We start from the raw sequence: 57671 nt of genomic DNA, 5'->3' as shown, positions 1-57671 counted from the left end.
GCGCCTCCTGCTCGACCCCGACTCCCCCGTCGTGGAATGGACCCAGGATGAGCGCAGGAAGGGCCAGGCCTGGGGCATGAAGACCATCGAGACCTTCCACACCCACGGCACACCCGTCGTGCGGCAGCCAGCCCTCGGGCACACGCACTAGCAGGCCATTACCGCTGAGACGGCCGCCGGCCTTCCCATGTCAGGCCGGCGGCCGGTGCACACCCAAAGCACCCACGCAATCGGCGGCCGATGCCGCTGATGCGCTGACACTTCTGCGGACACCGAAGTCCGCTATGGAATACGGCCCGCCGCCGCAGCAACGAGGCTCGGCGGCCCTACCGACTGGAGGCATGCCAAATGCGCCCCTCACCACGGCCCACTCAAACCGGAACCGCAATCAGCAGCCCATCAATCTCCCAGGCCGTCATCGCCGCCTCGGCAGGCAATGTAGTGGAGTTCTACGACAACATCGCCTTCGGCCTGCTCGCAGCGACGATCGGCAAGGCCTTCTTCCCGGCGGCGGACCCAACGGCCTCGCTGCTGGGCGCCTTCTCGGCCTTCGCGATCACCTTCCTCGCTCGTCCCTTCGGCGGCCTGCTCTTCGGTTCGCTCGGCGACCGGCTCGGCCGCCAGCGCACGCTGGTCCTGGTCATCATGCTGATGACCGGAGCCACCGTCGCCATCGGCCTTCTGCCGCCCTTCAGCGCGATCGGCGTGGCCGCGCCCATCCTCTTGGTCATCCTCCGGATCCTCCAAGGCCTGTCCTTCGGCGGCGAGCTCGGCGGCGTCCTCGCATTCATCGTCGAGCACGCCCGCGAACGCAGGAGCGGCGGAATGGTGGGCCTCGTCATGGCAGCCGCGTTCGTCGGCAACCTCCTCGCGCTCGGCATCATCACCGTCCTCTCGGCCGTCCTCAGCCCGGCCGACATGAGCTCCTGGGGATGGCGCGTTCCATTCCTGCTGGCCGCCCCCTTGGGACTCATCGGCCTCTACATCCGTCGCCGCCTCGAGGAGACCCCGGCCTTCCGCGCCATCCTGGAGGCCGGCGAGGTCGACCAGGCACCCGTGCGAACCGTCCTGCGGGGCCACGCACGGAGCCTGCTCAAGTGCGCCGGTCTCGCGCTCATCGCACTGCTCCCCGTCTACCTGATGGAGACCTACAACACCAACTACCTCCTGGTGACCGTGCACGTGCCCCAATCGGAGGCACTGCTGGCCACCCTGGTCGCCTCCCTGATCGCGATGGCCTTCACCGTCCTCTCGGGCCGGCTCAGCGACCGCTTCGGCCGGCGACCCGTCCTCATCGCAGCCATCGTCGCGGCCTTGGTGCTCGCCCTTCCGGCCTACCTCGTCATGATGCAGGGAACCGCTCTGGCAGCGATCGCCGGCCAGAGCCTGATGGGCGTCATCCGCGGAGCAGCGACCGGCGTCACTGCCGTGGCCATGATCGAGCTCTTCCCCACGCGCCTGCGCTACTCCGGCTTCGCACTCGCCTACGGCATCACCGCCGCCATCTTCGGCGGCACAGCCCCGATCGTCGCGACCTACCTCGTCGACGTCACGAAGAGCCCCACAGCCCCGGCCTTCTACCTGATGGCCGTCGCCCTCGTCGCACTCGCTACAGCGTTCACTGTCCGCGAGACCGCCAGCCCGAGGACCCGGCCCGCTCCCCACACTCGGTCCCTCCAAGAGTGATCCCTCTCCTCAGGACCGGCGGATTCAAGCGCCGACCACACCCCCGATTGCGATGAGCTGGGCATGTGTGGATTGGCCGCTCTTTCGCGACGCGGCGCCACGGCGTGGCGTCGCCTTGGGGCGCCGTCCCGATTAGTCCGTGAGTGCTCGTGACCTTCTGTAGAAGGTGGCCCGGGACATTCCCAGGTCGCGGGCGACCTGCGCGGCGGGCTCGCCTCCTTCGACCAGGCGGGCGGCGCTCCGGATCTGGCTGTCGCTGATCCGGCGGGGTCGCCCGCCGAGGTCCTTTCCGGCTGCTCGGCGTTTGCTGATGGAATCGGTGACTCGTTCGCGTTTGATCTCGTATTCCATCTGGGCGAGGGCGGCCATGACCGTGAAGAGCATCGACCCCATGGGTGTGGCGGTGTCGACGTCCCCGCCGCCGAGGTTCAGGACCCGCAGGCCCGCGCCTCGGGCGCGGAGCTCGTCGGCGAAGGCGAGCATGTTCTGGGTGGACCTTCCCAGTCTGTCCAGCGTCGTGATGACCAGGGTGTCGCCCTCGATGAGCGCATCGAGCGCCCGGTCGAACTGGGGGCGTGAAGCCCGGGCCCCGGACACGCCGTGGTCGATGTAGAGGTCATCGCGCCGGACGCCGGCAGCCAACAGATCCGCCCGCTGCCGGTCGGTGGACTGCTGCCGGGTCGACACGCGCGCATAGCCGATCAGTTTCCCCATGCCTGCTCCGATGTGTCTCGCAACCAACGATGGATACGCCGATTCAATCACAAGGTTGTGAGACATGGTTGCGAGAATCGCTGTCCCGGACGGGCCCTTGCGATTGCGCGGAAATTCGAGTGCATCAGGCGCAGCCGTCGTCGTTAGCGCACGGCCAACGAGACGTCTCATATCCCGAGGGTTGCAAGACGCTCATCGGCTCTATACAGCCATATCCGTCCGATTCCTCCAGTTGCTACAGGTGACCCGGGGACGGCTGGGGTCGGGCTCCGCTGGGTGCCCCCGGGCCGTTTGCACGAACACTCGACAAACGCTTGGGCGGGCACAATATTCCGCGGCGGACTAGGCGATACGCACAGCGCCGACACGGTTTCGTTTCGTGCGCCGAACGCGGCTGCCGAAGGGGCGGCCGGGCGCCTGTGCGCTCCGGCCGCCCCCTATCGTGGGCAGCCACCTCCCGGTGGCCTCAGGGCGTTCCGGGCCTCAGTGGAAGACGACCCCTCCGTTGACGTCGAGGGAGGCGCCGGTGATATAGGAGGCGGCCGGGGACGACAGGAAGTAGATGGCCTCGGCGATATCCTCCGGCTCACCTGCTTTGCCCAGCGGGATCTTGGCCCACTCGCTGGCCTTGATGTCCTCGTAGGAGACGCCCCGCTCTTCGGCCTCGGACCTAAGCGCCTCCTGATGCATGCGGGTGTTGATGTTGCCGGGGCAGATCGTATTGACACGGACCGTGGGCGCCAGCTCCGCGGCCACAGCCTGGACGAAGACGATCAGGCCGGCCTTCGCCGCGCAATAGGCAGCGAAGTAGGCATGGCCTGACCGACCCCACCAGGAAGAGACGGCCGTAATGCTGCCCCCGCCGTCCCTGGCCAGCAGCGGTGAGAGCGCGTGGGTCATCTCGTAGGGCCCTGTGAGGTTGACTCCGAGAACCCGGTCCCATTCGGCTCGCCCCAGCTGGGCGATCGGTGCGGCGGTCTGAACGACTCCCGCGACGAGGGCGACGGAGTCGAGCCGCCCGAAGTCGTCCTCCACGGAGCGGGCGAGTTGGCGCACCTTCTCGGTGTCTGTGATGTCCGTGGCGTACCCGCGGAGGTCGACGTCCGGGAACTCACCCTTCAACTGCTTGGCGACGCCTTCTACGCGCGCGTCTGCATCGACCAGGGCGACAGAGGCTCCGCCTGCGGCCAATCGGCGGACAACCGCCTGGCCGATTCCGCCGGCCGCCCCCGTGACGAGGGCCACGTGGCCAGCATGAAGTTGATTCTGGTTCAAATTCGTTCCTTACGCTGCTGGAGGGAGGTGCGCTAGACGCGGACCAAGAGCTTCTGGGCCGTTCCTTCGGGATCTAGGAGTCGTTCGAATCCGCCCTCGACGATGTTGTCCACGTCGATGACCTCGGTGAGGACCTTCTCTACTGGATACTTGCCCGAGGCGACCAGCGCCGTGATTCGGGGCCAGTCGTAGACGGGATAGCACCACGTCCCGATGAGGCTCAGGTCAAGGTTCGACAGGTGCATGGGATCGATGGTTGCGGGCTTGACGTGGAGACCGACCTGGGTCACGGTCCCATGCGCGCGCACGCCCTCGAGGGCGGCGGTGAGGCCGGACTGGCTGCCGGAGCACTCGGCGGCCACATCGACGCCGATGCCTGACGTCAGGTCGTGGATATACTCCCGGACGTTGACCTCAGTGGGGTCGATGACTGTGGCGATGCCGAAGGCCTCAGCCAGCCTCCGGCGGTGGGGGTTTGGTTCGGAGATGATGACGTGGCTGGCTCCGGCGGCATTGGCGTAGAGGGCCGCAAGGGCTCCGATGGGACCTGCGCCGGTGATGAGGACAGTGTCGCCGGGGACCATCCCGGTCCGGTCGATGCCGTAGGCCGCTACGGCGCCAGGCTCGATGAGCGCTCCCTGCTCGTCCGTGACGGAGTCAGGAAGCTGCCAGACCTGGTAGTCCTCGACGACCACCTGCTCGCTGATCCCGCCCCCGTCCCAGCTCAGCCCGGTACAGGCCATCACGGTGCACAGGTGGTTCAGGCCGCGGAGGCAGAAGTAGCACTTCCCGCAGCTGACGAGGGGCATGACCGAGACCCGGTCCCCCGGGGCGACGCGGGTGACGTCCCGGCCCGTCTCGAGCACTTCAGCGGAGAACTCGTGCCCGAGCACTTGGGGCGCCGCGGCGCCGGTGAGCGGGTGCGGACTGGTGGGGATGACGATCGGGCCGAACGCGTACTCATGGAGGTCGGTGCCGCAGATGCCGCACATCTTCGGGCGGAGGCGGACCTGGCTGGGCCCAATCTGGGAGGGTTCGGGGATCTCCCCGACGCGGATGTCGTGGCGGTCGTGGAACACAGCTGCGCGCATGGTGTTTCTCCTTACTTGACGAGGGCCATTTTCCTGCGGTCGATCGTGACCGCCACAGCGATGATGACGACGAGGCCTTGGATGACGTTCTGCAGGAACGGGTTCACGGCGGCGATGACCATGCCGTTGCCGAGGATGGCGATGATCAGCACGCCTGTGATCGTCCGTATCGGGCCGCCCAGGCCTCCGGAGAGGGGGGTGCCGCCCATGACGACGGCGGCGATGGCGGGTAGGAGGAAGGCAGCGCCCATGTCTGGGCTTGCGCTGTTGGCTCTGGTGAGCTGGAGCAGGCCGGCGAATCCAGCGAGGAGGCCCGCGACCATGAATGCGTAGACCTTGTACCGGGCCACGGGGACGCCGGAGAGCCGCGCCGTCTTCTCGTTGCCGCCGAGGGCGTAGAGGTATCGTCCCAGCCGCGTGTAGCGGGCGACCACAACGGTGATGATCAGGACGAGGATCGCCCAGAGCGCGACGATCGGGAAGTCGCCGAGAGAGCCGGTGAAGATCCGCCCGACACCGCCGCCGATCAACCCAATGGGGCGTCCGCCGGCCATGTAGTGGGCGATGCCTGCGAAGGCATAGAGCGTTCCTAGGGTGACGAGGAATGATGGGAGGCGTCCATAGGCGACCAGTGCGCCATTGAAGAGGCCGCACAGCAGCCCGATCACAGGAAGCAGCAGCAGGACGCTGGTGTCTCCTGTGCTGCGGGCAAGAAGGGCACCGGTGAAGCCGGTGAGGGTGACGATCGAGCCGATGGAGAGATCGATGCTGCCCATGAGCACGATCAGCGTCGATGCCAGGGCGAGGACCAGGAGCACCGAGCTCTGGCGCAGGATGTTCAGGCCATTCTCAAGTTGGAGGAAGCGGGGGTCGGCGAGTGAGAACGCGATGACCAACGCGATCAGCGCGCCGATCGGCGCAATCGTGGACCAGTGGCGGCGGGCGAAGGCGAGCGACTTGTTCTCTCGCGGTTCGGCCGTTGCCGGCGGCGTCGACTCTTTCAGTGCCATTGTCTTTCTCCCTGTCAGACCATCGTGGCGACGAGGTCAGTCTCTTTGGGTTTGTCCGTGACCGGGGCATCCACCCGGTAGGTGATGGCTCCGTCCTTCATCACGACGATCTTGTTGGACAGTCCGATGACCTCGAGGAGGTCATCACTGATCAGGAGGATCGCTACTCCCGCATCGGCGAGGTCACGGATTACGTCGTAGATGCCTTCCTTGGCCCCGGCGTCGACACCGCGGGTTGGATTGTCGAGGATAAGGAGGTCCACGCCGCGGACAAGCCATCGGGCAAGGACGACCTTCTGCTGGTTGCCGCCGCTGAGGCTCTCTATGGAGGCATGGGGCGAGGGCGCCTTGATGCCGAGCTCGGAGATGTAGCGCTCCGCTTCCCGCGCCTCGCGTCGGAGGTGGAGCCAGGGTGACTTCTGGGAGACGATCCGCGCGAACGAGATGTTCTGGGCGACCGAGAAGGTGTCCAGCAGCCCGTCCTCCTTCCGCTCGGATGGCACGTAGCCGACTCTGGCCTTGGCCATGGACTCGGCGGTCCAGCGGCTCAGGAGCCGTCCCCGGTATTCCAGGCTTCCCCCATCGGGTTGCTTGTCGCCGAACACGGCCTGCCCGAGCTCGGTCTTCCCCGACCCGAGGACACCGGCCATCCCCACGATCTCGCCACGCTGGACGACCAGATCGACGTCTCGGAAGGCCGGGCGATGGCTGAACCCCTCGAGCCGGAGGACGACTTCGGACGCGGGAATCCGTTGCCGATCCTCCCGGTAGAACTCCTTGTCGCGTTCGCGGCCGACCATGAGGAAGTGCAGCTTGTCCTCGGTCAGATCTCGCGAGCCCGCCTCGGCGACAACTTGGCCGTCTTTGAAGACGACGATTCGGTCGCTCCACTCGAGGAGCTCGCTGAGCCGATGGGAGACGAAGATGATCGCACAGTGGTCCTTCAGCCTCAGGAGCAGGTCCCGCAGGAACTCGATCTCGTCTGCAGCGAGGGCCGCGGTGGGCTCGTCGAGGAGGATGACCGGCTCGGTCTGGCCCAGCAGGTCGGCGAGGGCGAAGGCCTTGAGCACCTCGAGGACCTGGCGCACCGCGAAGGGATAGTCCTGGACCTTCCGCTCCGGGTCGATCCAGCCGTGATCGAACCGCCGCAGCAGCTCCTTGGCCCTGCGGATCCCCTCCCGCCTGTTGATCAGCCCGACGTTGATGAACTTCTTCTCGTGCGAAAGGAAGAGGTTCTCCCACACGGTCATGTTCTGGACGAGCGCGAGCTCTTGGAAGATCCGGAAGACGCCGCTGCGGGTTGCCTGGTTGTAGTTACTGAAGGATATTTCCTGTCCTTTGAGCAGAACGCTCCCCGAGGTCTGCTTGTCAGTTCCGCTAATGATGTTCAGGAGCGTGGACTTGCCCGCCCCGTTCTCGCCAATCAGGCCCAGGATCTCGCCCTTGTGCACATGAAGGCTCACCCCGTTGAGCGCGTGGACGGCACCGTAGACGCGAGTGACGTCTCGCACTTCCAAGAGCGGTCCGGTTTGAGGTGCCGCAGGAGTGGCAGAGCCGGATTCCAGGATTGTGCTCATCGTCCTCACACCGCCATGATTCCGCCGTCGATGTTCACTGCCGCGCCGGTGAGGTAGGCGACGTCGGGCCGGAGGAGGAAGAGCACGAGCTCAGCAATCTCCTCCGTGGACGCGTAGCGGCCCAATGGCGTCCCGGCTTCGAAGCGGCTCCGTTCGAAGCTCGGGTCGTCCGGGTTGACCAGGGTCTCGGATCTGGCCATGAGCGGGGTGTCCACGGGGCCCGGGCAGATACAGTTGACCTTGATCCCGTCCTTGGCGACCTCGCTGGCGGCGGCGCGGGTGAGGCCGAGCACGGCGTGCTTGGTGGTGACGTAGTCGGAGCGGTCGGGGGCGGCTTTGAGGCTCAGGATCGATCCGGTGTTCACAACCGACCCGCCCCCGGCCTCGATCATGAGGGGCAGCACGTGCTTCAGCCCCCAGAACACCCCGTGCAGGTTCACGCCTACCGTGCGGTTCCACTCCTCCTCGGTGGTGTCGATGATCGAGCGGTGGACACCCTCGACCCCGGCGTTGTTGAAGAACAGGGTGGGCAGGCCGTGGCTGGAGGCAGCGCCCGCAGCGTAGTCCCGTACGTCGCTGCTCTCGGATACGTCTGCTTGGAAGGGCAGCACGATCCCAGTCGAAAGGGCTGCCGTATCCTTGGCGGCCGCCTCGTCTATGTCGACCGCGAGGACCTTGGCCCCTTGCTCGGCGAGGGCGAGGGCGACTGCTCGCCCGATGCCGCTGCCGGCGCCGGTGACAATCGCCGAGCGGCCCTCGAAATCCGGATTGTGGATCGCGTTCATCAGATGATGTCCTGTCCGCCGCTCTTGCACTTGCTCCGCACGTCCTTCCATGGGTCGGACTTGAATGCGGACTTGTAGGTGGACGCCGTCTTCTCGAGTTCGCCCGAGGCCTTGGCCGCCGCGTATTCGGCTGGGATCCTGTATCCGGAGGGCTTGGGCAGCTTCTCCCAGTACTTCTCGATGTCGATGGGGGCCATGAGGTTCTGCGGGTCCCAATCCTGGGGGTGCAGGGCCCTTGACATCTTCTCGTAGTTGAAGGGCAGAGGCTTGTCCGAGTACATCAGCTTCTGGTACGCGTCGGCGGCGTCGGCGGTGTCGACGATGAAGCCTCCGAAGTACATCATCCTTTCCGCCGGCGACAGCTTGACGCCCGCGAGGGCGTCGAAGACCCGCACGGTAGAGAAGGCGCCGATGAAGGCGCCGTGATGGGCCCAGGTAGCCAGTGCGGAGCCGCGCTTGATCGCGTCGAGGAACTCCCCGATGGCGTCGATTCCGACGATCTTGACGTCCTTCATGCCGCGCGACTCCACTGCGTTGACCGCGGCAATGGCCGAGTCGTCGTTCTGGCACATGATGCCCTTGACGTCGGGGTTGGCGGTCAGGAGGCTCTCGATCACAGGCTGCGTTCCGCCGCGGCTGAACCCGCCGGGCTGACGGGCGACCATCTGGATGTTCGGGTATTCCTTCAGCGCCAGGTCCACTCCGGCAGTGCGATTGTCGGAGGCGGTGTTGCCCTGGATGCCCTCGATGTGGATGAACTTCCCCGATCCGCCCATCTCCTTGAAGAGGACCTTGGCGATCTCGCGGGCGCCGGCGACGTCGTTGCCGGCCTGGTACGAGTAGTAGTACTGGCCGATGTCGAAGGGGGTGCTCCAGGCCGCGTTCGACCAGTTGCTGGACACGTAGATGCCGGACCGCTGGGCGATCCCTATGATCTCGGGAGAGGCGGCAGCGGTGTTGGGGAGGGTGCTGATGCCCTGGATGCTCTTGGTCTTGGCTGCCTCGAAGATCGACTTCAGGGTGTCGACATTGGAATTGTCCACCTGCTGGTCCCTGGACATGAGGAACGTCGCCGCGGCGGCGGCCGATCCCTTGGCCCACCCCTGGAAGTAGTCGTTGTCGAGGGTGTAGAAGCTGTCGATCATGCTGAACTTCTTGTTGCGGGGGTCGTTCGGATCCGTGACTGTCGGAGTCGGGGCCGCGGATCCGCCACCCTGGGCCGTATTGCATGCGCTGAGCAGAGAGGCAGTGGAGGCCAAGAGGCCGAACCCGACTGCGCCGCGCAGGACTTGGCGGCGGGATGCTGCGAGGTTGCCGAGCGAAGACATGATACTCCTCGTTGAGTAGGGCTGGCGTGTTCTACGCCACACTCGTTTGTACATTGATACTGAACGAGGGTGATGAACGTTGTCAAGCGGAAATGATCCTTTGAGCTAGAATCGCTGATCGAGCAGGCATGCAGGGAGAATCCACTCCTGTCTGCTGCTCCCCCACTTGTCCAGTTTTACTGATCAAGCCGCAGCTGCGGCAGGAGGTAAGGGAACTGTGTACGACTTCGGTGTCGTGGGCGGGGGCATAGTGGGCCTTGCCACTGCCATGACGCTCCTCAAGGACTACCCGGGCGCATCCCTGCTGTTGATCGAGAAGGAAGATCGGCCTGCTGCCCACCAGACCGGCCACAACAGCGGAGTCATCCACTCGGGAATCTACTATGAGCCGGGCAGCATGAAGGCGAGGTTCAGCAAGGCCGGCGAGGCCATGACGAAGGCCTTCTGCCGGGAGCACGGCCTGGACTTCGACGAGTGTGGGAAGCTGATCGTGGCAGCGGATCGGGGAGAGCTGGGCCGGATGTCTGCCCTTGAGGAGCGAGCCGCCGTCCATGGCATCCAGGTCGAGCGGCTCGGTCCGTCCGGGCTTGAGAGCATTGAGCCCCGCGTCCGCGGCGCGGGCGCACTCTTCGTGCCGAGCACCGCCATCGTCGACTACGGGCAGGTCAGCCGCCGAATGGCGGAGATCGTCCTCGAGTTGGGCGGAGTGATCCGTCTGGGGGAAGAGGTAAGGGGAATCAGAGAGTCTGCATCCTCAGTCGCCATCGAGACAGCCCGTGGATCACACACCGTCAGCCAACTGGTCGTTGCCGCAGGCCTTCAGTCCGACCGTGTCGCCCGACTGGCGGGGTTGAGGCCGGCCGCTCGGATCGTGCCCTTCCGGGGCGAGTACTACAGGCTTTCGGAGCGGCTCGGAAGGCACGTCAGGCACCTCGTCTACCCAGTGCCGGACCCGTCACTGCCGTTCCTCGGGGTGCACCTCTCTCCAACGGTTCACGGCACCATCACCGTAGGACCGAATGCCGTTCTAGGCCTGTCCCGCGAGGGCTACCCCAAGCTCTCCTTCTCGGGTCGCGATGTGCTGGACTATCTGCGCTTCCGCGGCTTCTGGCGGATGGCGGGCAAGAACCTCCGCGTGGGGGTTGCGGAGATGAGAAACTCCGTCTTCCGCCGTGGCTATCTCGAGGAATGCCGACGCTACTCCCCCTCTCTGGGCTTCGAGGACCTGGAACCCTATCCAGCAGGAATTCGAGCGCAGGCCGTGGCTCCTGACGGCACCCTCGTGCACGACTTCGTCCTCCTGGAGACGGAGCGCATGCTCCACGTCGTCAACGCACCCTCCCCTGCTGCGACCGCAGCTCTCCCCATAGCAGCCGAGCTCGCCGGAAGGCTCCGCCGGAGCCGATCGCGAGGAGTGTGGTGACATAGCCGGACGTGGACGGGGCTTCAGCCGTGTCCACGTCCCTGGCCATTGCCGTGAGCGGTGCCTGTCTCCGAGAAGAAAGCAGGCGGCAGATCCGAACTGTTGCGGCCGGCGATGAACCAGATGCCCCTCGCCGGAACCTCGCCACTATTGAAGTACATGTGGGGGCGGGTGCTGTCGAAGTTGAAGGAGTCGCCGGCATGGACTTCGAAGATGTCGAAGCCCACCTGCAGGGTCAGCGTGCCCTCGAGGAGATAGGCGTACTCATGCCCGTTGTGCCGCATCAGCCTGCCGTCGATCGAACTGGAGGCGCCAGCCTGGTACGTGACCAGGAGTATTTCAGGGTCGCCCCCAGTGCTGCTGCCCGAGAGGCGCTCCCAGCGCACACCGTTGTCCATGTCCAAAGTGGGGTTCTGGTCACCGCGCTGCAGGATCGAACCATGTGCCGACGCATCAACCGGTGTCGAGCCGCGGACCAAGGACTCAGCGGCGGCACCGGCGCTCCGGGGGCCGCCGTCCACTGCGACTCCGCCGACCCCGAGCATGCTGTCCAGCGACATCCCCAGCGCACTCACCAGCGCATAGAGCGTCGCAACGGATGGCTGGACCTTGCCGTTCTCCACCTGGGACAGCAGGCTCGCTGAGACTCCCAGCTCCGAAGCGAGCTGCCGCAGGCTCTGCCCGCGCGCGGTCCGCGCCGCGCGGATCTTGGGCCCGATGTCCTCAGGCATCACGCCCGCCTCCCCGCTGGCCTTGTGCAGCACGTCATGCTCCCTGCCCTCGATCCGCCTAATGCGTCGTCGTTGAACATCACTAAACAGTTTAGCCTCCTGGACCGCCATGGCGCCCTCCATCGGCAATCCGTGTCATTCGCAGCAGCCGTAGTGGCCCCCATGGATCCTTATGGGGGGGCAAACCGGTCTCTTGTGCGACTCCTCGAGCCTCCCCCAAGCCCCACTTGACATGAGCTGAATCACAATGTTCACTGTTGCCAATCTAGTGTACAGCCGAACTGAACGCTTTGAACCTCAACGATGAGCTGAAGGAGTCCTGATGGGCGAACGGATAAGCGGTCGGGTCGCGGTCGTCACCGGCGGTGCGAGCGGCATAGGACTGGGCATAGCGCAGGTGCTTGCCGCCGAGGGAGGGCGCGTCGTGATCGCGGATCTCAACCTCGAGGCAGCCCGCGAGGCGGCCGACAAGATCAGCGCCGGCGGCGGAACGGCGATTGCCGTCAGAGCCGACGTCGTTCAGCGATCAGACGTCCGAGGCGTCGTGGAGAAGGCGGTCGATGCCTTTGGCGGCATCGATGTCTGGTTCAACAACGCCGGCTACAACAAGCCCCTGCACCTCCTGGACGTCACGGAGGAGAACTGGCGCTCGATCATGGACGTGAACGGGCTCGGGACCCTCATTGGAACCCAGGAGGCCGCGCTGCAGTTCATCGCACAAGGCCGCGGCGGCAAGATCATCAACACAGCCTCCATGGCAGGACGGCAGGGCTACCCCAGCTTCGCCCCATACTGTGCCTCCAAGGCGGCAGTGATCTCCCTCACCCAGGCGACGGCCAGAGGGCTGGCCGAGCACGACATCACCTGCAACGCCTTCGCACCCGGCGTGGTGGACACCCCGCTGTGGAAGAAGCTGGACCGGGACCTGATGGACATCGGCGATTCGAAAGAACCGGGAGAGGCCATGAGCTCGTTCGCGGAAGGGATACTCCGCGGCCGCCCCGCCACGGCCTCCGACATCGCGGGCACCGCCCTGTTCCTCGCCTCCCCCGACTCCGACTACATGACAGGACAGGTCGTCATGATTGACGGCGGCATGGTCCTCGTCTAGCAAGCCCGCGCCCCCCGATGCCGTCGGGACCGATCTCAGCTCGAGCAATAGCAAGAACCACTTGGAGGACTACATGCCCGGCATTCTCGATAGCACCGCCACACGCGGCACCATGGCAGTCGACTGGGAGCAGAGGCTGGACTTCGACCGGCTCCGCTCCGAGCGGCTCGCCCGGCTCAAGGCCGAACTCGAGCGCTCGGACGTCGGCGCCCTGCTGGCGTTCGACTTCGCCAACATCCGCTACATGACCGCCACCCACATCGGCACCTGGGCCATCGACAAGATGATCCGGTTCAGCCTGCTGACCAGGAACAGCGACCCGATCTCCTGGGACTTCGGGTCCGCCGCGAAGCACCACAAGCTCTTCAACCCCTGGCTGGACCAGACCACGGCGGAGGCCGACGCCGATCCCCACGCGCCCCATCACGGAGCGACGCGGCCCCGGACGGAGTCCGGGGCCAGGGCGGGCATCTCCCTGCTGCGCGGAGCCTTCAGCCCCGACGCCGAAATGGCCGAGAAGGTCGCGGCCAAGATCAAGCGCGAGCTGGAGAAGTTCGGACTCCTGAATGAGCCCCTCGGCGTCGACGTCATCGAACTGCCGATCCTCTTCGCACTCCAGAAGGCGGGCATCACCGTCGTCGATGGCCAGCAGATCTTCCTCGAGGCCCGGCGGATCAAGACCAGCGACGAGATCACCCTGCTCACCCAGGCGGCATCCATGGTCGATGCAGCCTACGAGGACCTTTACGCCTTCCTGCGCCCTGGCGTGCGGGAGAACGAGTGTGTCGGCCTGGTGTCGAAGACGCTCTACGACCTCGGCTCCGAATACGTGGAGGGCGTCAATGCGATCTCGGGGGAACGATGCTCCCCCCACCCGCACGTATTCTCTGACCGCCTGATCCGCCCCGGGGACCCGGCGTTCTTCGACATCCTCCACAGCTTCAACGGCTACCGGACCTGCTACTATCGCACCTTCGCCGTCGGTTCCGCCAGCATTGCCCAGCGCGACGCCTACAAGCGCGCCCGCGAGTACATGGACCGGGCCATCGCTCTCGTGCGTCCCGGGGCCACGACGGCGGACATCGTCAGCGTCTGGCCCAAGGCGCAGGAGTTCGGCTTCCCGGACGAAGAGGCCGCCTTCGCCCTGCAGTACGGACACGGCGTCGGCCTCTCCATCTGGGAGAAGCCGATCTTCTCGCGGCTCGTGTCCCTGGACCACCCCGAGATCCTTGAGGAGGGCATGGTCTTCGCGCTGGAGACCTACTGGCCCTCGGCCGATGGAATCGGCGCGGCCCGCATCGAGGAGGAAGTCGTCGTGACGGCCAACGGCTGCGAGGTCATCACAAAGTTCCCGGCTGAGGACCTCATCGTCGCAGGCAAGCGGTACTTCACGGTCAACGGACCCCTGAGCACCCTCCGCGACTCCCAGTCCCACCTCAACACCCCGGAGGGGAGCGGCATCACGGTGCCCTGATCCCTGGGCAGCTGACCTGCTCGAGAGGGCAGCAGTGGCGGGGCGATGGACCCCCGCCACTGCTGTCTCGCCCGCCCGGGAGCGCCCAGGCCGGACCAGGCAGCGGGAACCTCCTCGTCGTCCAGGCGCAGCAGCGTCACGGTTTCCACAGCTTCACGGGCGCATTGGACTCATAGGCCTTGCCCAGGGGAAACGACACGAGCTCGAACTGCATGCCCCAGGGCGACAGGAAGTACACCCAGCGCTGACCTTCGCTGGCCCCGGAGCTGCGCGTCGGCTCGCCGAGCACCTGAACCCCTCGAGCCTTCAGGTACGCGATCGCCTCATCGATGTCCTCGACGTAGAAGGCGATGTGATGGCCGCCGACATCTGTGTTCTTCGGCTGCTCGCGCCGCTGATCCGGCGATTCGTAGTTGAACACCTCGAAATTGGCGCCGTTGAAGCATCGGTAGAAGCGGATCTCCCGCATCACGGCACCGGGGTGGACGTTGAGCCGATGGCTCATCAGCTCCGGGTTCCGTGGGTAGGGACCCAGCGAGTAGACGTGATCACACCCGATGACGTCAACCAGGAATTCGTGTGCCTCCTGGATGTCCGGGACGGTGAAGCCTATGTGGTCGGTTCCGGTGATTCCCGGCAGGCCGCGCCGCGGCGCCGGGGTGTTCGACTCGTGCAACTGGAGTCTCCCTTCTGTCGTGCGTCAGTGGTCGAAGATTTCTGGATGGTCCTCCAGGGCGATGCGCGTCTTGCGGATGTGCATCCCCAGCAGTTCCTCGGCCGACCTCGAGTCCCTCCTGCGGATGGCAGCGACCAGAAGGCGATGTTCGAGGTGGGTCTCCTGCAGGCCGTCGGTGCCGGTCAGCTGAACGTACGCCCGCCTGTAATGCTGCGTCGTGTTCCACTGTCGCTCTACCATCTCAAGCAGCCGGCCCATGCCTGCGTCCTGGACGCTGAGCAGGTGGAACTGCCGGTCTAGGTCCATGAACTCTTCCGCCGAGGCAGAGCCCTCGATCCGACGCGCCAGCTCCTCGAGTCGCTCGATCGTCTCCCCGCTCATGTGCTTCACGGACAACCCAAGCGCGAGCGGCTCGAGCCGCTCGCGGATCAGGTATGTCTCCTGGCACTCGCCGAGGTCCATGGAGCTCACCCACGCGCCGGTCGCAGCGACGAGCGTGACTAGGCCTTGGGACTCCACGATGCGCAGAGCCTCGCGGATCGGCAGCCGGCTGACACCGAACTCCTCGGCGATCTGCTCCTGGCGGATGCGCGTGCCGGGCGGCAGCGCGCCGGAGAGGATGCGCGCCCTCAGCTCGTCGGCGATCTGCTGGCTCACCGCCCCTGACTTCTTCAGCATCAGAGCTTCCCTTCATACGAATTCCCTAACATTGGATCCAATATCGCCGAAATTCTCCGCATAAGATCCCTTGGGTGCTTGTATTGGATCCAATCTATCACTATTGTGGGATGAGACACATCTCTCTCCCTTCGCGATCCTTCTGGAGCAACGATGCCCACTACTTCTCCCCTGTCTCTTTCCGCGGACTGCACCGAGCTGCAGACGACGCGTGACGACTGGGACGCAGCGGATCCAGCCCTGCTGGAGACCATGCTCGTCCAGATGCAGACGGTCAGGACCTTCGAGGAAGCGGTCCTCCAGCTTGCGGGCGAGGGGCTCGTCCACGGCCCTGCTCACTCCAGCATCGGCCAAGAGGGCGCCGCCGTCGGCTCTGTGCTCGCCCTGGCCGCGGCTGACGGAGTCAACGGCACCCACCGCGGCCACCACCAGTTCCTCGCCAAGGGCCTCTCGTACCTCCGGCCCGAGGGCCTGACCCTCGCCGACGGCATCAAGGATGACCGTCTGATCGAATTCCTCCGGTGCACGATGTCCGAGATCCTGGGTCTGAAGGCTGGCTTCAGCGGGGGCCGCGGCGGATCGATGCACCTCCAGTGGATGGAGGCCGGCGCTTTGGGCACCAACGCCATCGTCGGCGGCGGTGTTCCCCTGGCCGCCGGGAATGCCTGGGCCCAGCGCCGGGACGCCCAGAACGCGGAGGAGGATGGCGACGCATCGGGCATTGGAGTGACCGTCACATACTTCGGCGACGGGGCCTCCAACATCGGATCGACGCTCGAGACCTTCAATCTCGCTGCGGCCTGGCGCCTGCCGCTGTGCTTCTTCATCGAGAACAACCTTTACGCGGTGTCCACCCACGTTGCAGAGGTCACCGGCGATCCACGACTCGCCGCCCGAGGCCCTGGCTTCGGCATCACCTCCTGGCGGGTCGACGGAATGGATCCACTGGCGGTGTATCTGGCACAGCGGGCCGCCGTCGGACATATGCGTGCCGGCCGCGGCGCCACCCTCATCGAAGCCGAGACCTACCGCTACTTCCACCAGAACGGACCCTTCCCGGGAAGCGCCTTCGGCTACCGGAGCAAGGAGGAGGAGAAGCAGTGGCGCGACCGGGATCCCTTGCGCAGGGTCGCCGATGAGATGACCCGCCGCGGACTCGTCTCGAAGGAGCAGCTGGAAGACCTGCAGTCCAGCATCGCCGAGCTGGTCGCCGGTGTCGTGGAGGCCTTGACCGAGAAGGACCCCGACAGCAGCAAGGGCGCCCGCCGTATCCGCCCGGCCCTGTGGCCGGACCCGGCCACCGTCGACGATGGCATCAGAGCCGAGCTGGTCGTCGGGGGCCAGGTCCTGTCCGACGACTATGAGCGAGCCGCCAGGCCGCGGCGTTTCGTCGACGCCATCGCCGACGTGCTGGGCCGCCGCATGGACCTCGACCAGGGCGTCGTCATCCTCGGCGAGGACGTGCACCGGCTCAAGGGCGGCACCAACGGGGCCACCCGGGGCCTGAAGGACGCCCATCCCGACCGGGTGCTCGGCACTCCCATCAGCGAGAACGCCTTTGCCGGCCTGGCCGGGGGGCTCTCGATGACTGGCCGGTACAAACCCGTCGTCGAATTCATGTACTCGGACTTCGTATGGGTCGCCGCCGACCAGATCTTCAATCAGATCGGCAAAGCCAGGCACATGTTCGGCGGCCAGTCCGGGATGCCCGTCGTCCTGCGCTCGAAGGTCGCCATGGGCGCCGGATACGGCTCCCAGCACTCGATGGACCCCGCAGGAATCTTCGCCACCAACCCCGGCTGGCGAATCGTTGCTCCCTCCACTCCGGGCGACTACATCGGACTGATGAACACCGCTCTCGACCTGCAGGACCCCGTCCTCGTGCTTGAGCATGTGGATCTGTATGGCACGCAGGGGCCCATTCCAGAGGGCGATCTCGACTACCGTCTGCCTGTCGGCCGGGCAGCCGTCCGACGCGCGGGCAAGGGCGCCACGGTCCTGACCTACCTGAACATGGTCGGCCTCTGTCTGCAAGCCGCGGAGCAGCGTTCCCAGCTGGATGCCGAAGTCATCGACCTGCGTTGGCTGGACAAGGCCTCGCTGGACTGGGAGGCGATCGGGGCATCGATCAAGAAGACGAACAATGTGCTGATCGTGGAGCAGGGTGCGTCAGGAACTTCGTACGGCGGATGGCTCGCCGACGAGATCCAGCGGCGCTTCTTCGACTACCTCGACCAGCCGATCCAACGGGTCATGGGCAGGGAGGCTGCGCCCAGCATCTCCAAGGTTCTGGAAGCCGCCGCGAATGCCGACCTGGACGACGTCCTGACCGGCTTCGACGAGCTCGCCCGCAACCTCGGCCTCTCCTGACCCTCGCGACCGAAAGACCACAGAACCATGGCAACCATTATCACCATGCCGGCCGTCGTGGCCGACGCAACAGAAGCAGCACTGCAGGACTGGCTGGTCGCCGTCGGAGACACGATCGCTGTCGGCCAGCCGATTGCCGAGATCGAGACCGAGAAGGCCACGGTCGAGCTGGAAGCAGAGGCCACAGGTACGGTCGGACGCCTCCTCATCGACCCCGGCACCTCGGTGGAAGTCGGCGAACCCATCGCCGTGCTCGTCCAAGCAGGCGAGGACGAGGCCACCATCGACAGGGAGATCGCCGCCGCCGGACACGCCGTCCTCACCGCCGCCGGACAGCCGGTACCGCACGACACGGAAGCGCCCGCCCCTGACCATGTCCCCGCCGAAGCTCCCAACGTGGAGGTCGCCGAACCCCAGGTCGCCGGCAGAGTGTTCAGCTCTCCTCTTGCCCGGAAGCTGGCCAAGGACATGGGAGTCACGATCGCCGACCTGACAGGGTCGGGACCAGACGGCCGAATCCTCCGTCGGGACGTCGAGACGGCAGCTCAGAGGATCGCCGCCCAGCCCGCCGCACCTCAGGAACCCGTCGCGGCCAAGGAATCCGAAGAGCCCCGGGCCGCGACTGAAGGCTACGAAGACAAGCCGCTGTCCGGCATGCGCCGCGCCATCGCCCGGCGACTGACCGAATCGAAGACCAAAGTTCCGCACTTCTACGCATCGGCAGACGTCACAATGGACGCACTGCTGGACCTGCGGACCCAGGTCAATGCGAGCCTGGCGGCGGCGGGACAGAAAGCCACCGTCAACGACCTCATCCTCAAGGCCCTCGCCGGAGCCCTCGTCGACGTGCCCGCAGCGAACGTCGCCTGGCAGGGCGACCGCATCCGTTACTTCCGGAGCGTGGACATCTCGGTGGCCATCGCCACCGACGACGGCCTCCTCACCCCCGTGGTGCGCAATCTGGAGAACATGTCCATCGGCTCCGTCTGCCGCGCGACCTCCGACTACAAACAGCGCGCCGACGCAGGCAAGATCAGGCAGCAGGAGCTGGAGGGGGGATCTTTCAGCCTGACCAATCTGGGCATGTACGGCACGCGGGAGTTCTCGGCCATCCTCAATCCGCCGCAGGCAGGGATCTTGGCTGTCGGCGCGGCCGAACCACGCCCCGTTGTCACGAACGGCGAATTGACGATCGCGACCGTCATGACCTGCACCCTGTCGGCCGACCACAGGGCAATCGACGGAGCCGTGGCCGCCCAACTCCTGGCTGCCTTCAAGCGCCGTATCGAGAACCCGATGAGCATCCTGCTCTGACCCGCCCCCGACACCCTGTTTGGATAGGAGAACCTCAGTCATGGCAGAGACCGCAGAGCATGCAGGCCTTCGCAAATCGGCTCTCGTCGTCGGAGCAAGCGGCATTGCCGGTTCCGCGATCGTCGAGAGGATAACCAAACAGGACGGCTGGGACATCGCCGGTCTGTCACGAACACCGACGGCCCACGGGAACAGCCGCCATATCCGCGCCGATCTCTCTTCCCCCGACAGCCTTACCCAGGCGCTGGCGGACGAGAGACCGACGCACGTCTTCTTCACCGCGTGGTCCCGCCAGGCAACGGAAAAAGAAAACATCGCGGTCAATGCCGGGATGCTCCGCAACGTCCTCGCTGCGCTCGCCCACGCACCTGTCGAGCACGTGGCCCTGATGACGGGGCTGAAGCACTATATCGGCCCCTTCGAGGCCTATGGCCTCGGCCAGATGCCCGACACGCCATTCGTGGAAGATGAGCCCCGGCTTCCCGTGGACAACTTCTACTACGCGCAGGAGGACGAGCTGGTGGCCGCTGCCGAACGGCAGGGATTCCGGTGGTCGGTGCACCGTGCCCACACCGTAGTGGGCCACGCCGTCGGGAACGCCATGAACATGGGCCTCACCCTCGCCGCGCAGGCGACCATCTGTCGGAAGCTCGGACGCCCCTTCGTCTTCCCCGGCTCAGAGACCCAATGGAATGGCCTGACGGACATGACCGACGGAAGCCTGCTGGCCGAACACATGATCTGGGCCGCAACCACTCCTGCGGCCGCGAACGAGGCCTACAACATCGTCAACGGCGATGTCTTCCGTTGGCGAAGGATGTGGCCGAAGCTCGCATCCTATTTCCGCGTGGAACCCGAGGGCTTCAACGGCGACCCACGGCCCTTGGTGGAGCAGATGCGCGGCGCGGACAAGATCTGGGCAACGATCGCGGACGAGCACAGCCTCCAAGAACGGGACCTCCGGCGGGTGGCCTCATGGTGGCACACCGACGCCGACCTCGGACGCAACTTCGAGGCACTTGCCGACATGAGCAAGAGCCGCCTCGCCGGATTCACCGGCTACCGGCGCACCGAGGACTCCTTCCTGGGGCTCTTCGACCGTTACCGCTCAGATGGGGTCATACCTTGACTCGAACAAGGGGGGACAGGACCTCCACTGCACCTGAGACGCCAGCCGAGGATTGGAGATCTCTCAGCGCTGGCAACCGCGTCACAGTCACTGAGCCACGCAAAACCCTATACACAGCCACTGTCGACACGAAGACTACTGATTCGACAGTCCTCTGGGTCGTCGCCGACAGCGGTCCCCGCCGAGCCTTCGACCATCGAGATGGAGTAAGAATTGAGTCAGCTTCGGGCGGCTGATCCAAATGACGGGGAAGTCCACCCAAGCGCCGCTATCGCCAGGCAGAAACTAGAGTACTCAGGCTAGTCCAAGCCATCGGGCCGGGATCTCCGGCCAGCTGGTCGGGCAGGGGTGTTCGTAGGCGGGGAGCTTGGCTTACTCGGAGGCGTCCCACTCCGGACGGGGCACCGCGCCGGTAGGGCCACGACGCGCACGGGCTCGTACGCGGACCCGCGGGAAGGCTGGGATCCGCTGCGGGCCCTGGGTCACTCGGGCTCCACTTTTCCGGCAGCGGTGCCCTGCTCGAGGGCGGCGGTGATGGCCGCCGGTGAGGGCAGGGATGCCTTCTCCTCGGCGGGGAGGGTGTCGTAGGTGTAGGCGGCGACGGCGACCGGGGTCGCTGAGGCGTCGAGCGCGTACCGGACGGTCTGGTCGTTCTTGGACCCGCAGACCAGGATCCCCACGGTCGGGGCATGGTGGCCCAGGCGGAGCATGCCGTCGACCGCGGCGACGTAGAAGTTCAGCTGCCCGAGGTGCTCGGGCCGGAAGCGTTTGGACTTCAACTCGACCACAACGTAGCGGCTGGAAGGTATGTGGAAGATTATCTGGAGCCTTCGCTGGGATGACAGTGATGTAATTCACGCACGGTGTGGCACCCCGAAAACTGCGTCGTTGGCGATCATCCTGATCGTGTCAACGACGAGAAGGCGGGATGGCTGGATTCATGCGCGTGCAGGCGATGGCGTTGCCGAACACAGATGAGCGTTCATACACGGTTGTGGACGCGGGAATGAGGCCGGTCAAGCCTGTCGAGGCTTTTCTCGCCCACCTCCAGCGGACGAGCTACTCTCCCAACACGGTCAAGGGCTACGCGCACGACCTCAAAGACCTCTTCTGGTGGCTGGATGAGACCGAGAAGGATTGGCGCGCCCTGGGCTTGCAGGACATCGGCGAGTGGGTTGGTTGGTTGAGGACGCCGGTTAAATACCGGGGCAAGGGTGTCGCGGTGCTGCCGAGGGCGGCCCCCTCGCTTCGGGAGCGATCGCTGGAGCGCAAGCTCGCGGCGGTGTCGGCCTTCTATGACTTCCAGCGGCGTCACGATGCGCTGGTGGATCTGCAGATGTCCCGCTGGGTGGCAGGTGCGGGACGGGGACGGTTCAAGCCGTTCCTGGACCACGCGATGAGCGGAGCGGTCCGGCGTGAGATCCGGCTCCGAGGCGTCACTCGGCCCGCTCCCAAAGTGATCGCGCGCGAGGACATCGCGCGCGTCCTGGCAGCGTGCGGCCGGCATCGGGACCGGTTGCTGATTGGCACGCTGTTCGAGACCGGGATGAGGGTCGGCGAGGTGCTCGGCCTTCGCCACAGCGATCTGAGCATCTCGCGGCAGGAAGTCGACATTGTTCCCCGCGAGAACAGCAATGGCGCGCGGGTCAAAGGGCAGAAGGCGCGCAGCGTTCCGGTCAACGCCCAGCTGTTCACCCTCTACGCCGATTACATCGACGAGGAGTGCGGCTCCGTCGACTCGGACTACGTGTTCGTGAATCTCTGGGGCGGCCGCCGCGGGCATCCGGTGACGTATTCCGGGGTGCGCGATCTCGTGCTCCGCCTCAGGGTGCTGACAGGCCTCGAAAACTTCACCCCCCACCAGCTGCGGCACACCTATGCCACCGAGCTGATCCGGCGCGGCACCGACTGGGCGGTCGTCCAGCGGCTGATGGGACACGCAAGTATCCAGACGACCCTTGGCATATACGGCCACTTGACCGCGGCCGATGCGCGAGCGGCATTGACGGATGCTGGCTGGTTCGAATCAGCTTGGCCGGGAACACCGACGGGCGAGGAAGGACTGTGATGGCCTCCCCTCTTCTGGCACCGGCCGACTCCGCCCTGGGGATACTGACCGCGGCTGTCCGGCCCGAGTTCAGGAAGGACATCCTGGTCGCTTTGGCCGCGCACCCCATGTTCTCGTACGGCATTTGCAAGGTGGCATCCTGCGACAACGAGGCCTTCACGCGGAAGGACCTCTGCAACGCGCACTCGCAGAGGTGGAAACATGCAAGGGCCCGAGGCGCGGATTGGGACGTCTGGCTGTCAACGGTTACCCCGATCCACACATATTCCGGCTGCACCGTCAGTGGGTGCCTCTTCGCCCGCAAGAGCCACGGCCTGTGCAGCCGCCACGCGCGACTCTGGAGGCTGTACGGCTCCGCTGAGGATCCCGCGCAGTGGGCCAGCCGGGCGTCCCCGCTCGCTGAGATCGGGCCCCAGCTCGAATGCCAGTTCCCCGACTGCGGGCTGTGGAGGGATGGCAAGCAGGTCTTCTGTGGGAACCACTTCGCCCAGTGGAAGAGAATCGGTGTGCACAATCCGGGCATGACCTTGGAGGATTTCGTCGTGAAGATCTACGAGGCTGGCGTCCCGGCACTCGATCTCAGGGGCCTCCCGGACCAGCTCGCGTTGGAGATCCAGTACGCCTTCCAATGCTGGGCGGACCACGGGCGGCGCCGCGCCAATGTGTACATGTGGAATCGCGCGATGCGCTTGCTGCGCTCCACGGGGGCGCAGAGCTTCCTCGACCACACCCCTGAGGAGTGGAAGAGGCTGATCAATCCCGGGCCGGGGGGCCGCCCCTCGGTATCCTTCCTCGCTTGGGGCTATGAGCAGGTGGACACTCTCCTGAACGGGGCCGGGTGGCGGACCGAGTACGAACGCGATTCGTGGAGACTCGCCCGCCTCGGCCATCCGGAATACCCGAGGCGGAAACTGGACTTCGTCCCTTTCCGCATCCCTTGGCTGCGGGATCTCGTCAAGCGCTGGACCCGCCACAGGCTCAGCAGGGGCTTCGTCGTGAACACCGTGACGCTCGACCTCGGCTCCCTCACGGACTTCGGCCAATACCTCCAGGCGGGCGACGCCATTCCGCACTCAGCTGAGGAGCTCTCGAGGTCCCTGATCGAAGGGTGGGCAGCGGATCTCGGCATGCGTGTTCAGAGGGCAGAGTCGAGGGGCGAAGCACCTGTGTGCGGTGAGGGCATTCCTGCGCGACGTGCATCAGTACGAGTGGGCGCCGGGGCTGCCCGCTTCGAGCACGATCTATCCCCAGGACATACCGCGGCTGACGGAGCGGCTGCCCGCACGGGCGGTCAGCGAGTTCGTCATGTCCCAGATCGAGGACGAGGCCAACGTCGCGAAGATGGCCAATCCCGACTACCGTCTCGTTCTCGAGCTGATGATCCGGTGCGGGCTGCGGATCTCAGACGCGATCGGTCTGCAGCTGGACTGCCTCGTTGTCGATGGCGACGGCAACCCATATCTGGCCTACTACAACCACAAGATGAAGCGCGATGCCTACGCCCCGGTGGACGAGGGAACCGCCCAGCGCATCAAGGCGCAACAGCTTCGAGTCCGGAATCGCTACGAGGCGGGCTCGGCTGCCGTACTATTCCCCGCATACAAGTCAAACCCTGACGGCACCAAGGCACTCCAACCCGAGGGGTTCCGCAACCACTTCAAGAGGTGGCTCGCGGCCATAGCCGTATCTGATGAGCTGGGACGGCCGGTCAAAATCACGCCCCACCAGTTCCGGCACACGTTCGGCACGCGACTTATAAATAGGGATGTGCCGCAGCACATCGTGCAGCAGCTTCTGGATCACACCTCCGCCGAGATGACCAACCACTACGCCCGGCTGCATGACAAGACCGTCCGCGCCAGCTGGGAGAGGGCGCGGAAGATCAACGCTCGCGGAGAAGAGGTCACCCTTTCGGAGGACCATCCTCTGGCGGACGCACAGTGGTCGCGAGCTGGGTTGGACAGGGCGAAGCAGACCCTCCCGAACGGCTTCTGCGGAATGCCCGTCCAGAGCGCCTGTGAGCACGCCAACCCCTGCCTAACCTGCCCGTTGTTCATCACCACTCCCGAGTTCCTCCCCCAGCACGAGGCCCAACTGCGGACGACGCTGGAGCTCATCGACGTCTCAAAGTCCAAGGGCCACAGTCGCATCGTTGAGAAGAACGAAGAGATCCTAGAGAACCTCACCCGCATCATCGGGGCATGCCGAGGCTGCTCGCCCAACGAAGTTGTCGTGGGCGGCCGGGCCGAAATGACGGGAGCCAGCGAGGCCAATCGTGCGAGCTGACAACAGCCGCCATCTGGCCAAGGCCGCCGCCGAGCGCAAGGCCGCCTCCCGAGAACGCGTCGTCGCCGTCCTGAGAGACCTCCACGCAAGTGGGGAAACCGCGAACGTCACCGAGGTGGCTCGCAGGGCAGGTGTTTCCCGCGCCTACATCTACGCCCAGGCGGACGTCATCGCAGCGCTCCGAGAACTGAACGACGCGAATGGCGGCCGAAAGCCTGGGATCCCCACAAACCAGCGAACGACCCCCGCCTCCCTGCTGGCGAAGGTCGAAAACCTCTTAGCCCGTAACAAGCAGTTGCGCGAGGAAAACCAGGCACTGCGCAAACAACTCGAAATCGCCTACGGCGAGCTCCGCTTGGCTGGTGGGGCCCCGCGAAATCGAACAACAGGATGAAACGGGTGGCCCCGACGGACTGATGGACCGTCTCGAAGACCATTTTGCGAACCGGGAACCTTTTCGGGTCCTGCGGACACTACGAGGCATGAGGCTGATGGGGGAACCCGACGAAGATCTGTGGCGCAAGTGCATCGCCGGCGACGCCGAGGCCTTCGGGGTACTTTTCGACCGACACGCCAACGCAGTCTTCCGGTATTGCCTTTCCCGCTGTGGGTCCTGGCACGACGCGGAAGAGCTCGTCTCGGTCACGTTCTTGGAGGCGTGGCGACAACGGAACAGGCTCAGGCCGGAGAGAGACACGGTTCTGCCGTGGCTTCTCGGGGTCGCCACGAACGCGAACCGCAACCGTGCCAGGGCTTCCCGCAGGCATGCCGATTTCCTTGCAAGGTTGCCGTACTCGGACCCGCGCCACGGCGAACTTGAGGCCGACCACGCCGAGGCCGTCGCGTCGAGGCTCGACGCTGAACGCGTGGTGCGAGAGCTGCTTGATACCGCCGCGGGGCTGAACGACGGGGAACGGGACGTCGTGATTCTGTGCCTGATGAGCGGATTTACCCAGGAAGAGGCTGCCAAGGCCCTCGGCGTGCGGCCCGGCACGGTCAAGTCCCGGCTGCACCGGGCACGGGCCAAGCTGGCCAGACTGAACGGAGCCGAGCACGTCGACCAAATCGACGCCAAGATCGTTGAAGCGAGGATGTCATGAACCTGTCGGAAGTGACCTATCCGAAGGACACGAAGGACCGCGTCCGGAACTTGCTCATCCAGGAAGCGCGCCGCAAACCCAAGCCCGTCCGCAGGTGGCCTGCTTTCCCGGCGGTCATCGCCGTCGCTGGCACAGCGCTGGTCGGCACCACCGCGGCCGGCATCTACACGGCACTCGCACCGGTGAACGACAAGCGGGACATCCGCTGCTACTTCCACGCCGATCTCACCACTAGGCCCCCCGGGTCGACCATGCCGCCGTACATCACAGCTGGCATCTTCGACACGGGGTTCGACGCGCAGAAGGGACCGAACCCGGACGACAGGAACGCGGGTATGAGGCAAGTCAGCGACCCCGTGAACCTCTGCAGCCGTGTCTGGAGTCAGGGGCTAATGAACCCCGCCGGGTTCACCGACGACCTCATCCCCACGGGCTTCGTGTCCCCCGTACCCGGGAGCGTCGTCCCCGGCCATAACTACAAGGACCAGAACGGGCACCCGCTCGCGTCGGACCCAGACCTGTTGGGCCGCTTCGGTCACTACATCCCGCATCTGGCCGAATGCGTCGTTGACAACACCGTCGCCGTCATCCCGGGAGAACCGGAGATCTGCGCCCGGCTCGGAATGCCCGCCCTCGAGAAATAGCCCAAACTCTTTGCCTGCTCGACCGCCGGAGTCGGTCCGACGGGCACATGAGAGCACAGGGTTCTCCGCGTCGTGCGCCTATTCCGGCCACTCCGGCGGGCGCCATCCAGACAGATACTTCTCTGCAAGGCCGACAAGCTCCGTTTCGGCGTCGGTCTGGCGGAGCAAAGCGACGCTTTCCCTAAGTTGGTCCTCCCCGATTACTTTCACGAGCGCATCCCATGCAAGTTCCGGCTCGATGTCCACATGCCGCGAACCCATTGCCTGCGTTCGACGGTAGGACTTAGCTGAAGCCAGAAGATCCCGTACGAACTCTGGATTGCCTGAGACGTTGACGGGACTGGCTTCTCCGTCCCTGGACGTGGCAAAAAGATACACGCGAAGCAGGTCCCATTCTTGGCCGGAGTCAGTGGGCAGGACTGATCGGGCTTCATCGACAAGTTGGCCCTCCAGCTCCGCCGCGACGGGCTCACTGATGAGCCGCGATCCGCTGCCTTCGATGTGGCCGATTGAGCGGATGAGGAGAAACCGAGACGAATAGCTGTGCACATTGGCGAGAATTCGGCGCACGATAGTCTCGCGTTCGCTCTCGTCCTCAATGGGCCGCAGCATTCTCACCACGACCCGCACGACGGTCAGGTCAGGCCGGCTGATCCCGAAGACCCCTTGATTCGGCCGATGGGGTAGCTTCGGTATTCGATTAAGGAGGACGACAGCGGACGGCACGACGGCTTCCAGAGGGAACTCCCCTTCGTATGCCTCGAGCGCGCCAATCGTATCCTCGACACTTTCATCGGGGATTGAATCAAGGAATTCGTCGAGTTCCGAAGCCTCGGTCATCAAAGTGAACGCGTGCTCCGCCGAACGGAACGAGGCCAATTCTGCGGGAGCGACCCGATCCAAGTAGAGCGAGAAAAAGTCGGCATGTGCGACCCTGTGCTGGCGGCGCCACTGGCTCAATGAACCCGGGCCATACGAGTAGTTCTCAAAGAGGCGCTGGGCGGCCGGGAACAGTCGTCTGATGACGTTCTTGACGAAATCAGCGTTCCCGGACTTTTCAAGTACCTCCTCCATCCTGGCCTTGTGCTGCCTGAGCAGCAGGTCCGTGAATGATCCAATGTTGGTGAGCAATGCTCGTACTGACTGGAGGTCTGCAAAGATCTCGGGCCGGAAGATTCGTATGGCTTCCAGGGCGATGACGTCAACGAGCTCGACGTCCTGGTGCAGCGCATTGATCGTCGACTTGGCAGAGAGGGCAAGCCTGGACACGTCCCGCATGTTGGACATCAGTGGTTCCACGAGCTCGAAGTAGATGTCGGCCCATCGCGTGGAGTCGAAGAGAGAGTCTTCGAGGCCCTCGAGGATTCTGTCGAGCTCCGCGAAGACTTTCGAACGTAGCAGGGTATCGGGGACAGCAGGAAGATCGAAGGCCAGTTGGATGATCTTCTCCAGATATGCCCGCCCAGGGACACCGTCTTCGTCGAGGGCTGCTTCGACGCGATGGCGATCGAACGCGAGCACATAGATCAGGTTGGGAAAGCTGGCCGTGAGGCGCACGAGCTTGAAGATGTCGCGGATCTCAGGAGTTGTAAGTCGGTCGATGTCATCGACTACGACCACGATTGGCTGGTCAACCTGTTCGAGTGCGTCTGCCACCTTGGTCCGCTTGGACGTTGCGCTGGCGCGCTTCTTGCGGATGCTGTTGGCCGATTGAAGCGCCTTGACCGAACGATCCCACCAGGAGCCGAAGCCCGGGATGAGGGCCAACGGGCTCAGGACCGTGCTGTACTCGTCGATGCGATCTGCGATCGCGCCGAAACGGCTGCCGTCTTTGAGTCGAAGCTGGGACGACAACTCAGCGAAGAAGAAGTCCGTGAGCTGTTGTGTTCCCGAAAAGAGCCAAGGGTTGAAATCGACGACAGTGAGGGCGGGATCCGCCGCAAACTCTTCCCTCATCAGATTGATGAAGGAACTCTTGCCGACGCCCCAAGGACCGAGGACGCCGACAACGACGCCCTGATCAGTGCTGAGTGATCGCAGGCTCTTGGCGAAATCATGCGCCAACGGAGCGCGCTGGAGTGAGTCCTCTTTGGACGTGGTGATCGGGTGGTCGACCGGCGGTCGCAGTTCGTCGAGATCCTCTGCCATAACGCCCCCTAGTCCACGTCTGGTTCACCGCCGCTTGCAGCCCAAGGGAGGTAGTCCCTCGGGCTGTTGTCGCACGCCTGCCCGAGTCTACGACCCCGGACCGCAGAGACTCATCGATCAGGCCGCACCGGCGCTTTGCGTTTCGCGGCTTCGGACGAGCCAACGGAGTGCAGCGTTTGTATCACTGACCGATACAAACGCTGCAGACGGCATCCCGCGCAACAAGCTCTCGCCCCTACGTCAGTTACATGGCAGACAGACGACAGGCTGGGTCTCGCTGGACAACTACGGACCTCGCCATTGCGTAGCTGTAGATAAGGAAGAGGAGGAGGTCGATGAAGTAGTCCTCGTCGCCCTCGATCGAGAGCCGGTACTGGCGCCCGACGAATGCGAACCCGGGGCCGAACTCGGCCAGGGTCTGGGACATGCGCAGGGTCATGGCCTCCTCCATGGCGCGCTCGTCGGCCTCCTCGGTCAGGCCGAGGAAGTCCAGCACCAGTGGGTCCTTCGCGACCTCCCGTGCCAGGTCCGTCCCCTCCCCCGGCAGGCGCGCCTCGAGGTTGTTCGGCGCAGCCCCGGCACGGGTGTGGAGCCGGGTGAGGATGTGGTGCTCGAGCACCGCCACCGACCAACCGTGCTGGACCGTTTTGGCTGCGTACCAGAGGCGGGTCTGGTGGTCCGGGACCTTGTCGAGCAGGACGACGTTGTGGCTCCAGGTGATCTGTGCAGACGGCGTCTGCACAATCTGCTCGGGCCACGCCTCGGCGAAGGCGCGCATGTAGTAGAGGTTGCGCCGGCTGAACCCCTTCATGTGGGGGAACTCGGCCCGCAGGTCAGAGGCGAGACGGTCCAGGACCTTGCTCCCCCAGGGCGCGGTCTCCTGCCTCTGGAGGATCGTGCGGCCGATGCCCCAGTAGAGCTCGATCATGGCGGTGTTCACCACGCGCTGGGCATGGTGCTGGGCCGCCCTGACCTGGGACTTGAGCGAGGCGAGAGCGTCCGCGTATCCGCCGGGCAGGTTGGGCTCGAGCTGTGCCATGGGAATCACCCTAGTCGCCTCCATCGGATGCTCTTCGGCCGCGCTGCCGCGAGCGGCTCCGGGCCCCTGGCCCCCAGCCCGGCGCCCTCCGCAGTCGACCCCGATCGCGCAACAGCCTGTTGCCCGATCGGGGCCCGGTGGCCTGCCTCGGACCCCGGCACTGCGCGTGAGGCCAGCCGCTCCGGCGCGTTCCGTCCCTGTGGGCAGTGGCGGGACCTAGACTCAGGCCTTGTCGGCCCGGCCCGCACCGCCGGGGCCCGAGACCGGAAATTCTCACCATGGGGGAACAAGAGAATATGAGCCACGCCCAGCCGCCGTGCGGCAACGGACCGAAGACGCCCACTGATCCCGGCATGCCCGCATCGCGTTGCGCCGTCCGGCCCTGGCAGGGCCTGGGGGCAGCCGCTGCAGGCGCGGCGCTCGTGCTGCTCCTGGCCGGCTGCGGCGCTGCCGCGCCGGCGGTGCAGGCAGCCCCTACCCGGACGCCATCTGCCGCAACGGCGACGAAGACCCCCAGCCCGACGCCGTCTGCGACGGGCGAGCCGCTGGACCCGGACGCCGCGGTCGCGGCGGACGGGTCGGCGCCGAACGCGCAGCCCGCGTACGCGACCAGGGCCCTGGACCTGCTGGCGAAGCTGCCGGTGAAGGGCCGGGCGCCGAAGACCGGCTACGACCGGGCCCAGTTCGGCCCCGCCTGGGCGGATGTGGACCACAACGGGTGCGACACCCGGAACGACATCCTCAGGCGCGACCTCACCGGCGTCGCGTACGTGAACAGCGTCCCCTGCAAGGTCGCCTCCGGCACTCTCGCCGACCCGTACACCGGGAAGGCGATCCAGTTCGTGCGCGGGAACGCGACCAGCACCGCGGTGCAGATCGACCACGTCGTGGCCCTCTCGGACGCGTGGCAGAAGGGTGCCCAGCAGCTCACCCCCGCCCAGCGCACCACCCTGGCCAACGACCCGCTGAACCTGCAGGCCACCGACGGGCCCACCAACGAGCAGAAGGGCGACGGGGACGCGGCGACCTGGCTGCCGCCGAACAGGCCCTACCGGTGCACCTATGTGGCCCGGCAGGTTTCGGTCAAGGCCACCTACAGCCTCTGGGTCACCCAGGCCGAGCATGACGCCATCGCCCGGATCCTCACCGACTGCCCCGACCAGCTCGCCCCCACTGACCAGCCCGCCCCCGCCCCTGCCGCGGCACCGGCCCCCGCAGCACCGGCACCGGTCCCTGCTGTACCGGCACCGGCGCCTGCACCGGCGGGTGCCTACTACGCGAACTGCACGGCGGCGAAGGCCGCCGGGGCGGCACCGCTGTACCGCGGCCAGCCCGGCTACCGGCCCGCGCTGGACCGCGACGGCGACGGCATCGCCTGCGAGAAGTAGCCTGCCCGGGGCGGAAGGCACGGACGGTGCCTCCCGCCGCCGCCTATCCCCTCGTGGCCCGCGACGGCCACCTGCAGACGGGTCCGGCCGACGCCAGCCCCCCGACGACGCGCCCCTCCTCCCCCGCGACCGCGGGGGCAGGACGACACCACGTGAAAGGAACCCCGACCATGGGAATCTCGCTGGAGAAGGTAGAGCAGAAGGCCCCCGAACTCCTGACCCTGGCCAAGACGGCCGCCGACGCGATCGACACCGCCCGCCTGAACGGGCAGAGGGCCAAGGTCGCCCTCGTGCTCGACTACTCCGGCTCCATGCGCAGCAAGTACGAGAGCGGGGCCATGCAGCGCCTCACCCAGACCATCCTCGCCCTCGGAGTGCACCTGGACGACGACGGCGAGATCGACCTGTTCACCTTCGACAGCGCTGCCCGCCACGAGGGCACCGTGACCCTGGAGAACTTCCGCGACGCCATCGCCAAGATCACCGTCAAGCGCCGCATGGGCACCACCGACTACGCCGCTGCGTTCCGCACCGTCCTGGACCACTTCAGGCTCGCACCGAAGGCCGGCGGCGGGCTCTTCCGCAAGAGCGCCGGCTTCAGCGCGGTGGACGCGCGCGACGGGCAGCCCGTCCTGGCCGTGTTCCTCACCGATGGCTCCCCCGACAGCAAGGCCGCCGCGGTCCGGGAGATCACCCGCGCGTCCTACGCGCCGGTGTTCTGGCAGTTCCTCTCCATCGGCAGGGAGAGCATCGCCTTCCTGCAGGAGCTGGACGACCTCGAGGGCCGGTACGTGGACAATGCCGACTACAAGCCCGTCGGTGACGTGGATGCCACCAGTCCCCAGGACCTCTATGCCATGCTCCTGGACGAGTACCCCGGCTGGCTCGCGGACCAGCGCACCCGCGGCCACATCCACTAGGACACGGGCGCACGGCCCCGCCAGATGCCGGGGTCCCTGCCGGCACGGGGCGGGGACCCCGCCGAGGAGCGCCCGCGCGCCTGACCCGGGAGGATCTCGGGTGCCTCTACGGTCAGAAGCATGGCCTTGGCTGAGGAGCTCGAGGGCCAGACCTCCATCGAGGAGGCCCTGGCCGACCTCGGCGAGCCCTGGACTGCCCTGACCGGCTGGAGCGACGGCCCCGGACAGCCCACACTCTTCTGAACACCCGCAGCCACTCCCCTCCGCATATTCCCTTCATTGCATATTCATCTGAGGGACCATCCGGGCGGTCCCTCCTGGTAGGCCGCCAGCCGTTCGGACGGATGCCGCCCGGGCGTCGCACCGCTGGTAGGGTTCTCAGCCATGGCAAAGACTGTGATCATCGAGCTCGTCGACGACCTCGACGGGACCCCGGCAGCTGAGACGGTGCGCTTCGCACTCGACGGACGCCACTACGAGATCGACCTCAGCACGGCCAACGCGGCCCGCCTGCGCGAGGCACTGGCCGGTTTCGCCGGGGCAGCGCGGAGGCAGGGTCCGCCGCGGCTCCGCCGCACCATCCTGAAGCCGCAGCAGCGCGTGATCCGCGACTGGGCCGCCGCCCACGGGATCAAGGTCAGCCCCCGGGGCCGGATCCCCCAGACGGTCGTCGACAGGTACATCGCCGCAGCAGCCTGACCCCGCACGGACGACCCTGAGCGGCAGGCCGGGCAGGGCACTGGTCGGCCCGCAACGCCCACACTGCCGCGAGCACCAGCACGAGCGGCATGCCGCAGCGCCCGGGCCCCCGTCCGAAGCCGGCAGACGGCATTCCGGCCCGCCCCGGGTTACGCTGTCCCTGCGGACCGCCCGTCGGCTCCCCGCAGCGCGGCACCGGCCCGGCCTGAAGGCCAACCCGGGGACACCCGGCCAACACCTTCCGGCACAACCGCCTCGGCCCATCCCTGCCTGACCGATCCACGGCCGCCAGCCCCGAGACGGCACCGAAGACCCCCGAGCGAGCCACTCCCAGCCCGGAACCGTCACCGGACCCGCGCACGGCCGCGAGGACGATCCCACGCCTTCCAGAGCGTCGACGACGCCCCGCCCGGAGCATCCCCCTGCGCGCAGCGTGCGCGCCCGCGGGATCCCGGTGCGCGCGGCGGCCGACGCCAACCCAGCAGCCCTCAGCACCCCTGCCCTGAAGGAGCACCCATGACCCCGCAGACCGAGGAGCGCATCCTCATCGAAGCCCACACCCGCGGCGATCTCGAGACGAAGCTCGAACAAAGCCTCAGCACCCTCATCGAACAGGCCCGCGGCCGCGGTGACCGCGGGATCGCTGTAATCCGCCGATCCCCCCAGCACTACATCGTCGAGCTCGATGCGCGCGTGGCGTACGGGACCATCCTTGAACGGTGCGAATGGCAGGCATGACCCCTGAATGCCGCAGGGGTATCGCCCCGGACACGACTCCGGCCCAAGCGCTCTGCGTCCATCCGAACTGCAAGCGCCTCGTGGCGCACCACCGTTGAAAGTACAGTCCCACCTCTGACGTCATGTCATCCCTCAGTTCCAAATACCAAGGCAGTCAGCTCTTGCTCCAGGAAAACAGAGTGCAAGCGGTTGCCGAGGAACCCCTCCCGCTGCGCCCTGTCTTCGATGAAGTGGACAAAGGAAGAACAGGTAGAGTTCCCTCTTGACAGAACAGGTGTAGAAGGGGGGGGCACTCTTGACTGACTCAAATGACGACGATCGGGGAGCGCTAAACTCGCTCAAGGATGCTCCATCGACGGGAAGCCGGGCCGAATCAAAAAGAACAAGGCCTGCGCGTCGGAAGAAACAGAGGTCCGAAGGGCAGCGCCATACCGCCGACCTTGCGTTCAGGGCTGCGCTATTGGCTTCTGCGCTTCAAATTGCAGCAAACGGTAAAGTCATAGCCGATATCGTTCCCGAGCTCGGCAGTCCCGAGAATCGTGGACGGACGTGGGCTGCACTCGGGGAAGCGCTGGCAAGATGGAACACCGAGGCAACCATCTCGACATCTGATGCCGTCGTTATCGCCACAACTCTCCTAGTATTCACCGTCTCGTTCAATATTGCCTATGTGGCGACACTTCTCATCCGCGACGGTGATTCAGACGCTGGAGTCCGCAATGCCAGTCCAGGCCATGAGGACTCCGCGAAGGAGCAATGGGCAGGCATGGTCAGAGGTCTTACAGTTATCGCATCGGCTCTCAGTTTTGCTGTCTCGCTGACCACGATCGCTAAGCCAGGCACTTTCCTGGCGCTCCTCACACTGTCAATCCTCACGACTTTGACGTCAAGAATTATGTACGTCAGTCCGCTGGGCAAGCCACTCCGAAAAAGAGAGGTCATAGAAGCCGAGGAAAGACTGCTTTCCAGAGACAAGAACCTACATGCTTGGGAGGCCGAGGTCGTAAAATGGAAAGGCCCGGCCTCAGGGTCTTTTCGCTACAATAAGGGTCGGATTTTCTTCGGCACGCTTCTGGCATCCACTGTGGTTGCAAGCGTCCCTGGAATGTTCGTGGTTTGGCTTTCCGCTAGCCCAGAAAGCATCCGCGCTTCTGATCTAGGGGACTGGCTCCAAGCCGGTGTGCTTGTCGTCTTGATAATGATTGTCGTGTCAGGTGCGCCGTCCTATCTGGTTGTGGTTTTTTCGCACTACTATTTCGTATCTCGCGCCTATCGGAGCAGGCACGGAACTACTGCAGTCATTGTAGGCGCCGCAGTGGTTGGCATTCCCTACTTTGCATCCGTTTTCTTCCCATTGCTGGTCGGAGGCTCATTCTGGTTTGCCTGTATTTCCCTTGGTGCCTGGAGTCTTGTAGCTTCACTTATCTGGGTCCCTTGGATCCGGGGCCGAGGCCCTGGGCTCTATCTATGGGCGAGCGTTTCAAGCGAGCTAGATGCTGATGTTGCCGCCAGCAGTCGTGAATTAGCAAGCTTGATCGACCCAGCAGGAGAGGTGGAGACGGGCTAAGGGGGGCTCCACTGCCGTCGGAGCTGGATTATTGGCTGGACGCCAGATCTCGAAAACTGCGCGCGCGGCCCGCACAGTGAAGGCTGTGGTGGGGTCCGCGACGCTTTAGACTCCTTAGACGCATCTTGGTTCGTCCGGGCGACTTAACATGAATCCATCGTGTGCCTCACGTTAGGTCAGGAACTGAAACCAAGCCCGAATATCCGGGACTCCTCATGCTCGCCGTGCAGATCTTGATCCTCGCCTTGCAGACCAGTTCTCCAGTGTCCCCGCAGAGAGATCAGAACAGCCCTGCCGGGGGTTCCTCGCAGGGCAGTGGTGTGAGTCTGGTGCGGTGGCCGTCTTCGGGGGTGCAGCCTTTGAAGGGGCCGTCGGTGTTGAGGAGGACTGCCATGTGGTGGTCTGCGTGGTCGCGGTACCAGGTGCTCATGCCGGTGGTGCCGTCGAGGCGGAGGTGTTCCCAGGCGCGCCAGAGTGCTTCGAGGCGGCTGATGGCTTCGGCGTGTTTCCACCACTGGGGGCACCAGGTGGTCCCGCCGCCGGGGTTGATGTGCCTCCGGTACACGAACGCCAGATGCTCGCCGACGAAGCGGGCGACGTCCGGGTAGAACAGCTGCGGCGCGCCCTCGGCCCCTCCGGCGTCCTCGGCAGGGCCGGTGAACTCGTCGTCCCACTCCCCCAGCAGGCCGTCGCTCACTCGGACACCTCCGCAGGCACCGGTGGGTTTCGTTCGCCGGGACCCGGCCGGTTGGCGGGGTCGTGGGCGGCGGCCGATGCGGCGACGGCGGCGGCGTGGGGGCCGTCCTTCCACGGGACTGTCCTGAGCAGGGCGGCGGGGGCGCCGGAGGCGAACATGACCGCCCGACCCCTGGGGAGGGCGGCCAAATCCGAGACGTCGAGGGTGCGTTCCCTGCGGTCGTCGTCCCGGCTGGTGGTGGTGCCCTGGCGGGAGTGGGAGCGGGTGGTGTTGGTGTAGCGGTAGTCGCCGATGAGCTGGGCGAGCTCGTTCAGGAATTCGGCTTCGGCGACGCCGCCGCCGTAGACCTTGATGTTGGCCGCGGACCAGAGCTTGCGCATACCGTCCCTGCCCCAGACTTCGACGCCCTGGGACCAGGACTGCAGGATGGTCATCAGGACGATGCCGCGGGAGCCGTAGTGCGAGTAGAGATTCGGCAGCTCGCGCCAGCGGCACACGTTCGCGGCCTCGTCCAGCACCCCCACCATGGGCACCGCGAGCCGTCCGCCGGCCGAGGCGGCGGCGAGCTCCTCGGCGGCCTCGACGACGGCGACGGTCAGGGCGGTCACGAGGGGCCCGGCGGTGCCCTTGCCCTCCTTCGAGAGCGAGTACAGGGTGCCCTTGCCGCGGACGAAGCCGGCGGGGTCGAACATCGGCCGCCCGTCACTCTCTCCTTGGGGGGTGACCCAGTGGGCGATCTGGCGGTTGGTCAGGCAGGAGGCCATCTGCAGGGCGGTGCCGTAGACGCCGCCGCGCTGCTTCTCGGGGGCGTTGACGACCCCGGCGACGGCGTCGGCGGTCTGGGTGTAGCCGTGGGCCTTGAGGATGTCCACCGGGGTGTCCTCGGCGGGGCGGGTGAGCCAGGTGTGGACCTGGGTGATGGGCAGCCCGTCGAGGGCGGCGGCGAGCAGGAGGCAGGCGAGGAGGTCCTGGCCGGCGGGGTCGAAGTAGGCGTCGGTCTTGGCGTCGGGGCCGCGGGAGCCGGCGGCGAAGTGGTCGGCCAGGCGGGCGGCGCGGACCTCGTCGGTGACGTAGGAGAGGGGGTTCCACCACCAGGCGGGCTCCTCGAGCGCCACCGACTGGGGGTCGAACACCCACACCGGCCCCTCCCCTGCGCGGACGTCCCGGGTGCAGTCGACGATGTCGCGCTTGTTCGAGGTAACCAGGACGGCGCCGGGGGCGGCGAGGATCGCCGGGATCGCCCTCGAGGTGGTCTTGCCGGTGCGGGGGCCCCAGATGTCGATGTGCATGTCCTCCCAGGAGCCGTAGACCATCCGGCCGCCCAGGACCGTCTTCCCGACCGGGACGCCGGGGGCGCCGGCCACCCCGAGCCTTTCGGCGGTGGCGATCGCGCCGGCCAGGGTCAGGGCGCGCAGGTCCCGGCCCATGGCCATGTACTGGGCGGCGGCGTCGACCCGGGAACCCCGGGCCCGGTGCCGCAGCACCGCACGGGCCACCAGGACGGCCAAGGCGAGGACGGCAGCACCCAGGACCGCCAGGATCCAGGTCGCGGCCGGAGGCCAGGTCACCCTGTGGGTGAGGAGCCCGATGGCCAGTTCGAACGGGTTGGCCGGCAGCCTCTGCCCGTCGCCGGAGAGGAGGGAGCCGAGGTGGACGGCGAGGGTGAGGGCGCCGACGACGAGGACCACGGCGATGATGCCGGCCCAGAGGAGGGTCGTCTCCAGCGCCGGCTGGGCGGCACGGTGGCCCCTGCCCGGTGCGCCCATCAGGTTCCCTCCCCTTCGAGGTTCCAGCGCTTGTTCGTGTTGTGCAGGGATTCTTCGACGCTGGTGAGCTTCAGTGCGACGGGGATGCCGGGGCGGCCGCCGACCTTGAAGAGGAACTTCCCCAGGCCGGGGCGGACGCGTCGGCGGTTCCCGCCGACGTCGGTCCAGGATCCGGGGTCGGCCCAGGAGGTCAGGCGGGCCTGCTCGGCCCGGGAGAGGGTGACGGCCCGGCCCAGCTTCTCCATCTCCCCCAAGGGGAGGGCGCCGGCCACGACCATGCCGGAGCGTTCGACGAAGCCGCGGGCCTTCATCCGCTCCGCCTCGGTGGGCAGGGCCTCGAGGTCGCTCATGGTGTGGGTGACCGCGGACTCGAGATCGATCTCCCTGCCGGGTTCGCCCGGCGCACGCCCGACACCTCCCGGCCCCGTCGCTGCTGTCCACCGACGTGAGTGGCCGCTTCGGATTCCGGACGTGCCGGCGTTCGGCCGCCACCTGCGCATGTCCACCGGGCGCCGTCCAGGGTCAGCCCAGATGAGCTGAGCATGTCGGGTCCCGCCACCGCACCGACCTCGATTGCGGGGATCGCGCGTGCACCTCCCTGCTAGGAGGTGCCGCGCTGATGGGCTCGACGAGCCGCAAGCAGAAGAACCGTGGCGAGCTCACCCGGCCGGGATGGCGCCCACCCACAGCGGGTACAGGGGTCAAGCACAACCGAGCCAGGCTCAGTGATGCCTCCTCGAGGGCCTCGAGCTTCAAGGCCGCGCGCCGCCGGAGCCACGGGTTACGTGACATCCCCACCACGTGGCCGGTCATGCTGCGCGCCGTGCTCGGCAACCCCGACCCGACGCACACTGCCGGGCGACAGGGCCTTCTGCTCGAGCTGATCATCGGCGAACCGCTCGGCGGCTTCCTGTCCGACGACGCCCTGATCGCCGAGGCCGCCACCCGTCGTCAGGAGGACTCACATTTCAGCGGCACCGGGTATAACCCCAGGTCGTGCGGTGGGGCCACCGTGGCCCCACCGCTAGGGCGGACGGGAACCCCCGAATGGGCCGCGCCCGGCTGCCCGCGTCCGAGACGCAGACCGGGCCGCCGATCGGGAACATCTCGCCGCCGAGGCGCTCGCCCGCATCCGCGCCATGCAGAAACACGTCACCCCCATTCGCACCGGCGCCTGCAGTGGCCGCGATGACGGCGGGCGGCGTCGCGGTTCACCGTCGGCGGGCATAAGCCCATCTCCCGCGGTGCCGCCCCGGTGGCGGCACCATGTGACCCCATTCGCAGCACGACGATGCCCGCGACCCATTCGCTCGCGCGGGCTCGCGGAAAATGGTCGGAGCCACCATCGTCGACGTCATCCTCGTCCTCAACCTCCAGCCCCAGGAACTTGCTCGACCTGGCCACCCCGGTGAGCGAGCAGACCACCCCCTGCTCCACCATCACCGGAGGCCCGGCACCGCCGGAACGGCTTCTCGCGTCCCGCGAGTCCCGCTCGTCCCGCCCCTTACCGAACCTTGCCCTCCCATTGGGCACCGCTCTCGTCCCATTGCACTCCGCCCCACCCAGCGTTGCACGCAAGCAGGCAGCCGGGGAAGATCACGCGTCCCTCGCGAACGCACGCTCGAGCATCTCGGCCGTTGCCGGGTTCACCATCTCATTGCGGCGGATGTAGTGCTGGATGGTGATCTTCGGATCCGTGTGGCCGAGCAGCTCGGCGGCGAGGTCGACCCCGGCCACGGCGTTGATCGCGGTCGCGACGGTCCGGCGGAACATGTGCGGGGTGACCCCGGTGATCCCGGCGAGGTCCATCACATGGCGGAGCTGGCGCCGGACGTTGTTCGTCGTCAGCGGCGTACCCTCCCTGCTGCAGAACAGCAGGGCATCCAGAGACGGATCCTTCACCTGCACCAGCCTGCGCCGCACGGCCTCGGCGGCAAACGAGGGGATCGCCACGGTGCGGCGCGACTTCGCCGTCTTGGGGTGGTCCTGCCGCACCGTGGGCTCTCCCCGGTGGCTGACAATCGTGCCGGCGATCCGGATCGAGGGCGGGGCCGCGGTGATGTCGACGTCCCTGCGGCGGATCGCCAGGACCTCCCCGATCCGGGCAGAGGTGCCGAGCATGACCTCCACGATCGCGCCCAGCTGGCCGTCCGGCCTGGGCCCGGAGGGCGACCGGCCAGCCTCCCAGAAGGCGATCGCGGCGCGGATCGCGTTGACCTCCGCCGGGGTCAGCGCGTTCGGCGTGGACGCAGGGCGGTGCAGGCGGGAGACGTGGTCTATCGGGTTCCGCGGCAGCACCTCGTGCCGCACGGCAAGGCCCAAGGCCAGTCGGAGGACCACACGGGCCTGCTTGGCCCGGCTGTAGCTCTGCCTCGCGAGCTGCTTGAGGAAGTTGTCGCACCGGGCGACCCCGACCTCCCGCAGCGTCAGGTTCGAGAAGGCGGGCACGACCAGCCTCTGCATGTTCTGCTCGTAGAGCTGCCGGGTCCGTTTCGAGAGCCGGTCCTCGAGGTCGAGGTCTTCGAGCCAGTACGCGACCAGGTCGGGGAACGGGCTGTCCGCGGTGAGCCTTGAGGAGGAGGGCTGGAACAGGCTGCGGTCGGCGAGCTTGGCCTTCAGTGCCCGCTCCGCGGCCCTCCGGGTCTCCCCGGTGGCCTGCACCAGCCGGGTCCTGCCGTCCCAGCCGCGGTAGCGGGCTCGGGCGACGCTGCGCCCGCCGGCAGCGGGCAGGTAGCCGATCTCCCCGAAGGTGCCGACCGCCAGGCGCTGGCGGCTCATCGCCTCACCTCCCGTCCGCCGGGGAGGGCGGCCCGGGCTCGCGCTGCTGCTCGATCCAGACCCGCACATCGGAGACGGCGAACTTCAGGTGCTTGCCGAAGCGGTAGGCGCACGGGCCCAGGCCCCGCGTGCGCCAGTCGTAGACCGTGGAGACAGGGACCCGCAGGTACGCGGCAAGCTCGCCGACGTCGAGCAGGGTCTCCAGACCCCAGGGGTTCTCGCCGGTGTGTTCGGTGTCCATGCCCCACAGGTGCGCCGCACTCCTCCTCAGGGACCGGAGGCAGCCGGAGCAGTCCCCCGCCTGCCGGAGTGCAGGAGCGGCGGGACGGCGTAGGGAGGCCAAAGCGATGGGTTTTCGATGACCGGATCAAATCTCACAGCCTAAGAAGCCACGGGAACCCTTGAGTCCCCGCGACTTTCTGGAGCCCCCTGCCGGATTCGAACCGGCGACCCTCTGTTTACAAGACAGATGCTCTGGCCAACTGAGCTAAGGGGGCGTGGTGCGGCCGGAAGGAACCGGCTCGACGTACCGGACAAGCGTAACGTGAACCGGCGCGTGGCCGGGAATCGGCACCGGTTGGGCAGCGACCCAACGGAAGGACGTGTTGCCGACGAGAGGTGCAGGTAATCGCGACTTGCTCTGGGAAGGCGACTTCAGGAGGACGAGGGTAGCCGCAGCGCCCGCGCGAACACACCAGAACACGAGAGCGGCCGGGCCCCCTCGAGGGGACCGGCCGCCGTCGTTCGTCAGACGCTCCGCTCAACCACCGTGGGTTCAGCCCTTGGCGGTGATCGCCGCGGCGAGGAACTGGTCGAACGGCGTGTTGGTGGCATCGCCGACGCCCCACTGCTTGCCATCCACGATCACGGTCGGGGTGCCGGACACCCCGGAAGCGAGGGCAAGCTGGGTGTCGAACTTGACCTGCGGGCGGTACGTCTTGTCGTCAACGGCCTTGGAGATGTCTGCCCCGAGCCCGCTCGCGATGTCCTTGAGCTTCTGGTCGGAGAGACCTGCGCTGCCCTCCGCGGGCTGCTGGGCGTAAAGGGCGGCGAAGAAGGCCGCGTACTTGTCCGGGTAGGAGTTGGCCACCGCGGCCGCGGCATTCGCAGCGCGCGAGGAGTAGTTGGTGGTGGACTGCTGGTCCAGGAAGCCGAGGGGCCGGTATTCGATGGTGATCTTGCCGTCGTTGCGGTCCTGGTTGAGCGTGGTCGCGTACGTGTCCTCGAACTGCTTGCAGATCGGGCAGATGAAGTCGACGTAGATGACCACCTTGACCGGCTCGCCCTTCGCGGAGGCCGCAATGCCGGGGGCGTTGGCGGCCTGGCCCTGCGTCGGCTTGGACGACGCCGTGGGCACATCCGCGACGTTGACGGTCGACGCGGGCACGGGAGTCACGGCCGTATCCTTGCCGAGCGTGATGCCGCCGTACTGGTTCATGTTCGCTGCGCGCGGCCCGGTGTCCCCGATCGGCGCGTTCTGGCGCATCGACGTCGTGACCACGAGGGCCACGACGGCGATCACGGCAACGAGCGCCACCACGACGCCCCAGCGGAGGAGCAGCTTGTTGCGGCGGGCCTTCTTCTGCTGCTCCTCACGGATCAGGCGGGCCTTCTCGCGGGCAGCAGCGGTGCGCTCTGCCTTGGTCTGTCGTGGCTGGTTGGCGGGGCTCATCGTTCCTCGTGATCGGTTCGCGGTGCGCCTGTGGCACACGTGGACGGCGACGGGCCAAGTGTAGTGCGTCGGCTTTCATGAACGTGCCATGCCCTCGGCATACTCTGCCCCGCCGGGGGCTTCCTCAAGCCGCAACGATCCGCGGCACGGCCGAGTTCCGTGGCCCGACTGTGACGTCTCGCTCAAGCCTCCCCGGTAGGGTGGAAGCATCCAGACTCGAGGAGACCGATCGTGAGCCAGAGGACCGCAACTGCGACTGAAGAGGAGGCCGCAGACCATCGCTACGACTTTCTGGTGGTCTCCAATCGACTCCCTGTAGACCGCGTCGGCGAGGGTGAGGACTCAGGCTGGAGGCGCTCACCCGGAGGCCTCGTCACTGCGCTCGCCCCCGTCATGGAGCATTCCGACGGCGCGTGGGTCGGTTGGCATGGCGCCCCCGACGAGGAGCTCACGCCTTTCGAGCATGAGGGCATCTCGGTCCTCCCCGTCCCCCTCTCCGCCCAGGAGCTCGAGAACTACTACGAAGGCTTCTCGAACGCGACCCTGTGGCCGCTCTACCACGACGTCATCGCCCCGCCGGAGTTCCACCGCGCTTGGTGGGATTCCTATCGGCGGGTCAACCAGCGGTTCGCTGACGCCACGTCGACCCACGCGAACGAGGGCGCCACGGTATGGGTCCAGGACTACCAGCTCCAGCTCGTCCCGGCGATGCTGCGGCGGAAGCGCCCCGACCTGAAGATCGGCTTCTTCAACCACATCCCCTTCCCCCCGCAGGAGATCTTCGCCCAGCTCCCATGGCGCCGCCAGGTCCTCGAGGGCCTCCTCGGCGCCGATCTCCTCGGCTTCCAGCGCCCCAGCGACGCCTCGAACTTCATCCACGCCGCTCGCCGTCTCGCGGGGGCCGGGGGCAAGGGCACGCACCTGACGGTCACCGAGGCGACGCACGACGGCGCGGGCCCACCTCGCACGCGGGAGGTGCGGGCCGAGGCGTTCCCCATCTCCATCGACACCCAGCGCATCTCCGAACTCGCGGAGCGCCCGGACATCATGGAGCGCGCCCGCCAGATCCGGCGCGATCTCGGCGATCCGACAACGATCATGCTGGGCGTTGACCGGCTCGACTACACCAAGGGCATCCGCCACCGGCTCAAGGCCTTCGAGGAGCTCCTGTCCGACGGCCGTGTCAAGGTCGGCGAGGTGACGCTCATCCAGGTCGCGAGCCCCAGTCGGGAGCGCGTCGAGCAGTACCGGATCCTGCGCGAGGAGATCGAGGGCACGGTGGGCCGCATCAACGGCACCTTCGACACGATGCAGCACACTGCGGTCCGCTACCTCCACCACTCCTACCCCGTCGAGGAGATGGTGGCCCTCTACCTCGCCGCGGATGTCATGCTCGTCACCGCGCTGCGGGACGGCATGAACCTCGTCGCCAAGGAGTACGTGGCAGCCCGCCGGGACGGAACGGGCGCCCTCATCCTCTCCGAGTTCGCCGGTGCGGCGGACCAGCTCAAGCAGGCGCTCCTGATCAATCCGCACGACATCGCGGGGCTCAAGGACGCCATCACCACGGCGATCAGCCTTCCGCGTGGCATCGCGGCACGCCGCATGAAGGCGATGAGGCGCCAAGTCGTCGTCCACAACGTCGAGGAATGGTCGTCCGCCTTCCTCGCCAGGCTCGAGGAGGTCAGACCATGAATATCGATGAGTCTCTGCGAGGGTCGCTCGCACGCCTCGCGTCCGCGGAGCGGCTGCTCGTTGCCCTCGACTTCGACGGCGTGGTCGCCCCTATCGTCGATCGCGCCGAAGACGCCCGTCCCCTCCCGGGGACCGCGGACGCCGTCGTGCGCCTCGCCGCACTCCCCCAGACGTGGACGGCGTATGTGTCCGGAAGGGCGCTCACGAGCCTCGTCGCAGTGTCCAGCCCGGACGTGCGGACGCTGCTCGTCGGGAGCCACGGCGCGGAGGTCCGGCTCGGCGGCGAAGAGCACCCCGTGACCCTCGATCCGGACCAGCGCGATGCTCTGGCCGCACTCCACAGGGTCTTCACCGAGGTCTCCGCGCAGGCACCCGGCACGTGGGTCGAGGAGAAGCCGGCAGGACGGGTGCTGCACACGCGGCAGGCGGACCGCGAGGACGCAGCGGCCGCGGTCGACGCCGCACGGAAGCAGCTCGCCTCGCGGCACGACATCTTTCTCAAGGACGGCAAGGAGGTCCTCGAGGGGTCCGTCATCCACGCGACCAAGGGCGAAGGCCTCGCGTTCCTCCGTCAGGTCACCGAGGCGGATGCCGTCTTCTTCGCGGGCGACGACGTCACTGATGAGGACGGCTTCCTCGCCCTCGAGGCAGGCGACGTCGGGCTCAAGGTCGGCGAAGGTGACACCGCGGCGTCCTTCCGGGTCGCGGCGCCCGAGGACGTTGCCGACATCGTCGCACTCCTCGCGAGCCTGCGCTCCGAACTGCCCGCCCAGCGGACCCCCTGACAGCTGTCCACATAGCGGACGTAATGCACGTCACATTTTCCAACACGTGTGACGCATGCCATACTCACTGTTGTGAACGCGGGCACTGCGGCCCACGGTGAGCATCTGCCACAATGGCGACGTCAGCATCGGCGGCCTGAGTGGCCGCCGAAGCCGCAGGACCTCGGTCCGGCAAACACAACTGAACAACAAGAACCATTCACTACGGATCGTCCGGCACGTACCTGCCGGTGAAGGGATCGATGACTGTGGCTACAGTTACTTTCGACAACGCGACGCGCCTCTACCCGGGCACCGACAAGCCCGCCGTCGACAAGCTCAACATTGACATTGCAGACGGCGAGTTCCTCGTCTTGGTTGGCCCCTCCGGCTGCGGCAAGTCAACCTCACTCCGCATGCTCGCCGGCCTTGAGGACGTGAACTCGGGCCGCATCCTCATCGGTGACCGCGACGTCACGGACGTCCCGCCGAAGGACCGCGACATCGCGATGGTCTTCCAGAACTACGCGCTGTACCCGCACATGAGCGTCGCGGACAACATGGGCTTCGCGCTCAAGATCGCTGGCGTCTCGAAGGAAGAGCGCGCCCAGCGCGTCCGCGAGGCGGCCAAGCTCCTGGACCTCGAGCAGTACCTCGAGCGCAAGCCGAAGGCCCTCTCCGGTGGCCAGCGCCAGCGCGTCGCGATGGGCCGTGCGATCGTCCGGAACCCGCAGGTCTTCCTCATGGACGAGCCGCTCTCGAACCTCGATGCCAAGCTCCGCGTCCAGACGCGCACCCAGATCGCATCGCTGACCCGCCGCCTCGGCGTCACGACCGTCTACGTCACGCACGACCAGGTTGAGGCCATGACCATGGGCGACCGTGTCGCGGTCCTCAAGGACGGCCTTCTCCAGCAGGTCGACACCCCGCGCAACCTCTACGACCGTCCGCAGAACGTGTTCGTGGCCGGCTTCATCGGCTCCCCCGCCATGAACCTCCTCGAGCTCCCGGAGGCCGATAACGGAGTGAAGTTCGGCGGCACCGTCTACCCGGTCCCGCGCGACGTCCTCGCGGCCGCCAGCGGCTCCACCGTCACGCTCGGCGTCCGCCCCGAGGACCTTGAGACTGCGCCCCAGGGCGAAGGGCTCGAGGTCGAGGTCGACGTCGTCGAGGAGCTCGGTGCCGACGCGTACGTCTACGGCCACACGACCCTAGACGGCCAGAACCACGACATCGTGGCCCGCGTCGACGGCCGGCGTCCCCCGCTCAAGGGCGACAAGGTGTGGGTCCGCCCGCAGCAGGGCCACGTGCACCTCTTCGACACGAAGTCCGGTCTTCGCCTCGGCGCCTGACGCCTGACCCAAGTAACCCATCACTACGACGTGCCCGCCGGGTCTTCCCGGCGGGCACGTCGCATTTCTGCAGCGGCAGATGCCCGCATCCGCGAACAGCGGAAGAATGGAACCCATGACCGACCAGAGCGCCACCTGGCAGGACGAGCCCACCGACTACGACGAGGTGGGCAAGCTGCCACGGCGTGCGCCGCTCGAGGAGCCGGCCTCGGCCCTCGGCTCCCTCAACATCACCGCCGCCGCAGCCGATCCGGAGCTCCTCGACCTCCCGTGGCATGTGGCGCTCGAGGATTGGCCCGAGGAGTACCTTGCGGCCCTCCCCCGCGGTATCTCCCGGCACATTGTCCGCTTCGCCAAGCTCGGCAGTTCGGTCATCGCGGTCAAGGAGACGAGCGAGCACGTTGCCCGGCACGAGTACCACATGCTGCGGAAGCTCCAGCGGCTTGATGTGCCCTGCGTGGAACCCGTCGCCGTCATCCGAGACCGCCATACCCTGGACGGGAAGCCGCTTGACACGGCCCTCGTCACGCGGCATCTCAAGTTCTCCCTCCCCTACCGCGCGCTGTTCTCCCAGAAGCTCCGGAGGGACACCCTCACGCGCCTCATCGATGCGCAGGCGCTCCTCATGGTGAGGCTGCACCTCGTGGGCTTCTACTGGGGCGACGTCTCGCTTTCGAACACGCTGTTCCGGCGCGACGCCGGCTCCTTCGCGGCCTACCTCGTGGATGCCGAGACGGGCGAGCTGTACCCCGACCTGTCCACGGGGCAGCGTGAGTACGATCTCGAGATCGCACGCGTGAACATCGCAGGCGAGCTCATGGACCTTCTCGACGGGGGCCTCATCGACGAAGAGGTCGACCCCGTGGCCACGAGCGAGCGGATCATGGACTCCTACCGCAACCTGTGGACTGAGCTGACCGCGAACGAGTCGTTCGAGCTCGGCGAGCGCTGGCGCGTGGCCGCCCGCATCCGGCGCCTGAACGAGCTTGGCTTCGACGTCGAGGAGTACGCGATCAAGACGACGCCGGACGGCTCCACGATCCACCTCCAGCCCAAGGTGGTCGACGCCGGCCACCACCAGCGCCGCCTGATCCGCCTCACCGGCATCGATGCACAGGAGAACCAGGCCCGCCGCCTCCTGAATGACATGGACAGCTTCCGCGCCGACAACTACCCAGGCCAGGACGAGGAGATGAGTGCCCACGCGTGGGTGAGCCATGTGTTCGAGCCGATCGTGAAGGCCATCCCGCGCGAGCTCGCCGGCAAGCTGGAACCGGCCGAGGTGGTCCACCAGGTCATCGAGCACCGCTGGTACATGTCGGAGCAGCTCAACAGGTACATCCCGCTCGCCGAGACGGTGCAGTCCTACATCGACACCGTCCTGCGGCACCGCCGCGACGAGGCCGCGATCATGCTCAACCCGGACACCGCGCTCCTCAAGGTGATCGAGACCGAAGAGGCCCGCCACCGAGACGAGGATGACGACGAAGCCCTCGTCGCGATCGACGACGAGGATCTCGCCGACGACTGAGGCGCCGAGGGGTGCGGCCGAGCCTCAGCCGCCCACGTGCTCGGAGAGCCACTCCACGACGGGCCTGAGCTCGGTCCAGCTGGCTCGTACGCGCTCGAGCGCTTCGGGCGAGCTGAGCCATGCGGGGGTGCCGAACGCCTTTCCCGCCGTGAGGGACTTGTGCTTGAGGAGCTCCCCGCGAGGGTGGTCCTTCGCGTATTCGCGGGGGACGGTCTTGAGCCGCTCACCGTTGATCTCATAGCCTCCCTCCCGCAGGGCCCCGACGATCCTCTCGAGCTCGCCGCCCGATGCCGGGGCGTCGACCGCGGCCCGGAACCTCGCGATCTGGGCTGGCGTGTGCGAGTGGTACCCGCCCCCGACCGTGAGCCCCTCCGCGTCGAGGTGCAGGTAGTAGCCGATCCCCGGGACGGTCTGGGCGAAGCCGCCTTGGTGGGTCTTGTAGGGGGACTTGTCCTTGCTGAAGCGCACGTCGCGGTAGGGGCGGAACGCCTTCGCCTCGCCGAACTCGGCTGAGAGCTCGTCCAGGAGGGCCGCCATGGGCTCGCGAACGGACTGCTCGTAGACGTCCTTGTGCTCGGTCCACCATTCCTTGGTGTTGTTCTCCTCGAGCTCGGCGTAGAACTCGGGGCCGCCCGCGGGAAATCCCTGGAAGTCATTCATGTCAGCATCCTCCGTGCCGGCGGCGCCCACGTCTACTCCCCGGGCGGCGTCGGTCCCGGGAGACGCCACACAGCGGCAGAGGGGCCAGCGGCGCTCAGGAGGGCGCCGCCGTCGTGCGCGTTCCCGACCGCGGCAGCCTCCAGCCAGAGACCGCCGACGGCGAGCACCGGCTCCGCGCCGGCCCAGCCTTCAGGCAGAAGTCCGGGCGGAAGTTCGACGGCGGCGTCAGCCCGGGCCGCCGCGACGAGGACAGTGCATCCGGGCTGCTCGCGCACGAAGACGAGCACATCGCCCTCGGCCCACAGCCAACGCAGCGACCCGATGCGCAGCGCCGGTTCGCGGCGCAGCTGCCCGAGCTGCGCGTACAGGGGACGCAGGTCCGCGGCGATCCGCTCGGGCTCGTCCCACGGCATCGGGGTGCGCGAGTCCTCGCCGTCCACCCCCGCCAGGCCGAACTCGTCGCCGGCGAACACGAGCGGCATGCCAGGCAGGGTGAATGCGAGCACGGCGGCGACCTCCTGGCCGCCCGGGACCATGACGGTCGCTGCCCGCGCGGTGTCGTGCGTATCGATCGCGCTGAGCGAGCGCAGCCGCACGTCCCACGGGTACGCGGCGCTGAAGGCCCGGTACTGCGCGAGGAAGTCCTCGGCCGGCAGGCGGGGCGGGCGTGCAAGCGGCGCGCCGAAGTAGTTCACGGCGGTCCCGTCGGTGAGCCAGCCCCAGAGCGGCCTCGTAAGGGACGCATAGCTCATGGAGCCGTGGAACGTGTCGCCCTGGAAGTCGGCTGCGGCGTCGTTCGTCGACTCGGCGACGAGGAGCGCGTCGGGTCGGGCCGCGAGCGCAGTGGCGCGCAGGAGCCGGAACACCTCGGCGTGGTGGTCGATGACTCCGAGCCGGCCGGTCATGTTCCCGACATCGAGCCTCCACCCGTCGAGCCCATAGGGCTCCGTGAGCCAGTGCGCTACCACGGAGTCGGGGCCGTCCACGAAGTCGCGGCGGAGCCCACCCGATGCCCAGTCGAGCTTGGGCAGGCTCGGCACTCCCCACCACGACTCGTAGCTCCCGTCGGGTCGGAAGTAGTAATAGGAGCGCTCGGGAACGTCCCGGGACGACGCCGCGCGGTCGCCGGCCGCCCGGCGGAACCACTCGTGCGCGTCGCCGGTGTGGTTGGCGGTGAGGTCGCCGATGACGCGGATGCCGCGGGCGTGGCACGCCTCGACGAGGGCAGCGAGCGCTGTGTCGCCGCCGAGCAGGGGGTCGACGTGCCGGAAGGTCGAGGCGTCGTAGCGGTGGTTGGAGCGGGCGGGGAAGATCGGCGTGAGGTAGAGGACCTCGACGCCAAGGGCCTCGAGATGGTCGAGCCGCTCGCGGATCCCGTTGAGGTCGCCGCCGAAGAGCTGCCGCGCCGTGTCGGGTCCCTCGTGGACCACGGCGTCTCCCCACGCCGCCGCGATGGCCCACTCGGGCACGTGCGGCGCCTCGGAGCCCGCGTCGGGGCGGGATGCCGCCCGCGATCGAGCGAACCGGTCGGGGAACACCTGGTACATGACCGCGCCGGCGGCCCACTCGGGTCCGGGCGCGTCGGCGCTGAGCCGGAAGTCGGCCGTGTCCGGGACGTCATGGGTCCACATCCCGGCGGCGTTGAGCCACGCCGGGCGCGCCTCGGGGTCGGAGCCGGAGGGCTCCCGCTCGAGCAGGAACCGGTAGCGGGCCACGGGGTTATGGACGCGCACGCGCGCCTCCCACCAGTCCCAGCCTCCGATGCTTCCGAGGGGCCTGGCGGCCGCATGGCGCGGCTCGGCGTCCTCGACCGTGCGCACCCACACGCGCACCACTCCGCCGTCGGCCCGGGTGCGCAGTCTCACCCGGGCACTCGCGCCCAGGCCCACGTGCCCGTCGGGCAGGTACAGCGGTGAGCCGTCGTGATGGGCCTCAAACCCCGGGACGGCGGTGGCGGGGATCATCCCTTGACCGAGCCGGCCACGAGACCGGAGACGATGTACCGCTGGAGGAAGAGGAACAGGGCCATGACCGGCAGCGCCGCGAGCACGGCACCGCTCGCGAACACGCCCCAGTCTTCGGTGCGCTGGTTCGCGACGAACGAGTACAGGCCCACGGCGAGCGTCTGCGTATTCGGATCGGTGAGGACCACGGAGGCGATGACGAACTCGCTCGAGATGCCGATGAACGTCAGGAGCCCCACCACGGCCAGAATCGGGGTGACGAGCCGCAGGATGATGCCGAAGAAGATCTGCGCGTGGCTCGCGCCGTCGATCTTCGCGGCCTCATCGAGGGAGACGGGGACGGTGTTGAAGAACCCGTACATGAGGTACGTGTTCACGCCGAGCGCCCCGCCGAGGTACACCATGATGAGGCCGAGCTGGCTGCCGAGGCCGAGGGCGGGGATGACCTCGCCGATGCCGTTGAGCAGGAGGAAGATCGCGACGACGGCGAGCAGCTGGGGGAACATCTGCAGCAGCAGCAGGCTCAGCAGTCCCACGCGCCGGCCGGCGAAGCGCATGCGGGAGAACGCGTACGCGGCCATCGCGCCGAGCAGCACACTCGCGGCCGAGGTCACGAGCCCGATGAAGAGCGTGTTGACGAACCACCTGCCGAAGGGGCGCTGCTCGTTGCCGAAGAGCTTGGCGAAGTTGTCCAAGGAGAGGTCCGAGAAAAGCGAGGCGGACCCGGCGAGGGTGCCCGAGGGGTTGAACGCGGCCGAGAGGACATACAGGAGCGGGAACACCGCGAAGATGCTCACGACGACGCCGACGGCGTGCCGCCACCCCTTCTCCCTCAGCCACCGCCCGAAGGGGAGTCGGCGGCGGGAGGCGAGCTGCGGCGTCGTGCGCGGCGAGGTGGCAGTGGTGGGTGCTGCGCTCATGTCAGTTCACGTCCTCAAGTGCCTTGGTCTGCTTGAAGCTGATCGCCGAGACGGTCGCGACGATGATGAAGATGATGATCGCGAGGGCGCTCGCAAGACCGTAGTCGCGGCCGGTGCCCACGCCGAAGGCGCTCTTGTACACGAGCGTGATGAGGATGTCCGTCGCGCCGATGTCCCGCGTGGTGTCTGCGAAGCGCGGACCGCCGTTCGTGAGCATGTAGATGACGTTGAAGTTGTTGAAGTTGAAGGCGAACGAGGAGATGAGCAGGGGCGCGGTCGAGACGAGCAGGAGTGGGAGCTTGATCGAGCGGAAGATCCGCCACGGGCTCGCGCCGTCCATGCGGGCCGCCTCGTCGACGTCCTCGGGCAGCGACTGGAGCGCGCCCGTGCACACGAGGAACATGTAGGGGAAACCAAGCCAGAGGTTGACCACGAGCACCGAGATCTTCGCGAGGACCGGATCGGTGAGCCAGCCGATGTGTGCCCCGCCGAGCAGCGCGTTGTTGATGAACCCGAACTCCGGGTTGAGCAGCCCGGCCCACACGAGGCCCGAGAGGAACGCGGGGAAGGCGTACGGCAGGATCATGAGGATCCGGTACACCTTCTTGCCCTTGAGGTCGGGGCGGTTGAAGGTGACCGCGAGGAAGAGCCCGAGCGCGAACGTCAGCAGCACCGAGGCGATCGCGAACGTGAACGTCCACAGCGTCACGGCCAGGAGCGGGCCGCGCAGGCCCTCGTCCGTGAAGGCCGTGACGAAGTTCTTGAAGCCGACGTCGATCTTCCAGCCCGTGGCGAGCTTGTCCCCCGAGGCCGAGACGAAGTCGCCCTGCCCCGAGTCCCGGTACACCGTGCCGGCGTCCGTCTCCGTCATGGTGTCCGAGGCGGCGTCGTAGGCGATCGACGAGCGGAAGATGTAGGCGCTCGAGCCGTCCTGGGTGCGCAGCGTACCGTCGCCGGGGCTGTCGGAGACGGGCACCACGAGGCCCAGGACGTCCTGCTGGTGGGCCACGAGGTCGGACAGTGCGAGGGTCTGGTACCCGTCGAGGCTCTTGGCCTTGCCCGTGGAATCCTTGACAGCGCCCGGGGCGGGCTCGAGCTTCTTGCCCGTCGTTCCGATCTCCGCGGCGCCCTTCGGGTCCGTCACGAGGAGGTAGTAGGAGCCGTCCTTCGTGAGCACCGACGTCCGGTACGCAGGCGAGTCGGGGACGCGCTTCTGCGATGAGGTCAGGATCGACGAGATCGCGTCGTCCTTCGTGCTGTTGTGCCCGTCGCCGTAGTTCGTGAACGCGATGTAGCCGGAGAACACGACAACGACCACCTGGAACACCGCGAGGAACAGCACACCGGGGGCGAGGTACTTCGCCGGTAGACCGCCCCGGCGAAGGTAGATCCAGTTGATGAGCAGCGTCACCGCGGCCGCGATGGCCAGCACGGCCCACGAGTGGGAGAAGAGGGCCATGCAGATGTACACGGCGAGGGCGTCAACGAGGCCCAGCAGCACGATCTTGGCGAGGGTGCCCTTCCATGAGTCCGGGCTGCGCCGGCCACGCTGCGGCACCCGAGGCATGGGGGCGGGGGGCTCGGAGGCGGGGACGGCGCCGTCGTGCGTCGGGGCGGAGAGCTGCTCGGCTCGGGCCATGGTGGTTTCCTTCGGTTCTCGGCGTGGTTGGCGTGGGGGACGTACGACGACGGCACGCGCGTCAGGCTCGGCGCGCGCCGCCGCCGGTGGTCGGGACGGCCGCTAGGCGCCGATCTTGCCCTTGATGGAATCGGCCATCTTGGCCCACTCCGTCGCCGGGTCGCCCTGGCCCTTGATGAGCGCCAGCTCGGTGGAGCCCCAGTCGGCCCAGACAGAGGACATCGCCGGGATGGCGGGCATCGGAACGCCCTTGGCCCCGATCTCGCCGAACGCCTTGACGATCGGGTCGCTGGACGCCTTGTCGAACGAGGCCTTGAGCGCCGGCGGGCGGCCTCCGGCCTTGAACATGGAATCCTGGACGGACTCGGTCGTGAGGTAGTTGACCACGAACTCGTTGGTCGCGAGGGCGTTGGCGCTCTTGGCGGAGATGAAGAAGCCGTTGACGCCGAGGAACGGCTGGGCGTCCTTGTCACCGGTCTTGGGCAGCGGATCGACCGCGATCTTGAGGCCCTTCTTCTGCATGTCCGGCACGTTCCACGGGCCCGTGAGGTAGTACGGGCTCTCGCCCGCGAGGAACTTCTCCTTGGCGATGTCGCCCGTGATGTTGGAGTTGAGCACCTTGGAGCCGGCGTCGCCCCATTCCTTGAGCTTGGCGGCGAACGCGGCGCCGCTCGCGCCCCCGAGGGTGAGCTGCTTCGCGTCGTACTCGCCCTTGGAATCGAGGCCGAAGACCTGCACTCCCATCGAGGTCTGCAGCGGGTACAGGTGGTACGGGTCGCCCTGCTTGGGGTCGAGGCCCACGAGGAACGCGTACTTGGCCTTGCCCGCGGCCACGGCGCTGCCACCCTTGGCGAGGACCTCGTCGAACGTGGCGGAGGCCGAGTCGACCAGCGCGGTGTTGCGGATGAGTCCGATGTTCTCGACCGCGTACGGCACACCGTAGATCGAGCCGTTGTACGTCATGGCGCGCACGGCGGCGTCCTGGAAGCCCGACTTCTTGTCGCCGAGCTCGACGGGCGCGATGACGCCATTCTGGACGAACTTGCCCAGCCAGTCGTGCGGGCCCACGATCAGGTCCGGGCCCTTGCCCGTGGGGACCTGGGTGATGAAGTCGTCACGGACCGCGGCGAAGTCCTTGACGATCAGCTTGACCTCGATCCCGGTGTCCGCCTTGAACTTGTCGGCGACCTCCTTCAGGGCGGGCGCGCGCTCGGCGTCGAGCCACATCGTGATAGTGCTTGCCCCGCTCGCGGCGAGGTTCTTCGCGGCTTGGGTCGTTGCCGTGGAGCTTGCGGTGTTGGCTCCGCAGGCGGCGAGGCCGAGGAGTGCCGCGGCCCCGGCAGCGCCGGTGACGAAGTTCCGGCGGCTGAGGGCAGACTGAGGGGTGATTCGCACCATCGTTGGTGTCCCTTCTGGATCGACGTGAGGGCCGTCCGCACGGGGCAGTCAAGTGAAGCACCTCACAATTGGAAACGCTTGCAGATACTACACAGTAGATCTGCAAACGCCAAGCAATCCTTCTAGTCGATGGGAACCGAGCTCTGTAAACGTTTCCAATATCGTCCTCGCTGTGTCAGGATGTCCCGCATGGCTCTTTCGACTGCCGCCCTCGCTCCGCTCTCCGGCCTGGCCGAGAATCCGATCGTGGGCCCCCTCGTGCCGGTCCACGAGGCATCGTCCAGCGACGACTGGTGGCGCTCCGCCGTCATCTACCAGATCTACCCGCGATCCTTCCGCGACGCCTCCGGTGACGGCGTCGGCGACCTCGCGGGCATCACAGCTGAGCTCCACCACATCGCGGACCTCGGTGCGGATGCCGTATGGCTCTCCCCGTTCTATGTCTCCCCCCAGCGCGACGGCGGCTACGACGTCGCCGACTATTGCGACGTTGACCCGCTCTTCGGCACCCTCGCGGACTTCGACGCCCTGGCCGCCCGCGCCCGCGAGCTGGGGCTCCACATCATCGTGGACCTCGTGCCCAACCACTGCTCGAGCGAGCACGCCATGTTCCGTGCGGCCCTCGCCTCCGGACACGGAAGCCCCGCACGGGACCACTTCATCTTCCGGGACGGCCGCGGCGAGCACGGCGAGCTTCCGCCCAACAACTGGGAATCCCACTTCGGCGGACCGGCTTGGACGCGCATCACCGAGCCCGACGGCACGGCGGGCCAATGGTACCTGCACCTCTTCGACTCGAGCCAGCCGGACTTCAACTGGGACAACCCTGCCGTGGGCGACGAGTTCGAGCGCGTCCTGCGCTTCTGGCTCGACCGCGGCGCGGCCGGCTTCCGCGTCGACGTCGCCCACGCGCTCGTCAAGGCGGCGGGGCTCCCGGACTGGGGAGGCAAGGCCGACGGCGGGTCCTCGCCGGGGTTCCCGGGGCACCTCGCTCCGATGTTCGGCCAGCCTGCACTCAGGGACGTCTACCGGAGATGGCGTGCCATCCTCGCCGAATACGGCCCGGACCGCGTCCTGTGTGCCGAGGCGAACGTCGATCCGCTCGACCGCATGGCCCAGTGGGTCGCCCCTGACCAGCTCCATCAGGCCTTCAACTTCCCCTTCCTGGGGGCTCCCTTCGAGGCGGAGGCGCTGCGCGCCGTCGTCAACGCGTCCTTCGAGGCGTTCGACGCCGTGGGGGCGCCGACTACTTGGGTGCTTTCGAACCATGACGTGGTCCGGCATGCCTCCCGGCTCGGCCTGCCCGGCGTGGGCCTGAACGTCGGTGAGGGACTCGGCCCCGAGGACCCGCAGCCGGACGTGGCTCTGGGCCGCACCAGGGCGCGCGCAGCCACGCTGTTCATGCTGGGGCTGCCGGGCAGCGCCTACCTCTACCAGGGCGAGGAGCTCGGCCTCGTGGACAACACGTTCATCGCCCCGCACGAGCGACAGGACCCGACGTTCCATCGCACTGGCGGTGAGCGCGTGGGCCGCGACGGGTGCCGCGTCCCGATCCCCTGGCGGTCCGGGGCACCGGCCCACGGTTTCAGCGAGACGGGCGCAAGCTGGCTCCCTCAACCGGAGCTCTGGGCAGAGCTCGCGCGGGATGCCCAGGCGCTTGCCTCCGAATCCCATCTGAACCTCTACCGGCGTGTGCTTTCGCACCGGCGGGAACGCGCGCTCGGCGCGGGCAGCCTGGCCTGGGTCCCTGATCTATGCCGGGATGGCGTCCTGGCCTTCGCGAACGGCACTATTCTGGTCATGCTGAACGCCGGCGAGTCCGCAGTGCCCCTGCCGCTCCTCGAGGTCGCAGTCCGGTCTGGAGAAACCGGGTCTGCGGATCTCGGCCCCGGAGAGGCCGCCTGGCTCATACTGGGCGAATAACGCCGACGTCGTAGAGGAGAAGGGCCGCATGAAGGACGACCCCGGGACGAGCGTGAGCATCCGCGACGTCGCACAGTCGGCGGGCGTCTCAATGGCCACCGTGTCCCGCGCCCTCAGCGGACGGGGCAACGTCTCGGAGAGGAGCCGCCAGAGGGTCCTCGACGCGGCCGCGGAACTCGGTTTCGTGCCCTCGTACAACGCCTCGAGCCTCGCCTCGGGGCGGACCCGCAACATCGGCGTCATGGTGCCCACCGTGAGCCGGTGGTTCTTCTCCTCCGTCCTCGAGGGCGTTTCCAAGGCCCTGCTCGAGGCCGGCTATGACCTCACCCTCTACAACACGGGCGAACAGCCCGGCAGACGGCAGAGCGTACTGACGGACTTCCTGCGCCGCCAGAGGCTCGACGGCGTCGTGGCCGTCTCGCTCGAGCTCTCACCCGCCGAGGTCGCCCAGTTGCTGCGCGTGGGCCGGCCGATCGTCGGACTCGGCGGCGCCATCGAAGGCGTCGCCACACTCCATATCGATGACTTCGCGGTGGCCAAGCACGCTACCGAGCACCTGCTCGGCTTGGGCCACCGCGACATCGGCCATCTGAGCGGCACCCCCGAATTCGAGCGCGACTTCGCGCTCCCGGCAAACCGTCGTCTCGGCTTCGAGGCCGCCATGCGCGAGGCCGGCGTTCGTGTACGGCCTGAGTGGCTTGCGCCCACGGACTTCACGATTGCCGGCGCCCATGCCACGGCCAAACGCCTCCTCGCGTCCCCTGCCGGACGCCCCACCGCGATCTTCGCCGCATCGGATGAGATGGCCATCGGGGCGATCACCGCCGCACAGCAGCTGGGCCTCCAGGTGCCCTACGACGTGTCGGTGATCGGCATTGACGGCCACGAGCTCGGTGAGATGTTCGGCCTCACGACCTTCGACCAGGCCCCGGCCCGCCAAGGCGCCGATGCAGCGCACATGCTGATCAAGGAGCTCGAGTCCGATGGAGCCGAGCCCGAAACCCGCATTGTCGAACCCGAGTTCGTGATCCGCATGAGCACTGCCGTCCCGCGGTCGCTCCGCTAGACCGTCTCGACCGATTCGGCCGGCTCACCGAAGAACGCGGCGAATCGACCGAGAATCTCGGGCCAGTCGGCGTACTTCTCGAACTGCTCCCGCCCCTCGGAGCCAGCGGCCCACCCGTCATGGGTCAGAGTGACCACCGTCCCGCCGTCGCAGTCCTCGAAGACGATCTCGAGCCGCGTCGGGGCATCGGGCCGCCAAGCGAGCTTCCAGACGAGCTCGAGGAGTTCGCCGGGATCCTCGCGGGCCACCTCGCCCCAGACCTGGAGCGTCCCGTCCGGCCCTTCCTCCCCCACGATGCCTTCTTCGAGGAACGCATGGGTTCCCGCACCGAAGCCGGTGTACGCGGCTGGCCACCACAAGTGGAGGTCTCCGACGAACGCGTTGTACACGATGTCCCGCGGCACCGGCAGCGCGAGACGGTAGACGCGCGACGGCGGCGCGTCACCTTGGGCTGGTTTGTCCCCGTCGGTCTGCGAGGCGTGCGAGAAGAGTGGGTCCATGCACTCGATCGTAGGTGCAACCCATCCTCGGCCGAAGTCCGCTCTTGCCGAAGAAGATCAGCAGTTAAATGGGAACGGGCCCCACGTGGTGGGGCCCGTTCTGCCTTGAATGGTTGTCCGGCGGTGTCCTACTCTCCCACACCCTGGCGGGTGCAGTACCATCGGCGCTGTGGGTCTTAGCTTCCGGGTTCGGGATGGGTCCGGGCGTTTCCCCCACGCTGTGGCCGCCGTAACCCTTGCTCCGCGCGCCCCCGGGGTGGGGGTGGGGAAGTGTGTGGTCACGGTGTTCCGTGAGTGTGTTCTGTTGTGGCTGGTTCCCTGGGGTTTGTTGTCTGGGGACCGTATGGTGGACGCGTAGCATGGTTCCGTTTCCGCAC

50 protein-coding genes, 1 tRNA gene and 1 rRNA gene (1 of these 52 running past the window's edge) are annotated in these 57671 nt (G+C 66.9%); 25 read left to right on the top strand and 27 right to left on the bottom strand.

The features are described 5' to 3' along the window. Both RBS60_RS11460 and RBS60_RS11455 read left to right on the top strand, forming a co-directional pair. On the top strand, positions 1-151 hold the end of the coding sequence (locus tag RBS60_RS11460; protein WP_307957692.1) for a VOC family protein. The gene continues 824 nt to the left of window position 1, outside the view; only the last 151 of its 975 coding nucleotides appear in the window; its start codon lies off the left edge, out of view; it ends in the stop codon at positions 149-151. 197 nt (positions 152-348) lie between these two features. Further along, entirely contained in the window at positions 349-1686 is a 1338-nt protein-coding gene (locus tag RBS60_RS11455; RefSeq protein WP_307957691.1) for an MFS transporter, read from the top strand. A 132-nt stretch (positions 1687-1818) separates the two neighbouring features. Here the strand turns inward: RBS60_RS11455 and RBS60_RS11450 are convergent, their stop codons facing one another. The 7 genes from RBS60_RS11450 to RBS60_RS11420 all read right to left on the bottom strand — a co-directional run bounded on the left by RBS60_RS11450 (position 1819) and on the right by RBS60_RS11420 (position 9466). Further along, the gene (locus tag RBS60_RS11450; protein ID WP_307957690.1) at positions 1819-2400 is read right to left on the bottom strand and encodes a recombinase family protein; all 582 of its coding nucleotides are present in this window, start codon (positions 2398-2400) and stop codon (positions 1819-1821) included. Between the two features lie 483 nt (positions 2401-2883). Further along, complete coding sequence (locus RBS60_RS11445) at positions 2884-3675, bottom strand: SDR family NAD(P)-dependent oxidoreductase (RefSeq protein WP_307957689.1); 792 nt, start codon at positions 3673-3675, stop codon at positions 2884-2886. Positions 3676-3707: 32 nt separating this feature from the next. After that, entirely contained in the window at positions 3708-4766 is a 1059-nt protein-coding gene (locus RBS60_RS11440; protein WP_307957688.1) for a 2,3-butanediol dehydrogenase, read from the bottom strand. An 11-nt stretch (positions 4767-4777) separates the two neighbouring features. After that, positions 4778-5776 (bottom strand): ABC transporter permease, encoded by a 999-nt coding sequence (locus tag RBS60_RS11435; protein ID WP_307957687.1) that lies wholly within the window; start codon positions 5774-5776, stop codon positions 4778-4780. Between the two features lie 14 nt (positions 5777-5790). After that, a complete protein-coding gene (locus tag RBS60_RS11430) occupies positions 5791-7353 on the bottom strand; it encodes a sugar ABC transporter ATP-binding protein (RefSeq protein WP_307957686.1) in 1563 nt (520 codons plus the stop codon). 5 nt (positions 7354-7358) lie between these two features. Beyond that, positions 7359-8138: an SDR family oxidoreductase gene (locus tag RBS60_RS11425; RefSeq protein WP_307957685.1), complete on the bottom strand. Its 780-nt coding sequence runs from the start codon at positions 8136-8138 to the stop codon at positions 7359-7361. Then, positions 8138-9466, bottom strand: coding sequence for a sugar ABC transporter substrate-binding protein (locus tag RBS60_RS11420; RefSeq protein WP_307957684.1), 1329 nt, complete (start codon positions 9464-9466; stop codon positions 8138-8140). Before RBS60_RS11420 ends, RBS60_RS11425 begins: the two co-directional genes overlap by 1 nt. Before the next feature lie 217 nt (positions 9467-9683). Here RBS60_RS11420 and lhgO point away from each other — a divergent pair, with 217 nt between their 5' ends. Further along, a complete protein-coding gene (gene lhgO, locus RBS60_RS11415; protein WP_307957683.1) occupies positions 9684-10889 on the top strand; it encodes an L-2-hydroxyglutarate oxidase in 1206 nt (401 codons plus the stop codon). Between the two features lie 23 nt (positions 10890-10912). Here lhgO and RBS60_RS11410 read toward each other — a convergent pair whose 3' ends face one another. Beyond that, on the bottom strand, positions 10913-11653 hold the full coding sequence (locus tag RBS60_RS11410) for a cupin domain-containing protein (protein WP_307957682.1): 741 nt from the start codon (positions 11651-11653) through the stop codon (positions 10913-10915). Between the two features lie 289 nt (positions 11654-11942). Here RBS60_RS11410 and RBS60_RS11405 point away from each other — a divergent pair, with 289 nt between their 5' ends. Then, on the top strand, positions 11943-12731 hold the full coding sequence (locus RBS60_RS11405; RefSeq protein ID WP_307957681.1) for a glucose 1-dehydrogenase: 789 nt from the start codon (positions 11943-11945) through the stop codon (positions 12729-12731). 73 nt (positions 12732-12804) lie between these two features. Then, positions 12805-14205, top strand: coding sequence for a Xaa-Pro peptidase family protein (locus RBS60_RS11400; protein WP_307957680.1), 1401 nt, complete (start codon positions 12805-12807; stop codon positions 14203-14205). Between the two features lie 136 nt (positions 14206-14341). Here RBS60_RS11400 and RBS60_RS11395 read toward each other — a convergent pair whose 3' ends face one another. Next, on the bottom strand, positions 14342-14881 hold the full coding sequence (locus tag RBS60_RS11395) for a VOC family protein (protein WP_307957679.1): 540 nt from the start codon (positions 14879-14881) through the stop codon (positions 14342-14344). Positions 14882-14905: 24 nt separating this feature from the next. Then, positions 14906-15559 (bottom strand): GntR family transcriptional regulator, encoded by a 654-nt coding sequence (locus RBS60_RS11390; protein WP_307957678.1) that lies wholly within the window; start codon positions 15557-15559, stop codon positions 14906-14908. A 153-nt stretch (positions 15560-15712) separates the two neighbouring features. On the opposite strand from RBS60_RS11390, the gene RBS60_RS11385 reads away from it, so the two are divergent. From RBS60_RS11385 to RBS60_RS11375, 3 genes are read left to right on the top strand one after another with little or no spacing between them, the layout of a single operon-like run. Next, positions 15713-17929 (top strand): thiamine pyrophosphate-dependent enzyme, encoded by a 2217-nt coding sequence (locus RBS60_RS11385; protein ID WP_307957677.1) that lies wholly within the window; start codon positions 15713-15715, stop codon positions 17927-17929. Positions 17930-17956: 27 nt separating this feature from the next. After that, positions 17957-19243 (top strand): dihydrolipoamide acetyltransferase family protein, encoded by a 1287-nt coding sequence (locus tag RBS60_RS11380; protein ID WP_307957676.1) that lies wholly within the window; start codon positions 17957-17959, stop codon positions 19241-19243. Positions 19244-19283: 40 nt separating this feature from the next. Next, positions 19284-20372 carry an SDR family oxidoreductase gene (locus RBS60_RS11375; RefSeq protein ID WP_307957675.1) on the top strand — a complete coding sequence of 363 codons (1089 nt, stop codon included), beginning with the start codon at positions 19284-19286 and terminating at the stop codon, positions 20370-20372. Between the two features lie 482 nt (positions 20373-20854). Here RBS60_RS11375 and RBS60_RS11370 read toward each other — a convergent pair whose 3' ends face one another. After that, complete coding sequence (locus RBS60_RS11370) at positions 20855-21181, bottom strand: PDDEXK nuclease domain-containing protein (protein WP_307957840.1); 327 nt, start codon at positions 21179-21181, stop codon at positions 20855-20857. A gap of 119 nt (positions 21182-21300) precedes the next feature. Here RBS60_RS11370 and RBS60_RS11365 point away from each other — a divergent pair, with 119 nt between their 5' ends. From RBS60_RS11365 to RBS60_RS11345, 5 genes are all read left to right on the top strand, one after another. Then, on the top strand, positions 21301-22440 hold the full coding sequence (locus tag RBS60_RS11365; RefSeq protein WP_307957674.1) for a tyrosine-type recombinase/integrase: 1140 nt from the start codon (positions 21301-21303) through the stop codon (positions 22438-22440). Between the two features lie 1173 nt (positions 22441-23613). Beyond that, on the top strand, positions 23614-24726 hold the full coding sequence (locus RBS60_RS11360) for a tyrosine-type recombinase/integrase (protein ID WP_307957673.1): 1113 nt from the start codon (positions 23614-23616) through the stop codon (positions 24724-24726). Further along, the gene (locus RBS60_RS11355; RefSeq protein ID WP_307957672.1) at positions 24716-25120 is read left to right on the top strand and encodes a DUF6262 family protein; all 405 of its coding nucleotides are present in this window, start codon (positions 24716-24718) and stop codon (positions 25118-25120) included. Before RBS60_RS11360 ends, RBS60_RS11355 begins: the two co-directional genes overlap by 11 nt. 88 nt (positions 25121-25208) lie before the next feature. Further along, positions 25209-25826 (top strand): sigma-70 family RNA polymerase sigma factor, encoded by a 618-nt coding sequence (locus RBS60_RS11350; RefSeq protein WP_307957671.1) that lies wholly within the window; start codon positions 25209-25211, stop codon positions 25824-25826. Further along, on the top strand, positions 25823-26470 hold the full coding sequence (locus RBS60_RS11345; RefSeq protein ID WP_307957670.1) for a hypothetical protein: 648 nt from the start codon (positions 25823-25825) through the stop codon (positions 26468-26470). Before RBS60_RS11350 ends, RBS60_RS11345 begins: the two co-directional genes overlap by 4 nt. Positions 26471-26548: 78 nt before the next feature. Here the strand turns inward: RBS60_RS11345 and RBS60_RS11340 are convergent, their stop codons facing one another. Continuing rightward, positions 26549-28618 carry a P-loop NTPase fold protein gene (locus RBS60_RS11340; RefSeq protein ID WP_307957669.1) on the bottom strand — a complete coding sequence of 690 codons (2070 nt, stop codon included), beginning with the start codon at positions 28616-28618 and terminating at the stop codon, positions 26549-26551. 244 nt (positions 28619-28862) lie between these two features. Continuing rightward, positions 28863-29657, bottom strand: a complete 795-nt coding sequence (locus RBS60_RS11335) for a PDDEXK nuclease domain-containing protein (RefSeq protein WP_307957668.1) — start codon at positions 29655-29657, stop codon at positions 28863-28865. 353 nt (positions 29658-30010) lie between these two features. Between RBS60_RS11335 and RBS60_RS11330 the strand changes: the two genes are divergently transcribed. The 6 genes from RBS60_RS11330 (at position 30011) to RBS60_RS11305 (ending at position 34969) form a co-directional block, all read left to right on the top strand. Beyond that, on the top strand, positions 30011-31045 hold the full coding sequence (locus RBS60_RS11330) for a DUF1524 domain-containing protein (protein ID WP_307957667.1): 1035 nt from the start codon (positions 30011-30013) through the stop codon (positions 31043-31045). 170 nt (positions 31046-31215) lie between these two features. Continuing rightward, entirely contained in the window at positions 31216-31965 is a 750-nt protein-coding gene (locus tag RBS60_RS11325; RefSeq protein WP_307957666.1) for a VWA domain-containing protein, read from the top strand. Positions 31966-32085: 120 nt separating this feature from the next. Next, a complete protein-coding gene (locus tag RBS60_RS11320; protein WP_307957665.1) occupies positions 32086-32208 on the top strand; it encodes a hypothetical protein in 123 nt (40 codons plus the stop codon). A gap of 141 nt (positions 32209-32349) precedes the next feature. Beyond that, positions 32350-32664: an Lsr2 family protein gene (locus RBS60_RS11315; protein WP_307957664.1), complete on the top strand. Its 315-nt coding sequence runs from the start codon at positions 32350-32352 to the stop codon at positions 32662-32664. 516 nt (positions 32665-33180) lie between these two features. Then, entirely contained in the window at positions 33181-33402 is a 222-nt protein-coding gene (locus tag RBS60_RS11310) for a hypothetical protein (protein ID WP_307957663.1), read from the top strand. Between the two features lie 295 nt (positions 33403-33697). Beyond that, a complete protein-coding gene (locus tag RBS60_RS11305) occupies positions 33698-34969 on the top strand; it encodes a hypothetical protein (protein WP_307957662.1) in 1272 nt (423 codons plus the stop codon). Between the two features lie 280 nt (positions 34970-35249). Here RBS60_RS11305 and RBS60_RS11300 read toward each other — a convergent pair whose 3' ends face one another. The 7 genes from RBS60_RS11300 to RBS60_RS11270 all read right to left on the bottom strand — a co-directional run bounded on the left by RBS60_RS11300 (position 35250) and on the right by RBS60_RS11270 (position 41882). Further along, positions 35250-35666 carry a DUF4913 domain-containing protein gene (locus tag RBS60_RS11300; RefSeq protein WP_307957661.1) on the bottom strand — a complete coding sequence of 139 codons (417 nt, stop codon included), beginning with the start codon at positions 35664-35666 and terminating at the stop codon, positions 35250-35252. Beyond that, complete coding sequence (locus tag RBS60_RS11295) at positions 35663-37432, bottom strand: TraM recognition domain-containing protein (RefSeq protein ID WP_307957660.1); 1770 nt, start codon at positions 37430-37432, stop codon at positions 35663-35665. Before RBS60_RS11295 ends, RBS60_RS11300 begins: the two co-directional genes overlap by 4 nt. Then, entirely contained in the window at positions 37432-37782 is a 351-nt protein-coding gene (locus RBS60_RS11290; protein WP_307957659.1) for a hypothetical protein, read from the bottom strand. The genes RBS60_RS11295 and RBS60_RS11290 overlap by 1 nt, the downstream gene beginning before the upstream one ends. Before the next feature lie 1246 nt (positions 37783-39028). Further along, entirely contained in the window at positions 39029-40210 is a 1182-nt protein-coding gene (locus RBS60_RS11285; protein WP_307957658.1) for a site-specific integrase, read from the bottom strand. 4 nt (positions 40211-40214) lie between these two features. Then, the gene (locus RBS60_RS11280) at positions 40215-40451 is read right to left on the bottom strand and encodes a helix-turn-helix domain-containing protein (protein ID WP_307957657.1); all 237 of its coding nucleotides are present in this window, start codon (positions 40449-40451) and stop codon (positions 40215-40217) included. Between the two features lie 179 nt (positions 40452-40630). Further along, positions 40631-40707: transfer RNA gene (locus RBS60_RS11275), tRNA-Thr, on the bottom strand. Positions 40708-40985: 278 nt separating this feature from the next. Next, the gene (locus RBS60_RS11270; protein WP_307957656.1) at positions 40986-41882 is read right to left on the bottom strand and encodes a thioredoxin domain-containing protein; all 897 of its coding nucleotides are present in this window, start codon (positions 41880-41882) and stop codon (positions 40986-40988) included. A gap of 228 nt (positions 41883-42110) precedes the next feature. Between RBS60_RS11270 and RBS60_RS11265 the strand changes: the two genes are divergently transcribed. The 4 genes from RBS60_RS11265 (at position 42111) to RBS60_RS11250 (ending at position 47224) form a co-directional block, all read left to right on the top strand. Next, positions 42111-43577: a trehalose-6-phosphate synthase gene (locus RBS60_RS11265; protein ID WP_374049274.1), complete on the top strand. Its 1467-nt coding sequence runs from the start codon at positions 42111-42113 to the stop codon at positions 43575-43577. Continuing rightward, positions 43574-44362 (top strand): trehalose-phosphatase, encoded by a 789-nt coding sequence (gene otsB / locus RBS60_RS11260; protein WP_307957654.1) that lies wholly within the window; start codon positions 43574-43576, stop codon positions 44360-44362. The genes RBS60_RS11265 and otsB overlap by 4 nt, the downstream gene beginning before the upstream one ends. Before the next feature lie 248 nt (positions 44363-44610). Continuing rightward, on the top strand, positions 44611-45693 hold the full coding sequence (locus RBS60_RS11255; RefSeq protein ID WP_307957653.1) for a sn-glycerol-3-phosphate ABC transporter ATP-binding protein UgpC: 1083 nt from the start codon (positions 44611-44613) through the stop codon (positions 45691-45693). Positions 45694-45808: 115 nt separating this feature from the next. Beyond that, a complete protein-coding gene (locus RBS60_RS11250) occupies positions 45809-47224 on the top strand; it encodes a DUF4032 domain-containing protein (protein WP_307957652.1) in 1416 nt (471 codons plus the stop codon). A gap of 24 nt (positions 47225-47248) precedes the next feature. Here the strand turns inward: RBS60_RS11250 and RBS60_RS11245 are convergent, their stop codons facing one another. The 5 genes from RBS60_RS11245 to RBS60_RS11225 all read right to left on the bottom strand — a co-directional run bounded on the left by RBS60_RS11245 (position 47249) and on the right by RBS60_RS11225 (position 53805). Next, on the bottom strand, positions 47249-47884 hold the full coding sequence (locus tag RBS60_RS11245; protein WP_307957651.1) for a DUF2461 domain-containing protein: 636 nt from the start codon (positions 47882-47884) through the stop codon (positions 47249-47251). Positions 47885-47916: 32 nt separating this feature from the next. Continuing rightward, positions 47917-49848, bottom strand: a complete 1932-nt coding sequence (locus RBS60_RS11240; protein ID WP_307957650.1) for a glycoside hydrolase family 13 protein — start codon at positions 49846-49848, stop codon at positions 47917-47919. Further along, positions 49845-50768 (bottom strand): sugar ABC transporter permease, encoded by a 924-nt coding sequence (locus tag RBS60_RS11235; protein WP_307957649.1) that lies wholly within the window; start codon positions 50766-50768, stop codon positions 49845-49847. Before RBS60_RS11235 ends, RBS60_RS11240 begins: the two co-directional genes overlap by 4 nt. Position 50769: 1 nt before the next feature. Beyond that, positions 50770-52335 carry an ABC transporter permease subunit gene (locus RBS60_RS11230; protein ID WP_307957839.1) on the bottom strand — a complete coding sequence of 522 codons (1566 nt, stop codon included), beginning with the start codon at positions 52333-52335 and terminating at the stop codon, positions 50770-50772. A gap of 174 nt (positions 52336-52509) precedes the next feature. After that, positions 52510-53805, bottom strand: coding sequence for a maltose ABC transporter substrate-binding protein (locus RBS60_RS11225; protein WP_307957648.1), 1296 nt, complete (start codon positions 53803-53805; stop codon positions 52510-52512). A gap of 189 nt (positions 53806-53994) precedes the next feature. Between RBS60_RS11225 and RBS60_RS11220 the strand changes: the two genes are divergently transcribed. Together RBS60_RS11220 and RBS60_RS11215 are read left to right on the top strand one after the other, a co-directional pair. Next, positions 53995-55728, top strand: a complete 1734-nt coding sequence (locus RBS60_RS11220; protein ID WP_307957647.1) for a glycoside hydrolase family 13 protein — start codon at positions 53995-53997, stop codon at positions 55726-55728. Positions 55729-55756: 28 nt separating this feature from the next. After that, the gene (locus RBS60_RS11215; protein WP_307957646.1) at positions 55757-56794 is read left to right on the top strand and encodes a LacI family DNA-binding transcriptional regulator; all 1038 of its coding nucleotides are present in this window, start codon (positions 55757-55759) and stop codon (positions 56792-56794) included. On the opposite strand, the gene RBS60_RS11210 is transcribed toward RBS60_RS11215, so the two are convergent. Beyond that, on the bottom strand, positions 56791-57294 hold the full coding sequence (locus tag RBS60_RS11210; protein WP_307957645.1) for an SRPBCC domain-containing protein: 504 nt from the start codon (positions 57292-57294) through the stop codon (positions 56791-56793). The genes RBS60_RS11215 and RBS60_RS11210 overlap by 4 nt on opposite strands. Before the next feature lie 115 nt (positions 57295-57409). Beyond that, positions 57410-57526: ribosomal RNA gene (gene rrf / locus RBS60_RS11205) — 5S ribosomal RNA — on the bottom strand. Positions 57527-57671: the final 145 nt, after the last annotated feature.

It is taken from the genome of Sinomonas sp. ASV486 (assembly GCF_030908215.1).
Lineage (GTDB): Bacteria > Actinomycetota > Actinomycetes > Actinomycetales > Micrococcaceae > Sinomonas > Sinomonas puerhi.
This window is presented reverse-complemented; position numbering and strand designations above follow the sequence as displayed.

Bases quoted from the DNA above. Each gene is read 5' to 3' on its own strand.
- RBS60_RS11375 (WP_307957675.1), top strand. From the start codon at position 19,284: ATGGCAGAGACCGCAGAGCATGCAGGCCTTCGCAAATCGGCTCTCGTC.
- RBS60_RS11400 (WP_307957680.1), top strand. From the start codon at position 12,805: ATGCCCGGCATTCTCGATAGCACCGCCACACGCGGCACCATGGCAGTC.
- RBS60_RS11225 (WP_307957648.1), bottom strand. From the start codon at position 53,805: ATGGTGCGAATCACCCCTCAGTCTGCCCTCAGCCGCCGGAACTTCGTC.
- RBS60_RS11435 (WP_307957687.1), bottom strand. From the start codon at position 5,776: ATGGCACTGAAAGAGTCGACGCCGCCGGCAACGGCCGAACCGCGAGAG.
- RBS60_RS11350 (WP_307957671.1), top strand. From the start codon at position 25,209: ATGAGGCTGATGGGGGAACCCGACGAAGATCTGTGGCGCAAGTGCATC.
- RBS60_RS11215 (WP_307957646.1), top strand. From the start codon at position 55,757: ATGAAGGACGACCCCGGGACGAGCGTGAGCATCCGCGACGTCGCACAG.
- RBS60_RS11230 (WP_307957839.1), bottom strand. From the start codon at position 52,335: ATGCCTCGGGTGCCGCAGCGTGGCCGGCGCAGCCCGGACTCATGGAAG.
- RBS60_RS11240 (WP_307957650.1), bottom strand. From the start codon at position 49,848: ATGATCCCCGCCACCGCCGTCCCGGGGTTTGAGGCCCATCACGACGGC.
- RBS60_RS11320 (WP_307957665.1), top strand. From the start codon at position 32,086: ATGGCCTTGGCTGAGGAGCTCGAGGGCCAGACCTCCATCGAGGAGGCC.
- RBS60_RS11365 (WP_307957674.1), top strand. From the start codon at position 21,301: ATGGCTGGATTCATGCGCGTGCAGGCGATGGCGTTGCCGAACACAGAT.
- RBS60_RS11290 (WP_307957659.1), bottom strand. From the start codon at position 37,782: ATGAGCGACCTCGAGGCCCTGCCCACCGAGGCGGAGCGGATGAAGGCC.
- RBS60_RS11385 (WP_307957677.1), top strand. From the start codon at position 15,713: ATGCCCACTACTTCTCCCCTGTCTCTTTCCGCGGACTGCACCGAGCTG.
- RBS60_RS11270 (WP_307957656.1), bottom strand. From the start codon at position 41,882: ATGAGCCCCGCCAACCAGCCACGACAGACCAAGGCAGAGCGCACCGCT.
- RBS60_RS11330 (WP_307957667.1), top strand. From the start codon at position 30,011: ATGCCCGCATCGCGTTGCGCCGTCCGGCCCTGGCAGGGCCTGGGGGCA.
- RBS60_RS11285 (WP_307957658.1), bottom strand. From the start codon at position 40,210: ATGAGCCGCCAGCGCCTGGCGGTCGGCACCTTCGGGGAGATCGGCTAC.
- RBS60_RS11405 (WP_307957681.1), top strand. From the start codon at position 11,943: ATGGGCGAACGGATAAGCGGTCGGGTCGCGGTCGTCACCGGCGGTGCG.
- RBS60_RS11335 (WP_307957668.1), bottom strand. From the start codon at position 29,657: ATGGCACAGCTCGAGCCCAACCTGCCCGGCGGATACGCGGACGCTCTC.
- RBS60_RS11440 (WP_307957688.1), bottom strand. From the start codon at position 4,766: ATGCGCGCAGCTGTGTTCCACGACCGCCACGACATCCGCGTCGGGGAG.
- RBS60_RS11420 (WP_307957684.1), bottom strand. From the start codon at position 9,466: ATGTCTTCGCTCGGCAACCTCGCAGCATCCCGCCGCCAAGTCCTGCGC.
- RBS60_RS11450 (WP_307957690.1), bottom strand. From the start codon at position 2,400: ATGGGGAAACTGATCGGCTATGCGCGCGTGTCGACCCGGCAGCAGTCC.
- otsB (WP_307957654.1), top strand. From the start codon at position 43,574: ATGAATATCGATGAGTCTCTGCGAGGGTCGCTCGCACGCCTCGCGTCC.
- RBS60_RS11315 (WP_307957664.1), top strand. From the start codon at position 32,350: ATGGCAAAGACTGTGATCATCGAGCTCGTCGACGACCTCGACGGGACC.
- RBS60_RS11425 (WP_307957685.1), bottom strand. From the start codon at position 8,138: ATGAACGCGATCCACAATCCGGATTTCGAGGGCCGCTCGGCGATTGTC.
- RBS60_RS11325 (WP_307957666.1), top strand. From the start codon at position 31,216: ATGGGAATCTCGCTGGAGAAGGTAGAGCAGAAGGCCCCCGAACTCCTG.
- RBS60_RS11250 (WP_307957652.1), top strand. From the start codon at position 45,809: ATGACCGACCAGAGCGCCACCTGGCAGGACGAGCCCACCGACTACGAC.
- RBS60_RS11210 (WP_307957645.1), bottom strand. From the start codon at position 57,294: ATGGACCCACTCTTCTCGCACGCCTCGCAGACCGACGGGGACAAACCA.
- RBS60_RS11235 (WP_307957649.1), bottom strand. From the start codon at position 50,768: ATGAGCGCAGCACCCACCACTGCCACCTCGCCGCGCACGACGCCGCAG.
- RBS60_RS11310 (WP_307957663.1), top strand. From the start codon at position 33,181: ATGACCCCGCAGACCGAGGAGCGCATCCTCATCGAAGCCCACACCCGC.
- RBS60_RS11220 (WP_307957647.1), top strand. From the start codon at position 53,995: ATGGCTCTTTCGACTGCCGCCCTCGCTCCGCTCTCCGGCCTGGCCGAG.
- RBS60_RS11280 (WP_307957657.1), bottom strand. From the start codon at position 40,451: ATGGACACCGAACACACCGGCGAGAACCCCTGGGGTCTGGAGACCCTG.
- RBS60_RS11455 (WP_307957691.1), top strand. From the start codon at position 349: ATGCGCCCCTCACCACGGCCCACTCAAACCGGAACCGCAATCAGCAGC.
- RBS60_RS11430 (WP_307957686.1), bottom strand. From the start codon at position 7,353: ATGAGCACAATCCTGGAATCCGGCTCTGCCACTCCTGCGGCACCTCAA.
- RBS60_RS11380 (WP_307957676.1), top strand. From the start codon at position 17,957: ATGGCAACCATTATCACCATGCCGGCCGTCGTGGCCGACGCAACAGAA.
- RBS60_RS11295 (WP_307957660.1), bottom strand. From the start codon at position 37,432: ATGGGCGCACCGGGCAGGGGCCACCGTGCCGCCCAGCCGGCGCTGGAG.
- RBS60_RS11340 (WP_307957669.1), bottom strand. From the start codon at position 28,618: ATGGCAGAGGATCTCGACGAACTGCGACCGCCGGTCGACCACCCGATC.
- RBS60_RS11390 (WP_307957678.1), bottom strand. From the start codon at position 15,559: ATGCTGAAGAAGTCAGGGGCGGTGAGCCAGCAGATCGCCGACGAGCTG.
- RBS60_RS11345 (WP_307957670.1), top strand. From the start codon at position 25,823: ATGAACCTGTCGGAAGTGACCTATCCGAAGGACACGAAGGACCGCGTC.
- RBS60_RS11245 (WP_307957651.1), bottom strand. From the start codon at position 47,884: ATGAATGACTTCCAGGGATTTCCCGCGGGCGGCCCCGAGTTCTACGCC.